Origin of the sequence: Streptomyces sp. WAC 04229, from assembly GCF_003947455.1 — a bacterium.
In the GTDB taxonomy this organism is placed as follows: Bacteria; Actinomycetota; Actinomycetes; order Streptomycetales; family Streptomycetaceae; genus Streptomyces.
Window position 1 is genome coordinate 1 of the sequence record NZ_QHJH01000018.1, and the last position, 54092, is coordinate 54092.

Below are 54092 nucleotides of genomic sequence, written 5' to 3' on the forward strand. Positions count from 1 at the left end.
CCCCCGCACTCTCCCGGAGAGGTCCCCATGCGAACGCCACCGCCCCAAGTCCGCGCCTTACGCAGCCTCTTGTCGGCCCTGATCGCGACGATCGTGAGCTTCGCGGCCGTCGCGGCCCTGGTGGCCGCGGCGCCGCCGGCCCAGGCGGACACCACGATCTGCGAACCCTTCGGAACGACGACGATCCAGGGACGGTACGTCGTCCAGAACAACCGCTGGGGCTCCAGCGCCACCCAGTGCGTCACCGCGACCGACAGCGGTTTCCGGGTCGCCCAGGCCGACGGCTCGGTGCCGACCAACGGGGCACCGAAGTCGTACCCGTCGGTCTTCAACGGGTGCCACTACACCACCTGTTCGCCGGGCACCAGCCTGCCCGCCCGGCTGAACACCGTGTCCAGCGCGCCGTCCAGCATCTCGTACGGCTTCGTCGGCGACGCCGTCTACAACGCCTCCTACGACATATGGCTGGACCCCACGCCCCGGACCGACGGCGTCAACCAGACCGAGATCATGATCTGGTTCAACCGGGTGGGACCGATCCAGCCCATCGGCTCCCCGGTCGGCACGGCCACCGTGGGTGGCCGGACCTGGGAAGTGTGGAGCGGCGGCAACGGCTCCAACGACGTGCTGTCCTTCGTTGCCCCGTCGGCGATCAGCAGCTGGAGCTTCGACGTCATGGACTTCGTCCGGGCGACCGTCGCACGCGGTCTCGCCGGGAACGACTGGTACCTGACGAGCGTTCAGGCGGGCTTCGAGCCCTGGCAGAACGGCGCGGGCCTGGCCGTGAACTCCTTCTCCTCCACCGTGCAGACCGGTACCGGCCCCGGCCCGGACCCCGACCCCGGCGAGCCGGGCGAGGCGGCCTGCGAGGTGTCGTACGGCACGAACGTCTGGCAGAACGGCTTCACCGCGGACGTCACCGTCACCAACACCGGAACGGCGCCCGTCGACGGCTGGCGGCTCGCCTTCACCCTGCCCTCCGGCCAGCGGATCACCAACGCCTGGAACGCCTCGGTCACCCCGTCCTCGGGCACGGTCACGGCCACCGGCGTGGCACACAACGCCCGGATCGCTCCCGGCGGCAGCCTGTCGTTCGGCTTCCAGGGCGCACACGGCGGGACGTTCGCCGAGCCGGACGACTTCCGCCTGAACGACGCCGCCTGCACCACGGCGTAAGCACTCCCCCGCCCGTCCGGTCGAAGCCCGCCCCCGGACGGGCGGGGGCTCCACCTTCCCGCCTCCTCTCCCCCAGACCTCGCTCGCTTGATTGTCATGAACTGATCATGAAAACCCGGTGGAATCAGGAGACCCCATGGCTCGACGCAGCAGACTCCTCTCCCTCGCGGCGGTGCTGGCCACCCTGCTCAGCGCGCTCGGCGTGACCCTCCTGCTCGGGCAGGGACGCGCCGAGGCGCACGGCGTGGCGATGATGCCCGGCTCCCGCACCTACCTCTGCCAACTGGACGCCAAGACCGGCACGGGCGCCCTCGACCCGACGAACCCGGCCTGCCGGGCCGCCCTCGACGAGAGTGGCGGGACGGCGCTGTACAACTGGTTCGCCGTACTCGACTCCAACGCGGGCGGACGCGGCGCGGGTTACGTGCCGGACGGCACCCTGTGCAGCGCCGGTGACCGTTCCCCGTACGACTTCTCCGCCTACAACGCGGCCCGCGCGGACTGGCCCCGGACGCACCTGACGTCCGGCAAGACGATCAAGGTGCAGTACAGCAACTGGGCGGCCCACCCCGGTGACTTCCGGGTCTACCTGACCAAGCCGGGCTGGTCACCCACGTCCGAGCTGGGCTGGGACGACCTGGAGCTGATCGAGACGGTGACCAATCCGCCGCAGCAGGGCTCGCCGGGTACCGACGGCGGCCACTACTTCTGGGATCTCGCGCTGCCCTCGGGCCGCTCGGGCGACGCGCTGATCTTCATGCAGTGGGTGCGTTCGGACAGCCAGGAGAACTTCTTCTCCTGCTCGGACGTCGTCTTCGACGGCGGCAACGGCGAGGTGACCGGCATCCGCGGTTCGGGCAGCACCCCGGGCCCGGACCCGACGCCCACACCGACCCCGACGACACCGCCCACGCACTCCGGTTCCTGCATGGCGGTCTACACCGTGGAGAACTCCTGGAGCGGGGGCTTCCAAGGCTCCGTGGAGGTGATGAACCACAGCAGCGAGCCCCTCAACGGCTGGGCGGTGCAGTGGCGGCCGGGCAGCGGGACGACGCTGGGCGGGGTGTGGAACGGTTCGGTGTCCAGGGGCGGCGACGGCACGGTGACGGTCCGGAACGTGGACCACAACCGCGTCATCCCACCGGATTCCAGCGTGACCTTCGGCTTCACGGCCACGTCCACGGGCAACGACTTCCCCGCGGGGACGATCGGCTGCGTCGCGCCCTGACCCCTTTCGAGTGAGGCCGGCGGCGCCCCGCCCCGGGCCCCGCCGACCTCACGTACCGGTTACGAATCGCTCAACCTCTGGTTGCGAAGCGGTGATCGGGCGACGATGGGGGCATGACTCCGGCCCAGCACGCCTTTGAGCGGCTGCAAGCCTGGCCCGACCTCACCGCGGGTTCGGCCAGTTGTGGAACCGGACGGGCACTGTGCTCCGTCCGCTCCGAGATCGTCCACTTCCATTCGGACCGGGACGTGGACCTCCACCTCACCCACCGGGCCATCCAGCGCTTCCAGTACGACCTCAGCGGCTCCAGCGCCATCCGGCTGGTCGCCGGCTCACGCTGGGTGACCGTGCACCTGGACTGCGACGCCGACGTCGACCTGTTGCTGAGCCTGGTGAGCATCGCGCTCAAGGCCCACCAGTCCCGTCCGGCCGGCGACCCGCCCTCGGGGTGCAACTTCCGCCGGGTCACGGTACTGCCCCGCACGGTGGCCGGAGAGGTCTGACGGACGCCGACGGCGGTGCGCCCGCCGTGGGGACACCGCCGTGACCCGATGTCAGTGGTCCGCCGGGCCCTCCTGGGCGCGCCGGACACCGACCGCGGCGAGCACCGCGCCGAGCACGCACAGGACGCCGGTGACGGCCACGGCCAGGTGGACGCCGTTCATGAACGCCTGCCCGCTGCCCTCCACCACGGCGGCCCGCAGACCGGCCGGCAGGTCGCCGGAGACGGGTGCCACACCCATCGCCACGGCGTCCTCGGCCTCCCGCAACCCGTGGGCCACGGCGGCCGGCACGCCCGCGCCGGTCAGCTCCCCGGTGAGCGTGGCGCCGACCCTCGCGCTGATCAGCGAGACCAGGACGGACGTACCGAGCGCCCCGCCGATCTGCAGGGTGGTCGCCTGGAGGCCGCCGGCCACACCGGCGTACCGGACGGGGGCGTTGCCCACGATGGCGTCCGAGGAGGCCGACATCACCATGCCGACGCCGAGGCCGAGCGCGATGAACGGCGGCCACATCGTGGCGTAGGCGGAGTCGGTCTGCCAGGTGAGCATGCCGAAGCAGGATGCCGCCTGGAGCAGCATGCCCGCCGGCATGGTCAGCCGCGGTCCGAAGCGCTGGGTCAGGGCGGCGCCCAGCGGTGAGGCGACCAGCGAGGCGAGACTGAGCGGAAGTGTGCGCACGCCCGCCTCGACGGGGGTGAAGCCGCGCACGTTCTGGAGGTACAGCATCACGAAGAAGATCACTCCGAGCATGACGAAGAAGTTCAGCGCGGTGATGACCGCGCCGATCGTCAGGGCACGGCTGCGGAACAGGCTCATCGGCAGCAACGGGTGCGCGGTCCGGGTCTCGTGCCGCCCGAACACGAGCAGCAGGACCAGTCCGGCGGCGACGGCGCCCAGCGTTCCGGCGGAGGTCCAGCCCCAGGTCTCGCCCTTGACGACACCGAAGACCACGGCCAGCAGACCGAGGGCGAGCAGGACGAGACCGGGAAGGTCGAAGCGCTCCCGGCCGGCGGCCCCGCGGCTCTCCGGGAGGACGAGGACGCCGAAGACGATGGCGGCGACGCCTATGGGGGCGTTGATGTAGAAGACGGACTCCCAGTCGACGTGTTCCACGAGGAGTCCGCCGACGATGGGTCCGAGGGCGGTCGCCACGGCGGAGACCATGGCCCAGATGCCCACGGCCATGCCGAACTTCCTCGGCGGGAAGACGGAGCGCAGCAGGCCGAGGGTGTTGGGCATCAGCAGTCCGCCGAAGGCGCCCTGGAGGGCGCGGAAGGCGACCACGCCCTCGACCGAGCCGGAGAGGCCGATGGCGACGGAGGAGAGGGTGAAGCCGGCGACGCCCGCGAGGTAGTAGGTGCGCCGCCCGAACCGGTCGCCGAGCTTGCCGCCCAGGATGAGGGTGGCGGCCAGGGCGAGCAGGTAGGCGTTGGTGACCCACTGGAGTTGGGCGGTCGACGCGTGCAGGTCGCTGCCGATCGCGGGGTTGGCGATGGCGACGACGGAGCCGTCGAGCTGGACCATGAAGAGTCCGAACGCGACGGCGAGCAGGGTCAGCCAGGGGTTGGACCGCCGACGGCCGGCCGCCGGTGGGGCGGTCTCGGCCGCGGGCGCGGTGGGGTCGGCCACGGGGGTGGAGGGCATGAACGAGCCTTCGCTTCCAGGTTCGGGAGGGTGGTGCGCCAAGACATGGCGGTCCGCGGGAGCACGGCGGACCGGCCGCGGGCACGACGGTGCGCCGGCGGCCGGCGAGAGCGCGCGGGTTCCGCGCGGTCAGCGGGCGGCGGGGTGGAGGTGGCGCGCCAACGCGTCGAGCGCGTCCAGGGCGGAGCCGAGCGCGCCCTGCTGCCCCTCGGTGAGGGAGGTCAGGGCGTGGCGGATGAACGCGGTCTCGAGTTCCCGCACCTCAAAGACCCGCTGACGGGCCATGGCCGTGAGGTGGAGGTGGGCGACCCGCTTGTCCGCGCTGTCCTGCCGGCGCTCCAGATCACCCCGCTCGGTGAGCTGGGAGACCAGGGCGCTGACGTTGTTCGGCTTCATCAGCAGGGCCTCGGCGGCCTCGCGCACCGTGGCGCCCTCGCGCTGCGCGACGAAGCGCAGCAGGGCGAGCTGGCCCTCCGGGGGCTTGGGGTGCGGGTATGCGGCCGCGACCTGCCGGTCCAGCGCCCGGTGCAGCGCGGGAAGGCACGCCGCGAGCCCGGAGGCCACGCGGTCGATGTCCCGGCGAGGGGTGCTGGAGTCGGTCACCCGCGGATAATAGGTATAGCTCTATAGGTATGTCAAAGGACAGAAGTGTCCGAGCCCCCGGCTCCACCTGCGCAACGCACTCGCAACCTTCCCCGTGCTGGGATGCGCCCCATGGGCGACACACACGAGGAAACCCCCCGCGTCGAGCTGACCGCCGAGGCCGCCGTGCTGCTGCGGCGGCTCCGCGAGGCGCACGGCCCGCTGATGTTCCACCAGTCCGGCGGCTGCTGCGACGGCAGCGCCCCCATGTGCTACCCCGCGGGCGAATTCCGCACCGGCGGTTCGGACGTCCTGCTCGGTGAACTGGAGGTCGACGGTGTCGGGGAGCCGGTGGAGTTCTGGATGTCGCGCAGCCAGTACGAGGTCTGGAGCCACACCCGGCTGACCGTGGACGTCGTCGCGGGCCGCGGCAGCGGCTTCTCCCTGGAGGCGCCCGAGGGGGTGCGCTTCCTCATCCGCTCACGGGTCGTCGACGCCTAGCCCGCCCGCGGCCCGGTCCGGGGCCTACGGCCTGAGGCTGCTCACGATGTCCGCCGTCGCGGTCAGGCCGCTGTTGATGGTCGGGGCGATGCTCGTGCTCGCCAGGTAGAAGCCGAGCAGCAGGCACACCAGCGCGTGCGAGATCTTGAGCCCGCCGTTGCGCAGGAAGATCACCGCGAGGACGGACAGCAACAGCACCACAGAGATGGAAACGGCCATGGTCAACCTCCTCCGCCACGTCCACTTCGCGGCGTTCGGCCGCAAGTGTGGCGTAGCGGAGGGTTCGTCCGGGCGGCTGACCTGTCCTCCGAACGAGTGGTGTTGCCGCCGGAGTCCTACGCGCCCCGGTGGGCGTCGAGGAACGCCTCCAGGCCCGCGAGGTCGTCGGTGTTGAGGTGGTCGACACCGGCGGCGACCAGTTCGGTCCACACGGCGTCCCGCGCGGGGCCCGCGATGTCGGGCGTTGCCCAGAACCGGACCCGCTGTCCGCGGGCGTGGGCCGCGCCGACGATGCCCCGCAGCCTGCTCCGTTCGGCGGGCGGGAAGGCGCCCACGCCCTGCCAGGTGAAGTTGAGCGTCCAGTTGTCGCTGATCAGCGGGACGAAGGAGGCGGGTGCGGTGGTGCCGAGGTCGGTGAGCCGGCCGTCGTAGAAGGCGTGGCGGGTGCGCTGGGCCTCCATGGGGGCGCGGGCCGCCCGGTCGCCGGAGACCACCGCGGTGACCGCGCCGGGCAGGACCCGCCCGTGGGTGTAGGTGGTGAACAGGTGCCGGTGGCGGCGCAGTTGCCGGTCGAGTTCGAGGTACGTCGACGCACCCTCGGTCTTGATGTCGACGAGGAGTTGCAGGGCGCGGCGGTCCTGCCGGTAGACACGGCCGTGGTTGGCGCGGATCCGGGCGGCGAGGGGGGCGAGGTACAGGGATTCCAGGGTGCGGGCCGGATCGAGGTCCTCGGGGTCGTGGGCGACGAGGAGTTGGCCGTCGACCAGGTAGATGTCGGCCTCGACGCTGCCGAAGCGGTGGTCGAGGGCGTCGAGGAGCGGGCGGGGGTGCTCGTAGTCGTTGTGGGCGTGCGCGCGCCACAACGGGCGCTGCCCGCGCCCGCCTTCGCTCGCCAGCGCGTTGGCTGCGGGCAGGGCGACCGCGCCGGCGAAGGCGGCGCCGAGGGTGGTGAGGGCTCTGCGTCGGGTGGTGAGGGCCATGCTCTGCCTCCCTGGATGTGCCGTACGGGACGCCTGTGAGTATGCGGTCCCGGTGCCCTCAGGGAGCAGAGCCGTGCGGGGAGTTGGCCGGACCGACCCTGGTCGTTCACCTCGACGGAGCCGGTCGTACGGAACGTGCCCGCCCCCCGGAGGGGACGGGCACGCACGGGCGGGACGGAGAGCCGTCAGGGGGCTCGCAGGTCGACCAGCTCGGCCAGGGCCGCCCGATGGGTGCCCGCCGCGCCGTAGGCGATCGAGTCGGCCTTGGTCCGCTTCAGGTACAGGTGGACCGGGTGCTCCCAGGTCATGCCGATGCCGCCGTGCAGTTGCAGCGCCTCCTCGGCGGCGTGGACGGCCACCCGGGCCGCGTACGCCTGGGCCACGGCGACGGCCACGTCGGTGTCGTCGCCGGTGGCCAGGGCGTCGGCCGCGTTGCGGGCCGCGGCGCGCAGCCCGGCCACCTCCAGCCACAGCCCGGCGAGCCGGTGCTTGAGCGCCTGGAAGCCGCCGACCTGGCGGTTGAACTGCTTGCGTTCCTTCAGGTAGCGGACGGTCTCGGTGAGCAGCCAGTCGGCCAGGCCCAGTTGCTCGGAGGCGAGCAGCCCCGCACCGGCCCGCAGGGCGCGCCGCACGGCGGGCCCGGAGTCGCCGAGCCGGCGCCCGGGGGCACCGTCGAGGGTGACGCGGGCGAGGGGCCGGGTGAGGTCCAGGGAGGTCTGCGGGGTGACGGTCGCGTCGGCGGCCCGGACGGCGTACAACCCCCCGTCGTCCGCGGGCACCAGCAGGACGTCGGCCACGGCCGCGTCGGCGATGCCGGTCAGTTCACCGTGCAGGGTGCCCGCTTCGAGCCGCACGTCGGGGGCGGGGCCGCCCGGTGCGACGTGCAGTCCGACGGCGAGAGCGGCGACGGAGGTCGCGGACGCCAGCTCGGTGAGCAGGTCGTCGGCCGCGCAGGCCAGCAGCGCCTCGGTGGCGACGACGGCGCTCGTCAGGTAGGGCACCGGCGCGACCGCGCGCCCCAACTCCTCCAGCACCACGGCGGTTTCCCGGTGAGTGGCGCCCTGGCCGCCCAGTTCCTCCGGGATCAGCAGGCCGGCGAGGCCCATGGAGTCGGCGAGCGCCTTCCACAGCGACAGATCCTGCGGGGTGGCCGATTCGGTGCGGGTGATGACGCCCGCCGGGTCGCAGTGGTCGGTGAGCAGGTCCCGGACGGCGGCGCGCAGCGCCTCTTCCTCCTCCGAGTAGAGCAGAGCGGGTTCCGGCTGTGCGCTCATCGGGCGAGGTCCTTCCATGCGACGTCCTTGTCGGTGCGCGGCTCGGCGGGCAGGCCCAGGACGCGTTCGGCGACGATGTTGAGCAGGACCTCGCTGGTCCCGCCCTCGATGCTGTTGCCCTTGGAGCGCAGGTAGCGGTATCCGGCTTCGCGACCGGTGAAGTCCACCAGCTCGGGGCGGCGCATCGTCCAGTCGTCGTACAGCAGGCCCTCCTCGCCGAGGAGTTCGACCTCCAGGCCGCTGATCTCCTGGTTGAGCCGGGCGAAGTTCAGCTTCACGCCGGCGCCCTCGGGTCCGGGCTGGCCGGCCACCAGCTGCTGTCGAAGCCGTACGCCGGTGAGCCGGGCGACCTCGGCCTCGACCCACAGGCCGAGCAGCCGCTGGTGCAGGTCGTGGGTGCGCAGGTCCGGGCGTTCGCGCCAGGTGCCGGCGATCTTGCCGATCATCCCGCCCTCGCGGGGGATCGGGGTACCGCCGATGGCGACGCGCTCGTTGTTCAGAGTGGTCTGCGCGACCCGCCAGCCGTCGCCGATCTCGCCGAGGCGCCGGGAGTCGGGGATGCGGACGCCGGTGAGGAACACCTCGTTGAACTCGGCCTCGCCGGTGATCTGGCGCAGCGGCCGGACCTCGACGCCGGGGTCGGTCATGTCGCAGACGAAGTAGGTGATGCCCCGGTGCTTGGGCAGGTCCGGGTCGGTGCGGGCGATGAGGATGGCCCAGCGGGCGAGGTGCGCGCTGGAGGTCCACACCTTCTGCCCGTCGACGACCCAGCCCTCGCCCTCCCGGACGGCCCGGGTGCCGAGCGCGGCGAGGTCGGACCCGGCGCCCGGTTCGCTGAACAGCTGGCACCACACCTCCTCGCCGGTCCACAGCGGGCGCAGCAGCCGGCGCTTCTGCTCCTCGGTGCCGTACTGGAGGATCGTCGGGGCGGCCATGCCGAGGCCGATGCCGATCCGCCGGGGGTCGTTGTCGGGAGCGCCCGCCGCCGCCAACTCGGCGTCCACGACGGCCTGGAGGGAGCGGGAGACGCCGAGTCCGCCGAGGCCCTGCGGGTAGTGCACCCAGGCGAGTCCGGCGTCGAAGCGGGCCCTCAGGAAGTCCAGGCGCTCCGTGGTGGCCGGCGGATGCGCCGCCAGCAACTCCTTCGTACGGGTGCGCAGTTCGGTCGCGTCGGTCATGCGATGGCTCCCTTCTCCAGCGTCCGGGGTACGACGGCCACCCGGCCGGTCGTCCTGCCGTCGGCGACGCGCTGTACGGCGTCCGCCGCCCCGCCGAGCGGGACCCGTTCGCTCACCAGCGGCTTGATCGCGCCCCGCGCGGCGAGGCCGGTGAGCTGTTCGTGGCAGTGCTGGACCAGCTTGGGGTCCTTGGTGTTGTAGAGGCCCCAGTGCAGGCCGAGGATCGCGTAGTTCTTCACCAGGGCGTGGTTGAGCGCGGGGCTGGGGATGGTGCCGCTCGCGAAGCCGACGACGACGATCCGGCCCTCGAAGGCGACGGTCTTGGCGGACTGGGTGTAGGCCTGGCCGCCCACCGGGTCGTAGACCACGTCCGCGCCCCGGCCGCCGGTGGCCTCCTTGACGGCGGCGACGACGTCCTCGGCGTGCCGGTCGACGACCACGTCGCAGCCCTGTTCCCGGGCGACGGCCGCCTTCTCGGGGCCGCCCACGACACCGATGACGGTGGCGCCGGCGGCCTTGCCGAGCTGTACGGCCGCGCTGCCGACCCCTCCGGCGGCGGCGTGCACCAGCAGGGTCTCGCCGGCCTCCAGCCGCGCGCGGCGGTGCAGGCCGAACCAGCCGGTCTGGTAGCCGATGTGCAGGGCCGCGGCCTCGGCGTCGTCCAGCGCGTCCGGCGCGGGCAGCAGGGCCCGGGCGTCCGCGAGGGCGTACTCGGCGAAGCCGCCGTGCGGCAGCGCGGGGTTGGCGATGACGCGGCGCCCGTCCTCGGTCTCGCCGCAGATCTCCACGCCCGGCGTGAAGGGCAGCGGCGGCCTGATCTGGTACTGGCCCCGGCAGAGCAGGGCGTCCGGGAAGTTGATGTTGGCGGCGCGGACCCTCAGCAGGACCTGGCCGTCGCCGGGCGTGGGCGACGCCACGTCCTCGAGGCGCATCACCTCGCCCGGCTCGCCGTTCTCGTGCACCTGCCATGCCTGCATGCGGGGCCTCCACCGACTGCGTCGTCCGACCGGGTCACTCGCATACTAAGCGGTCGCTTGCCGATCGGGGAACAGCCCGGGCACGGTCGTGCGTCACGTACCGCCGCCGCGCGCCGGGCGGGCCCTCACGTGCGGGCGGCGGGCCGCGCCCGTACGTGCATGCGCTCGCCCTGCGGGCCGAAGAGGCTGAGGAACTCGGCGGGGCCCTCCCCCGTCGACCCGAACCAGTGCGGCACCCGGGTGTCGAACTCGGCGGCCTCCCCCGCCGACAGCACCACGTCGTGGTCCCCCAGCACGAGCCGGAGCCGGCCCGAGAGGACGTAGAGCCACTCGTACCCCTCGTGCGTGCGCGGGTCCGGTTCCTCCTTGCGCGCGGGCTCCAGCACCTTGAACGCCTGGAGGCCGCCCGGCTGCCGGGTGAGGGGCCAGTGCGTGCGGCCGTGGCGCACGATCGGCTCGGACCGCACGCGGGGGTCGCCCACCGGCGGGGCACCGACGAGTTCGTCCAGCGGCACCTGATGGGCCTGGGCGATCGGCAGCAGCAGTTCGAGGCTCGGTTTGCGCAGGCCCGACTCCAGCCGCGACAGGGTGCTGACGGAGATCCCGGTGGTCTCGGACAGGGCCGCCAGGGTCACCTCGCGTTCCTTGCGGACCTGGCGGAGCCGGGGGCCGACACCGGCGAGGACGTCGTCTGCAGTCATGTGAATATTGCAAATTCGGCAACAAGATTTGTCAATACCGGGGCGAACGGGCGACCTTCTGGGTGGAGGTGGTCACCATGACCCAGAACGTCACCCCTACCCAGACCCCTGCCCAGAGCGAGGACCCCGCCGGGGCCTACGACGTGGTCGTCGTGGGCGGCGGTGCCGCCGGGCTGTCCGCCGCACTCGTCCTCGGCCGGTCGCGGCTGCGCACGCTGGTCGTCGACGCCGGGGAGCCCCGCAACACGCCCTCGGACCACATGCAGGGCTACCTGACGCGGGACGGCATGCCGCCCGCCGAGTTCCTGGCGCTCGGCCGGGAGGAGATCGCGCGCTACGGCGTGGAGCTGGTCCGCGACCGGGCGGTCGACGTGTCCCGGGACGGGGACTTCGCCGTGCGGCTGGCCGGTGGCGACACCGTGCGGGCCCGCCGGCTGATCGTCACCACCGGGCTCAAGGACGAACTGCCGGCCGTGCCGGGGGTCGCCGAGCGGTTCGGCCGGGACGTGCTGCACTGCCCGTTCTGCCACGGCTGGGAGGTGCGCGACGGACACTTCGGCGTGCTCGCCACCAGCCCGCTCAGCGTGCACCAGGCGCTGATGGTGTCCGGCTGGTCGGACGACGTGACGCTCTTCCTGCACACCGTCGCCGAGGAGGAGCTGAGCGACGACGACCTGCGCCGCCTGGCCGCGGCCGGGGTCAAGGTGGTCCCCGGCGAGGTCGCCGCCCTGCGGATCGAGGACGACCGGCTCACCGGGGTCCGCCTGGCGGACGGCTCGGCCCACGACCGCTCGGTCGTGTTCGTCGCCCCGCGGGCCGTCCCGCAGACCGGCCTGATGGAGCGGCTGGGCGCGGACCTCCAGGAGACCCCGTTCGGCGCGTACCCGGTGGTCGACCCGACGGGCCGCACCTCCGTCCCCGGCGTGTGGACGGCCGGCAACGCGATGGGCTTCGGCGAGCAGGTCGTCCACGCGGCCAGCGGCGGCTACCGCGCGGCGGCGGCGATCGCCGGGGACCTGATCATGTCGAAGCTGGACGCGACCCTGGCGGAGTGAGGGGGCGCAAGCGGGGGACGCCGTCCGGCGGGTGCGGATCGCCCGGGACCCGCCGCGCGGCCCCGCCCGCCGAACCCGTCCCTCCCGCCAGGTGTGCCCCCGCCCTCTCCGGTGCACCATGACTGCATGCTGCTTGCCCGGTTGGCCCAGGTGTCCCGGGAGGTCGCCGAGACGTCGGCGCGGTCCCGCAAGACCGCCCTGCTCGCGGAGTTGTTCCGGGAGGCGGAGGCGGCGGACGTGCCGGTCGTCATCCCCTACCTGGCGGGACGCCTCCCGCAGGGCAGGATCGGCGTCGGCTGGAAGGTGCTGGGCCGCGAGGTGACGCCGGCCGCCGAGCCGTCGCTCACCGTGCGCGACGTGGACGCCCGGCTCACCCACCTCGCCTCGGTGACCGGCACCGGTTCGCAGGCCGAGCGGGCGCGGCTGGTCGGCGAGCTGATGGGCGCGGCCACCGGGGACGAGCAGCGCTTCCTGATCGGGCTGCTGACCGGCGAGGTCCGGCAGGGTGCCCTGGACGCGGCCGCGGTCGAGGGCCTGGCCGCGGCGACGGACGCGCCCCCGGCGGACGTACGCCGGGCGGTGATGCTCGCGGGCTCCCTGCAGACGGTGGCCGAGGCCCTGCTCGCGGAGGGGCCCGGCGCCCTGGAGGGGTTCCGGCTCACCGTGGGCCGGCCCGTGCTGCCGATGCTGGCGCACAGCGCCTCCTCGGTCGCCGAGGCGGTCGGCAAGCTGGGCACGTGCGCGGTCGAGGAGAAACTGGACGGCATCCGCGTCCAGGTGCACCGCGACGGCGACACCGTCCGCCTCTACACCCGCACCCTGGACGACATCACCGACCGGCTCCCCGAGGTCACAGGGGCGGCCCTCGCGCTGCCGGGCGAGCGGTTCGTCCTGGACGGCGAGGTGATCTCCCTGGACGCGAGCGGACGTCCCCGGTCGTTCCAGGAGACCGCCGGGCGGGTCGGCTCCCGCACGGACGTGGCGACGGCGTCGCGGGCGGTACCCGTCTCCGTGGTGTTCTTCGACGCGCTGTCCGTCGACGGCCGCGACCTGCTCGACCTGCCGCTGACCGAGCGGCACGCCGCGCTGGCCCGGCTGGTCCCCGAGCCCGCGCGGGTGCGGCGCGCGCTGGTGGGCGGGCCGGAGGACACGCCGGCCGCCGAGGAGTTCCTCGCCGAGACGCTGCGGCGCGGCCACGAGGGCGTCGTCGTCAAGGGACTCGACGCCGGCTACAGCGCGGGCCGCCGCGGCGCGTCCTGGCTGAAGGTCAAGCCCGTCCACACGCTCGACCTGGTCGTGCTGGCCGCCGAGTGGGGCCACGGCCGCCGCACCGGCAGGCTGTCCAACCTCCACCTGGGCGCCCGCACGGCCGACGGCTCCTTCGCGATGCTCGGCAAGACCTTCAAGGGCATGACGGACGCGCTGCTGGCCTGGCAGACCGAGCGCCTCGGGCAGCTGGCCGTCGAGGAACACCCCTGGGGCGTTACCGTACGCCCCGAACTCGTCGTCGAGATCGCCTACGACGGCCTCCAGCGCTCCACCCGCTACCCGGCCGGCGTCACCCTCCGCTTCGCCCGCGTGGTCCGCTACCGCGAGGACAAACGCCCCGAGGACGCGGACACCGTGGACACCCTGCTCGCCGCCCACCCGGGCGTCGCCCCGTGAGGCGCAGCGCGGGCCTGCTGCTGCACCGCCGCGGCCCCGGAGCGGAACTCGAGGTGCTCCTCGGGCACATGGGCGGCCCGTTCTACGCCCGCCGCGAGGCCGGCGCGTGGACGGTCCCCAAGGGCGAGTACGACCCCGCGGAACCGGCCTGGGACGCGGCCCGGCGGGAGTTCCGGGAGGAGCTGGGGCTGCCGCCGCCCGAAGGCGCCGCCGTCCCGCTGGGCGAGGTGCGGCAGGCGGGCGGGAAGGTCGTCACGGTCTGGGCCGTCGAGGCCGACCTCGACCCGGCGACGGTCGTACCCGGCACCTTCCGCATGGAGTGGCCGCCGCGGTCGGGCCGGACCCAGGAGTTCCCCGAGCTGGACCGGGTCGCCTGGTTCCCGGTGGAGCGGGCGCGCGAGGTGATCGTGACGGCACAGGCCGCGTTTCTCGACCGGCTGGCTGAGCACTCGCACTGACAAGAGGCGACGCGGTGCGGAAAGCCCGCACCGGACCCGTCCGCGTTGCGGCACCCCGCACCACGCGCCAGGGTCGAAGCACGAGCCACCACCCAGGGAGGTCGGTCATGCCCATCGCGACGGTGAATCCGGCGAACGGCGAGACGCTCAGGACGTACGAGGCCATGGGCGAGGAGGAGATCGAGCGCCGGATCCAGCTCGCGGAGGCCACCTTCCGCACGTACCGGACGACGGCGCTCGACGAGCGCGCCCGGCTCATGCACCGGGCCGCCGATCTCCTGGAGGCGGACCAGGAGGAGATCGGCAGGGTCATCACGACCGAGATGGGCAAGCCGGTCAAGCAGGCCCGCGCGGAGGCCGCCAAGTGCGCCAAGACGATGCGCTGGTACGCCGAACACGCGGCCTCCCTGCTCGCCGACGAGGAGCCCGCGGAGTCCGACGTGAAGGACTCCGGCGCATCCCGGGCCCTGGTCCGCTACCGGCCGCTGGGCCCGGTGCTGGCGGTGATGCCGTGGAACTTCCCGCTCTGGCAGGTGATCCGGTTCGCGGCGCCCGCGCTGATGGCGGGCAACGTGGGGCTGCTCAAGCACGCCTCGAACGTGCCGCAGACCGCCCTGTACCTGGAGGAGCTGTTCCACCGGGCGGGCTTCCCCGAGGGCTGCTTCCAGACCCTGCTCATCGGCTCGGCGGAGGTGGACGGCATCCTGCGCGACGAGCGGGTGCGGGCCGCCACCCTCACCGGCAGCGAGCCGGCCGGGCGCGCCGTCGCCGCCACGTCCGGGGAGATGATCAAGAAGACGGTGCTGGAGCTGGGCGGCAGCGACCCCTTCGTCGTCATGCCGTCCGCCGACGTGGACCGGGCCGCCGAGGTCGCCGTCACCGCGCGCACACAGAACGCCGGGCAGTCCTGCATCGCCGCCAAGCGGTTCATCGTGCACACGGACGTGTACGACGCGTTCGTGGAACGCTTCACCGCGGGCATGAGGGCGCTGAAGGTCGGCGACCCGCTGGACGAGGAGACCGAGGTCGGGCCGCTCTCCAGCGAGCAGGGCCTGAACGACGTGATGGAACTGGTCGACGACGCGAAGCGGGCCGGCGCGACGGTGCTGTGCGGTGGCGAACGCCCCGAGGGCCCTGGCTGGTACTACCCGCCGACCGTGCTGGCCGACGTGACGCGCGAGATGCGCATCCACCGCGAGGAGGCCTTCGGCCCCGTAGCCACGCTGTACCGGGTGGCGGACCTGGACGAGGCGGTGCTGATCGCCAACGACTCGGACTTCGGGCTCAGTTCCAACGTGTGGACCCGCGACGACGCCGACGTGGACCGCTTCGTACGGGATCTGGAGGCGGGCGGCGTGTACGTCAACGGGATGACCGCGTCCCATCCGGCGTTCCCGTTCGGCGGGGTCAAGCGGTCGGGCTACGGGCGTGAGCTGTCCGGGCACGGAATCCGGGAGTTCTGCAACATCACCACGGTATGGCACGGAGCGTGAGCCTTCCGCGACTACGATCCCCTTTGTGAACCGCGAAGTGACCCTGCCTCTGATCGTCGACGACCGCGGCACCCTGCAGGTCGCCGCGTCCGACGTGAGCAAGCTGCTGCGCACGGTGGGTGGGCGGTGGCTGCGGCTGGTGGAGGCGGGCGAGGTGACTCTGGACGAGGACACGGTCGCGGCGCTCACCATCGAGCTGGCCAAGCTGGCCGACCGGATCGACGTGGCGTGCATCGCCCACAGCAGCGGCCCGTCCTCCTGACGGCGCTCCCCGGAGCGGACCGGCCCGGCGGGAGATCGCCGGGCTCCGGCCCGCCCCGCGGGCACTACCGGATCGGCACCCCCGCCAGCGTCCGCGCGATGACGAGCCGCTGGATCTCGCTCGTCCCCTCGAAGATGGTGTAGATCGCGGCGTCCCGGTGCATCCGCTCCACGGGGTACTCGCGCGTGTACCCGTTGCCGCCCAGGATCTGGACCGCCTGCGCGGTCACCTTCTTCGCCGTCTCGCTCGCGAACAGCTTGGACATCGACCCCTCGGCCGCCGTGAACGGCTTGCCGTTGATCGCCATCCAGGAGGCCCGCCACACCAGCAGCCGGGCCGCGTCGATGGAGGTCCGCATGTCGGCGAGCTGGAAGGCGACGCCCTGGTTGTCGATGATCGGCCGTCCGAACTGCTCACGGGTGCGGGCGTACTCCAGCGCCTCCTCGTACGCCGCGCGGGCGGTGCCCACCGCCATGGCGCCGACGGCCGGACGCGAGGCCTCGAAGGTGGCCATCGCCGCGTTCTTGACGCGCTCGCCGCCCTTCTTGGCCTTCTCCCGGGCCCGGGCCAGGCGCGCGTCCAGCTTCTCCTTGCCGCCGAGCAGGCAGGACCCGGGGACGCGGACGTTCTCCAGGACGACCTCGGCCGTGTGCGAGGCACGGATGCCGTGCTTCTTGAACTTCTGGCCCTGGGACAGACCGGGGGTGGCCGGCGGCACGATGAAGGAGGCATGGCCCTTGGAGCCCAGTTCCGGGTCCACGACCGCGACGACGACGTGGACGTTGGCGATGCCGCCGTTGGTCGCCCAGGTCTTGGTGCCGTTGAGGACCCACTCGTCCTTGGCCTCGTCGTACACGGCGCGGGTGCGCATGGCGGCCACGTCGGAGCCCGCGTCCGGCTCGGAGGAGCAGAAGGCGGCGACCTTCACGTCGTTCGCGTCGCCGTACATCTGGGGGATCCAGGTGCCGATCTGCTCCTCGGTGCCGTTGGCGAGGACACCGACGGCGGCGAGGCCGGTCCCGACGATGGACAGGGCGATGCCGGCGTCGCCCCAGAACAGCTCCTCCATGGCCATGGGGATGCCGAGGCCGGTGGAGTCGAAGTACTGCTGGGCGTAGAAGTCGAGGGAGTAGATGCCGACCTTGGCGGCCTCCTGGATGACCGGCCAGGGAGTCTCCTCACGCTCGTCCCATTCGGCGGCCGCGGGGCGGATGACGTCGGCCGCGAAGCCGTGCAGCCAGTCCCGGACCTCCTTCTGTTCGTCGCTCAGCTCCATGGTGAACTCGGCCATGTCCCCTCCAGTGACCCACGTGCGTGTTACTTGCGGTAACCCGAGTCTGTTACCGGTCGGTAGGAAAAGTCAACTCCCGAGGCCCCGTCGCCCTCCCGTTCGATGCCGGGCGCCCCGTGGGTGTTAGTTTGCGACGGCGTCACCGAAACAGCACGGGTGGGGAGAGCACATGGACACCACACAGCGGACCGACCAGCAGCGGTCCGCCGACCGCAGACGGCGCGAGCTGCTCGAGGCCGCCGACCGGGTGGTGCTGCGCGACGGTCCACAGGCCTCGATGAACGCCATCGCCGCCGAGGCCGGCATCACCAAGCCGATCCTCTACCGCCACTTCGGGGACAAGGGCGGACTGTACGCCGCCCTCGCCGTCCGGCACACCGACGCCCTCCTCGCCTCGCTGCGCGCCGCCCTGGACGCCCCGGCGGAGCGGCGGCAACGCGTCGAGGCCACCCTGGACACCTATCTGGCGGCCATCGAGGCACGCCCGCAGGTGTACCGCTTCCTGATGCATCCGGCGGAGGGCATCGCCACCCCGGCCGACCAGGGCGACCAGGGTTTCGACGTCGGCAAGCACTCGGCCCCGCTGCTGCGCCGGATGGGCGAGGAACTGGCCCAGGTCATCGAGGAACGCCTCGACGTCGGCCCCGGCACCCAGCAGTTGGCCCGGGTGTGGGGGCACGGCATCGTCGGCATGATGCACGCCGCGGGCGACTGGTGGCTGGGCGAACGCCCCTGCTCCCGGGCGGAGTTGGTGAGCACCCTGGCCGACCTGCTGTGGGGCCGGCTGGCGGCCGCCGGGGACAAGGCGGGCGGGCCCGGCTTCTGACGGCCCCCCGGCCCGCGCGCTCCGCCGGCCCCGCGCGCGCTCAGCGGTGCCAGGTGGCGCGCGCCACCTGCCGCGCGAGCCGCCGGTGCCGCCATCCCGACAGGCGCTCGGAGTACACCCTCCCCTCCAGGTGATCGCACTCGTGCTGGAGACACCGCGCGAAGAACCCGGTGCCGCGCACGCTGACGGGCTCTCCGGTCACCGTGACTCCCGTCACGACGGCCTCGTCGTACCGCTCGGTCCCGGCCTCCAGACCCGGCAGCGACAGACAGCCCTCCGGCCCGCGCACCACCACCCCGCCGGTCTCGACGAGCCGCGGGTTCACCAGGTGGCCGAGGTGGCGCTCGCCCTCGTCGTCCGGGCAGTCGTAGACGAAGACGCGCAGCCCGGTGCCGGTCTGGTTCGCGGCCAGGCCCACGCCGTGGGCGGCGTACATGGTCGCGAACAAGTCCTCCACGAGCCCCGAGAGTTCCGGACCGAAGTCCGTCACCTCCTCGCACGGGGTGTGCAGGACGGGATCGCCGAGGAGGCCGAGGGGACGGACGCGCCCGTGGGCGCCCGGGATGGAGCCGTGTCGCATGGCGGCAAGAGTAAGGTCCCTGTGTCCCCCGGCGGGTCGCGCCCACCGCCGGAGCCCCGTGGCCGGTGCCGCGATTCGGGAGTGCGAACGGATCTCGATAGGCTGAGGTCCACACCACGTGGCCGTCAGGCTTCAGGCGCGGCGCGTACGCAAGGAGGATCGAGAACTGATGGCAGGCAACTCGGACCCGCTCTCGCCCCGGGCCAAGATCGCCGTGACCGCGGGCAAGGCGGTCGCGGCGGCTTCGCGCGCCGCGGGGCGCGGCAGTGGTTCGGTGATCGGCGGCAAGGTCGCGCTGAGACTCGATCCGGACCTCCTCGCCCGGCTCGCCCAGCACCTGGACGTGACCCTGGTCTCGGCGACCAACGGCAAGACCACCACCACCCGGCTGATCGCCGAGGCCCTGCGCGCGGCGGGACCGGTCGTGTCCAACGCGCTCGGCGCCAACATGCCGGCCGGCATCACCTCGGCCCTCGCGGCCGGCGCGGACGCCCGCTACGGCGTCATCGAGGTCGACGAGAAATACCTCGTCGGCGTCGCCCAGGCCACCGAGCCGAAGTGCATCGCGCTCCTCAACCTCTCCCGCGACCAGCTCGACCGCGCCGCGGAGACCCGCATGCTCGCCGAGAACTGGCGCGAGGGCCTGACCGGCTCGAAGGCCGTGGTCGTCGCCAACGCCGACGACCCGCTGGTGGTGTGGGCGGCGTCCTCCTCCCCCAACGTGATCTGGGTCGCCGCCGGCCAGATGTGGAAGGACGACGCCTGGTCCTGCCCGGCGTGCGGCGGCGTGATGCAGCGTCCCGGCGACGACTGGTTCTGCGGCGAGTGCGGCTTCCGCCGCCCCACGCCGAGCTGGGCGCTCTCCGGCGACCACGTCCTCGACCCGCACGGCTCCGCCTGGCCGATCCACCTCCAGCTGCCGGGCCGCGCCAACAAGGCCAACGCCGCCTCCTCGGCCGCCGTCGCCGCCGTCTTCGGCGTGCCGCCGCAGGTCGCCCTGGAGCGCATGTACCAGGTGCAGGCGGTCGCCGGACGCTACGACGTGGTGCAGTTCCAGGGCCGCGACCTGCGTCTGCTGCTCGCCAAGAACCCGGCGGGCTGGCTGGAGACCTTCTCCCTGATCGACCCGCCGCCCACGCCGGTGATCCTCTCGGTGAACGCACGCGGGGCCGACGGCACCGACACCTCCTGGCTGTGGGACGTGGACTACACCCGGCTGACCGGCCACCCGATCTGCGTGATCGGCGACCGCAAGCTGGACCTCGCGGTGCGCCTTGAGGTCGCCAACCAGCAGTTCCAGGTGTGCGAGGACCTCGACCAGGCGGTGCAGATGTGCCCGCCCGGCCGCATCGAGGTCATCGCCAACTACACCGCCTTCCAGGACCTGCGCCGCCGCGTCGGCAACTGACCGCGAGACTTCAGGGGACTTTCGTGAGCGACAACCAACTGCGGATCGTCTGGATCTACCCGGACCTGCTCAGCACGTACGGCGACCAGGGCAACGCCCTCGTGGTGGAGCGCCGGGCCCGCCAGCGCGGCCTCGACGTGGCCCGGCTCGACGTACGCAGCGACCAGCAGATCCCGACCTCCGGCGACATCTACCTGATCGGCGGCGGCGAGGACCGTCCGCAGCGGCTCGCCGCCGAGCGGCTGCGCCGCGACGGCGGCCTGCACCGGGCCGTGGAGAACGGCGCGATCGTGTTCTCCGTCTGCGCCGGCTACCAGATCCTGGGCCACGAGTTCATCAACGACCTGGGCCAGCGGGAGCCGGGCCTCGGACTGCTCGACGTGGTCTCGACGCGCGGCGAGGGCGCCCGCTGCGTCGGCGACGTCCTCGCCGACATCGACCCGCGCCTCGGGCTGCCGCCCCTGACCGGCTTCGAGAACCACCAGGGCGTCACCCACCTCGGCCCCACCGCGCGCCCGCTCTCCCAGGTCCGCTTCGGCAACGGCAACGGCACGGGCGACGGCACCGAGGGCGCGTACAACGACACGGTCTTCGGTACGTACATGCACGGCCCGGTGCTGGCGCGCAACCCGCAGATCGCGGACCTGCTGCTCAAGCTGGCCCTCGACGTGAACGCGCTGCCGCCGACGGACGACCGCTGGTACGAGGCGCTCCGCAACGAGCGCATCGCCGCGGCGCAGCAGCCTGCCTGACCCTCCTCGGCAGGCCCGTCTGATGGGTCATCCGCACAGGTGAGCGGAGAGGTCCAGTAGGCGGACGCGTGGTTCGGTCCCGGCCCCCGATGCCGCTAGGGTGGCGGGGATCGAGCCGGACAGCGCGGTCCGGACCCGTGCCACGTTTGAGAAGGTATTTCGGGCTATGCGCATTGGTGTCCTCACGTCCGGCGGCGACTGCCCCGGCCTGAACGCCGTCATCCGGTCCGTCGTGCACCGCGCCGTCGTCGACCACGGCGACGAGGTCATCGGCTTCCGGGACGGCTGGAAGGGCCTCCTGGAGTGCGACTACCTGAAGCTCGACCTCGACGCGGTGGGCGGCATCCTGGCCCGCGGCGGCACCATCCTCGGCTCCTCCCGGGTCCGCCCCGAGCACCTGCGGGACGGCGTGGAGCGCGCCCGCGGCCACGTCGAGGAACTCGGCCTGGACGCGATCATCCCGATCGGCGGCGAGGGCACCCTGAAGGCGGCCCGCCTGCTGTCGGACAACGGCCTGCCCATCGTCGGCGTGCCCAAGACCATCGACAACGACATAGCGGTCACCGATGTGACGTTCGGCTTCGACACCGCCGTGACCGTGGCGACCGAGGCCCTGGACCGGCTGAAGACCACCGCCGAGTCCCATCAGCGGGTGCTGATCGTGGAGGTCATGGGCCGTCACACCGGCTGGATCGCGCTGCACTCGGGCATGGCGGCCGGCGCCCACGCCGTGGTCGTCCCGGAGCGGCCCTTCGACATCGACGAGTTGACCGCGAAGGTCGGCGAGCGTTTCTCGGCGGGCAAGCGGTTCGCGATCGTGGTGGCCGCGGAGGGTGCCAAGCCGAAGGCGGGCACCATGGACTTCGACGAGGGCGGCAAGGACGTCTACGGGCACGAGCGCTTCGCCGGGATCGCCCGTCAGCTCTCCATCGAGCTGGAGGAGCGGCTCGGCAAGGAGGCCCGGCCCGTGATCCTCGGACACGTCCAGCGCGGGGGGACACCGACGGCGTACGACCGGGTGCTGGCGACGCGGTTCGGGTGGCACGCGGTGGAGGCCGTGCACCGCGGGGAGTTCGGCATGATGACGGCCCTGCGCGGGACGGACATCGCGATGGTGCCGCTCGCCGACGCGGTCGAGGCGTTGAAGACGGTGCCGGACGAGCGGTACGCGGAGGCGGAGTGCGTGCTCTGATTGCCGGGCGCCGCTGAGAGCTCGGGTCCGTCGGTTCGTCGCGGGCTGCGGGTCGTGTGTGGTTGCTCGCGCAGTTCCCCGCGCCCCTGAAGGGCGCTCAACGCCCCCGGTGACTTGAGTCGCCGGGGGCGGTTCTAGTCTTGCTTCGGACAGACGGCGTTCAACCCCCACGAATCAGGAGCCGGCGGATGGATCACAGCGGGCACGGCATGACGATGGATCTGCCGCCGTTCACGCTGGGGCGAGGGCTCGCCTGGTCGGCGGACCCGTTCTTCCTGATCGCCTGCCTGCTGGGACTGGCGCTGTACGGCTGGGGTGTGGCACGGCTGGTGCGGCGCGGTGACAAGTGGCCGGTCGGCCGGACCGTGGCCTTCGTCACCGGCGTGCTGAGCATCGTGCTCATGATGTGCACCAAGCTCAACGACTACGGCATGGTCATGTTCAGCGTGCACATGGTGCAGCACATGATCATCAGCATGGTCTCGCCGATCCTGATCCTGCTCGGCGCCCCGATCACGCTGGCCCTGCGCGCGCTGCCGCCGGCGGCCCGCGGCAGCAAGGGCCCCCGCGAGCTGCTGCTGATGCTGCTGCACAGCCGCTACATGCGGATCGTCACGCACGCCGCGTTCACCATCCCGCTGTTCATCGCCAGCCTGTACGCCCTGTACTTCACGCCTCTCTTCGACTTCCTGATGGGCTCCCGGACCGGGCACATCGCGATGATGGTGCACTTCCTCGCCGTCGGGCTGGTGTTCTTCTGGCCGATCATGGGCGTGGATCCGGGCCCGCACCGGCCCGGCTACCTGATGCGCATGCTGGAGCTGTTCGCGGGCATGCCGTTCCACGCGTTCTTCGGCATCGCGCTGATGATGGGATCGTCGCCGATGGTGAAGACGTTCGAGAACCCGCCCGCGTCGCTCGGCATCGACGCGCTCTCCGACCAGAACGCGGCGGGCGGCATCGCCTGGGCCTTCAGCGAGGTCCCGTCCGTGCTGGTCCTGCTCGCCCTGGTCTTCCAGTGGTACGCCTCCGAGCAGCGCCAGGCCCGCCGTACCGACCGGGCCGCCGAACGGGACGGCGACAAGGAGCTGGCGGCCTACAACGCCTACCTGGCCTCGCTGAACGCACGCGGCGGCTGACACGGATCCGGTCCGTATCCGGCCTTCCGTGCCCTGTCCGGGCGGAACCGGGGCACCATGGAAGGCAACGGACCACGAGGAGGGTGTTGCGATGCCCGGTTCCACGGACAGTTCGACGAAGACCATGGGGGCGCTCACCATCGGCGGCCTCGTCGCGGTGACGGCCTACACGGTGGCGCTCGGCAGCAACGGCTGGCTGTGGTTCGGCTGGGTCGTGCTGGGACTCATCACCCTGGGGATGGTGGCCACCCGCAGCGCCTGAGCGGGCGGAGCGCCCCCTCACTCGCGGCCCAGCCGGCCCGCCGAGTGCACGCCCGGCTGGTACTTCGGCAGCCGGACGGTGATCTTCATGCCCGCGCCGACGGCCGTCTCGATGACGAGGCCGTGGTCGTCTCCGTAGACCTGGCGGAGGCGGTCGTCGACGTTGGACAGCCCGATGCCGCCCGACGGGCTGACCTCGCGCGCGAGGATGCGGCGCAGCAGGCCCGGGTCCATGCCGGCGCCGTCGTCCTCGATGACGACCAGGGCCTCGGCGCCCGCGTCCTGAGCGGTGATCTGGATGCGGCAGCGGTCCGCCTTGCCCTCCAGACCGTGCTTGACGGCGTTCTCGACGAGCGGCTGGAGGCACAGGAAGGGCAGGGCGACCGGCAGCACCTCGGGGGCGACCTGGAGGGTGACGGCGAGGCGGTCGCCGAAGCGGGCCCGCACCAGCGCCAGGTAGTGGTCGATGGCGTGCAGCTCGTCGGCGAGGGTGGTGAAGTCGCCGTGCCGCCGGAACGAGTAGCGGGTGAAGTCGGCGAACTCCAGCAGCAGCTCCCGGGCCCGCTCGGGATCGGTGCGGACGAAGGACGCGATCACCGCGAGCGAGTTGAAGATGAAGTGCGGGGAGATCTGCGCCCGCAGCGCCTTGATCTCGGCCTCGATGAGCCGGGTGCGGGACTGGTCGAGGTCGGCCAGCTCCAGCTGGACGGAGACCCAGCGGGCGACCTCCCCGGCGGCCCGGACCAGGACGGCGGACTCGCGGGGCGCGCAGGCGACCAGGGCGCCGTGCACCCGGTCGTCGACGGTGAGCGGGGCGACCACCGCCCAGCGCACCGAACAGTCGGGGATGTCGCAGGTCAGCGGGAACGCCTCGCCGCGGCCGGTCTCCAGCGGCCCGGCGAGGCGTTCCATGATCTCCGTGCGGTGATGGCCGCCCACACCCTCCCAGACCAGGACCTCCTTGAGGTCGGTCAGGCACAGCGCGTCCGTGCCGAGCAGGGAGCGCAGCTTGCGGGCGGACTTGCCGGCGGTCTCCTCGGTCAGGCCCGCCCGCAGCGGGGGCGTGGCCAGGGACGCGGTGTGCAGGGTCTGGAAGGTGGCGTGCTCGACCGGGGTGCCCAGACCGCCGAGGCTCTGCGGGCGGGCGGTGCGCCGCCCCAGCCAGAAGCCCGCCGCCAGCAGGGGCAGCAGGGCCACGGCGAGGCCCGCCAGGAACCCGCCCAGGGAGCCGCTCACGGCGTCACCTCCCCGCGCGGCGCCTGATGACCGCCCGAGGGCGGACCGCCGGTCAGTGCGTCCGCCGGGCGGCCCTCCCCGCGCAGCTCCTGGGCGCCCAGCTCCTCCGGCAGGTGGAAGCGGGCCAGGATCGCCGCCGTCCCGGCCGGTACCCGGCCCGGCGTGGCCAGGGAGACCAGCACCATGGTGAGGAAGCCCAGCGGCACCGACCAGAGCGCCGGCCAGGCCAGCAGGGCGTGCAGCGCCCCGCCGCCGCCCGGGAAGCCGCCCATGGTGGCGGCGACGGCGAGCAGGGCGGAGCCGCCGCCCACCAGCATCCCCGCCGCGGCGCCGGGCGGGGTCAGCCGGCGCCACCAGATGCCGAGGACGAGCAGCGGGCAGAAGGACGAGGCCGACACGGCGAAGGCGAGGCCCACGGCGTCGGCGACGGGCAGTCCGCCGACCAGCGCGCTCGCCGCCAGCGGCACGGCCATGGCGAGGAGGGTGCCGAGACGGAAGTGCGGCACGCCCCGGGACGGCAGCACGTCCTGGGTGAGGACACCCGCGACGGCCATGGTCAGCCCCGAGGCGGTGGACAGGAACGCGGCGAAGGCGCCGCCCGCGACCAGCGCGCCGAGCAGGTCGCCGCCCACTCCCCCGACGACCCGGTCGGGCAGCAGCAGGACGGCTGCGTCGGCGTCGCCGGTGAGGGTCAGCTCGGGGGCGTAGAGGCGGCCCAGGGCGCCGTAGACGGGCGGCAGCAGGTAGAAGGCGCCGATCAGGCCGAGCACGGCGACGGTGGTGCGGCGGGCGGCGACGCCGTGCGGGCTGGTGTAGAAGCGCACCACGACGTGCGGCAGGCCCATGGTGCCCAGGAAGGTGGCGAGGATCAGGCCGTACGTGGCGTACAGCGGGCGTTCCGTGCGGCTCTCGGCGCGGGAGGGCGACAGGGCGTCGTCGGCGCCGCGTCCGGCGGCCGGGACCGGGGTGTCCTTGGCGAAGGTGAGGCGGGTGCCGGCCTCGATGCGGTGGGTGCCGGTGGGCAGGCCCAGCCGGGTGCCGTCGTGGGCGCGGCCGTCCACGGTGCCGTCGACGGTGACGGTCAGCGGGCCGTCGAGCTTGAGGGTGAGGCTGTCGTCGACCCGCACGGAGCGCTGCTCGCGGAAGGTGGCCGGTTCCTCGAAGGCGCGGCCGGGCGCGCCGTCGCCCTGCCAGGCGAGCACCAGGAAGAGGGCGGGGACGAGCAGGGCGGTGAGTTTCAGCCAGTACTGGAAGGCCTGGACGAAGGTGATGCTGCGCATGCCGCCGGCGGCGACCACTCCGGTGACGACGACGGCGACGATCACCCCGCCGAGCCAGTCGGGGGCGCCGCTGAGCACGGTGAGGGTCAGCCCGGCGCCCTGGAGCTGGGGCAGCAGGTACAGCCAGCCGACACCGACCACGAAGGCGCCCGCGAGCCGCCGCACCCCCTGGGAGGCGAGCCGCGCCTCGGCGAAGTCGGGCAGCGTGTAGGCGCCGGAGCGGCGCAGCGGGGCCGCGACGAAGAGCAGCAGGACCAGGTAGCCGGCGGTGTAGCCGACCGGGTACCAGAGCATGTCGGGGCCCTGGACGAGGACCAGGCCGGCGATGCCGAGGAAGGAGGCGGCGGAGAGGTACTCACCGCTGATGGCGGCGGCGTTCAGGCGCGGGCCGACGGTGCGGGAGGCGACGTAGAAGTCGGAGGTGGTGCGGGAGATGCGCAGGCCGAAGGCGCCGACCAGGACGGTGGCCACGACGACCAGGGCGACCGCGGGTATGGCGTAGCTGGAGTTCATCGGTCCTCGACGAGGCGCACGAAGTCCCGTTCGTTGCGCTCGGCGCGGCGCACGTACCAGCGGGCGAGGAGGACCAGCGGGGCGTACAGGCCGAAGCCGAGGACGGCCCATTCCAGCCGGCGGGCGTCGGGCAGTGCCGCGAAGAGCAGGGGCAGCGGTCCGACGAGGAGGCCGAGGACCGCGAGGGCGGTGAGGCCGGCCCGCAGCTGGCTGCGCATGAGGGAGCGGACGTAGGTGTGGCCGAGGGTGGTCTGCTCGTCGATCTCGGTGCGCGGGCGGTAGTAGCCGGAGGCCCGTCGGCTGCGCCTGGGCGGGCCGGTGACGGTGACGCGGCGCTCGCCGGGGTCCTGGGGCACGGTCACGGCCTCCGCATGAGCAGGTCCCGCAGCTCGCGGGCGTGGCGGCGGCTGACCTGGAGTTCCTCGGTGCCGACCAGGACGCTGACGGTGCCGGCGTCCAGGCGGAGTTCGCCGATGTGGCGCAGGGCGACGAGGTGACGGCGGTGGATGCGGACGAAGCCGCGGGCCCGCCAGCGTTCCTCCAGTGTGGACAGCGGGATGCGGACGAGGTGGCTGCCCCTGTCTGTGTGCAGGCGGGCGTAGTCGCCCTGGGCCTCGGCGTGGGTGATGTCGTCGACGGGGACGAAGCGGGCGACGCCGCCGAGTTCCACGGTGATGTGGTCGGGGTCGGGTTCGTGGACGGGTATCCGCGGTGAGGGGGGCGTCGCGCCGCGCTGCTCGACGGCGCGGCGCACCGCCTCGGCGAGCCGTTCCCGGCGCACGGGCTTGAGGACGTAGTCGACCGCCTCCAGGTCGAAGGCCTGCACGGCGAAGTCCTCGTGCGCGGTGACGAACACGATCAGCGGAGGCCGCGCGAACCCGGTCAGCAGCCGGGCGAGGTCCAGTCCGTCGAGGCCGGGCATCTGGATGTCGAGGAAGACGACGTCGATGGCGTCCGGCCCGTCGGGGCCCGACTCCAGCGCCCGGTTGATGCGGCGCAGCGCCTCGGTCGCGTCGCTCGCGCCCTCCGCCGCGCCGATGCGGGGATCGGCGTTGAGGAGGTACACGAGTTCTTCGAGCGTGGGGCGTTCGTCGTCGACAGCGAGGGCGCGCAGCATGAGGCTGGAGTGTAGGAGTAATCCGTACGCCTGCACACGGGCCGGGCGTGGACGTATCCGCTGGATACAGTGCCCGCATGAACAGCAGGCCCACTCCGTTCGACGAACTCGACCGCAAGATCGTCACCGCCCTGATGACGAACGCCAGGACGTCCTTCGCCGAGATCGGCGCGGAGATCGGGCTCTCCTCGACGGCGGTCAAGCGCCGGGTGGACCGGCTGCGCGAGACCGGTGTGATCACCGGGTTCACGGCGACGGTGCGGCCCGCCGCCCTGGGCTGGCGCACGGAGGCGTACGTGGAGGTGTACTGCGAGGGGGCGGCGCCGCCGCGGCGGCTGGCGGAGGTCGTGCGGGGCTATCCGGAGATCAGGGCGGCGATGACGGTGACCGGCGGCGCGGACGCCCTGCTGCACGTGCGGGCGCGGGACGTGGAGCACTTCGAGGAGGTGCTGGAGCGGATCCGTGCGGAGCCGTTCATCCGGAAGACGATCAGCGTGATGGTGCTGTCCCACCTGATCCCGGACAGTCCGGAGGCGGGCGCGGGCCTGCTGGCTCCGGAGGGCGCAGCAGACGTGCGCTGACCTGGTGGAGGACGCAGCGATCGTGCGGCAACACGCAGCCTTTGTCGCTTGTCGGGCGTGGCCGTCGGTTTCTACCGTGGTGTCAACCCAGTTACACACCGTGAGGAGCGGAGGTACCCCTCTGTGCCCGAGTCCCGTGTGCCGCGCCGACGGCGCTTCCTGGTCTGCGAACCCAGGCACTTCGCCGTGCAGTACGCGATCAATCCGTGGATGAGCACCGACCGACCGGTCGATGTCATACGCGCTCTCGACCAGTGGCAGGCGCTGGTCGACGCCTACCGTGCCCACGGCCACACCGTGGACGGCGTCGACCCGGTCCCGGGCCTGCCCGACATGGTGTTCGCCGCGAACTGCGCGGTCGTGGTCGAGGGGCGGGTCTTCGGCTCGCTCTTCCACGCGCCCGAGCGACGCCCCGAGTCGCTGCCGTTCATGGCGTGGTTCAAGACGCGGGGCTTCGAGGTCCAGCTTCCCGAGTCGGTCTGCGAGGGCGAGGGCGACCTGGTTCCGGCCGGCCGCTGGATCCTGGCGGGCACCGGGTTCCGCACCACCCGTGAGGCGCACCGCGAGGTGCAGGAGTTCTTCGGCGTGCCGGTGGTCTCGCTGACGCTGGTGGACCCGTACTTCTACCACCTGGACACGGCGCTGTTCGTGCTCGACGACGGGGCGGACGGCACCGAGGCGAACATCGCCTACTACCCCGAGGCGTTCTCGCCGGGCAGCCGCGAGGTTCTGGAGCGGCTCTACCCGGACGCGGTGCTCGCCACCCGCGAGGACGCCATGGCGTTCGGGCTGAACTCCGTCTCCGACGGGCGGCACGTGTTCCTCGCGCCAAAGGCCCGTGCCCTGGCCGACCGGCTCGCCGGCCGCGGCTACGTGCCCGTCCCCGTCGATCTGTCCGAGTTCCACAAGGCCGGTGGCGGCATCAAGTGCTGCACCCAGGAGATCCGGGAGACCCGCTCATGACCGCACCCGCCCCCGCCCGCGGCTCCGCGGAGCTGATCCGCGCGGAGGAGCCCGTCCTCGCGCACAACTACCATCCGCTGCCCGTGGTCGTGGCCCGCGCGGAGGGTGCCTGGGTCGAGGACGTGGAGGGCCGCCGCTATCTGGACATGCTGGCCGGCTACTCGGCGCTCAACTTCGGGCACCGCCACCCGGCGCTGATCGAGGCCGCCCACCGCCAGCTGGACCGGCTCACCCTCACCTCACGCGCCTTCCACAACGACCGGCTCGCGGGCTTCGCCGAGCGGCTGGCCGCGCTGACCGGCACGGACATGGTGCTGCCGATGAACACCGGCGCGGAGGCGGTGGAGAGCGGCATCAAGGTGGCCCGCAAGTGGGCCTACGACGTGAAGGGCGTCCCGGCGGACCGGGCGACGATCGTGGTCGCGGCGGACAACTTCCACGGCCGTACGACGACGATCGTCAGCTTCTCCACGGACGAGACGGCGCGCGCGGGCTTCGGCCCGTTCACGCCGGGTTTCCGGGTGGTGCCGTACAACGACCTGGCGGCCATGGAGGCGGCCGTCGACGAGACGACGGCGGCCGTGCTGATCGAGCCGATCCAGGGCGAGGCGGGGGTGCTGATCCCGGACGACGGCTATCTGGCCGGGGTGCGGGAGCTGACCCGCCGGGCGGGCTGTCTGTTCGTCGCGGACGAGATCCAGTCGGGTCTCGGCCGCACCGGGCACACCCTCGCCGTCGCGCACGAGTCGGTCGTGCCGGACGTGGTGCTGCTCGGCAAGGCGCTGGGCGGCGGCATCGTCCCGGTGTCGGCGGTGGTCGGCCGCCGGGACGTGCTGGGCGTGCTGCACCCGGGCGAGCACGGTTCGACGTTCGGCGGCAACCCGCTGGCGGCCGCGGTCGGCACGGCGGTGGTGGAGCTGCTGGAGACCGGCGAGTTCCAGCGCCGCGCGGCGGAGCTGGGCGCGGTGCTGCGCGAGGGTCTGGCCGCGCTGGTGGGCAGGGGTGTCGTCGGCTTCCGCGCGCGGGGGCTGTGGGCGGGGGTCGACGTGGACCCGGCGCTGGGCACCGGCCGTGAGATCAGCGAGCGGCTGATGCGCGAGGGCGTCCTCGTGAAGGACACGCACGGCTCGACGATCCGGCTGGCGCCGCCGCTGACGGTCACCGCCGCGGAGCTGGAGGGGGCGCTCGGGACGCTGGAGAAGGTCCTGACGTCCTGACCCGGGCGCGGCGCGTCCTACGGAGCGGTTCGGCCCCGGTCGAACCGCTCCACCCGCGTGACGTTCTCGCGGTCCTCGGCGTCCTCGCTCGGCCCGCCCGCGAACCAGGCGTCGAGGATCTCCCGCAGCAGCGGCGCCGACGTCAGGCGCAGGCTGAGGGCGAGCACGTTCGCGTCGTTCCACCGGCGGGCCCCGTCCGCCGTGTACGCGTCGGCGCACAGGGCCGCGCGGACGCCCGGCACCTTGTTGGCGGCGATCGACGCGCCGGTGCCGGTCCAGCAGCACACCACGGCCTGGTCGGCCCGCCCGTCGGCGACCTCGCGGGCGGCCCGCTCCGAGCACACGGCCCACCGGTCGTCCGCCCCGGCACTCAGCGCGCCGTGCGCGAGCACCTCGTGTCCGCGTCCGCGCAGCTCCTCCACGAGGAGCCGGGCCACGGGTTCGTCCATGTCGGAGGAGACGGCGATGCGCATGTGCGCAGGGTACCCACGCGGCCGCTCACCTCATCGGCTCAACCGCATGACCGAAGTCACGACCATACCCAGCATGATCGGGGGAACGGTACGACCTGAGACTCGTACGACCGAGCAGCGCTCCGCCAGGAGTGACTGCGCGTGGAAAGGAAGGCCGCCACGTCCCCCACCGACAACGGCCAGGAACCCGACGCCGCGGCGGTGCGCCGCCACCGGACCCTGTTCCGGGCCATCAAGCGCCGGCAGAACCCCCGGCTGCGCCGGTCGGACATCACCGTCACGGACGAGGCCGCGGTCAAGCGTGCCGTGAAGGCGGCGTCCCTCGGCAACGCCATGGAGTGGTTCGACTTCGGCATCTACGCCTATCTGGCCGGCACCATCGGCCGGGTGTTCTTCCCGTCCGGGAGCGACACGGCGCAGCTGCTCTCCTCGTTCGCCACGTTCGCCGTGGCGTTCCTGGTGCGTCCGCTGGGCGGCATGTTCTTCGGCCCGATGGGCGACAAGATCGGCCGCAAGAAGGTGCTCGCGCTGACGATGATCCTGATGGCGATCGGTACCGCCGCCATCGGACTCATCCCCAGCTACGCCTCGATCGGCTTCTGGGCCCCGGTCCTGCTGATCGTGTTCCGTCTGCTCCAGGGCTTCTCGACCGGCGGCGAGTACGGCGGTGCCTCCACGTTCATCGCCGAGTACGCGCCCGACAAGCGGCGCGGTTTCTTCGGCAGCTTCCTGGAGCTGGGCACGCTCGCCGGGTACACCGGCGCGGCGAGTCTGGTCACCGGCCTCACGGCCTGGCTCGGCAGCGACACGATGGACGCCTGGGGCTGGCGCATCCCGTTCCTGGTCGCGGCGCCGCTCGGCATCGTCGGTATCTACCTGCGGCTGAGGCTGGACGACACGCCCGCGTTCCTGAAGCTGGAGGACTCCAACGTCCACATCTCGGAGGCGGCGACGGCGGTGGAGACCACCGCCCGCGGCGACCTCGCCAAGATCTTCCGGACCCACTGGCGGTCGCTGGTGCTGTGCATCGCGCTGGTCGGCGCGTACAACATCACCGACTACATGCTGCTGTCGTACATGCCGACGTACCTGTCGGACGAGCTGGACTACAGCGAGAGCCACGGTCTGATGATCCTGGTGGCCACGATGGTGCTGCTGATGCTGATCATCAACCAGGTCGGCAGGCTGTCCGACCGCTTCGGCCGCAAGCCCCTGCTGATGACCGGCATGATCAGCTTCTTCGTCCTGTCCGCACCGGCCTTCGTGCTGGTCCAGGAGGGCAGTCTGCTCGCCGTCTCCGCGGGCATGCTGATGCTCGGACTGTCCCTGGTGTGCCTGCTGGGCACGATGTCGGCGGCGCTCCCCGCGATGTTCCCCACCAACGTCCGGTACGGGTCCCTGTCGGTCGGCTACAACCTCTCGGCGTCCCTGTTCGGCGGCACCACGCCGCTGGTCATCACCGCACTGATCAGCGTGACCGGCTCCGACATGATGCCCGCCTACTACGCGATGGCCGCGGCCCTGATCGGTGTCGTGGCGGTGGCCTGCATGAAGGAGACGGCCCAGCAGCCTCTCGAAGGCTCCCCGCCGTCGGTGCAGAGCGACGAGGAGGCCGCGGAGATGGTGGAGGCGCAGGCGCCGACGCCGAAGTTCTGACGGGAGTACGGCCGGCGGGCCGGGCACGTCCGGTTCCGGGCGGGCCCGGCCCGCACCTACACTGGCAGCCCGGCAGACGCCGGTCGACCAGTGAGAACACGGCGATCGTGCCGTCCCACCGGGCTGAGGAGCGACGCCTTGTTCTACTACGTCCTCAAATACGTGCTGTTGGGCCCGCTGCTGAGGCTGGTCTTCCGGCCGCGGATCGAGGGCCTGGACCACGTACCGGCGTCGGGGGCGGCCATCGTGGCGGGCAATCACCTCTCCTTCTCGGACCACTTCCTGATGCCCGCGGTGCTCAGACGCCGCATCACCTTCCTCGCCAAGGCCGAGTACTTCACCGGGCCGGGCCTGAAGGGCAGGCTGACGGCGTTCTTCTTCCGCAGCGCCGGGCAGATCCCCGTCGACCGCTCCGGCAAGGAGGCGGGGCAGGCCGCGATCCGCGAGGGCCTGGGCGTGCTGGGCAAGGACGAGCTGCTGGGCATCTACCCGGAGGGCACCCGCTCGCACGACGGACGGCTGTACAAGGGCAAGGTCGGCGTCGCGGTGATGGCGCTGCGGGCGGGGGTGCCCGTCGTGCCCTGCGCGATGATCGGCACGTTCGAGGCGCAGCCGCCGGGCCGGAAGATCCCCAAGGTGCACCCGGTGGTGATCCGCTTCGGCGAGCCCCTGGACTTCTCCCGCTACGCGGGAATGGAGGGCGAGAAGGCCGTGCTGCGCGCCGCCACCGACGAGATCATGTACGCCATCCTGTCGCTGTCCGGTCAGGAGTACGTCGACCGGTACGCCGCGGACGTGAAGGCCGAGGAGGCGGAGAAGGCGGCGCAGGGCCGCCGGTTCCCCCGCCTGCCGCACCGCTAGGGCCCGTTGACGACAGGGCCCGGGGCACGTCGTCTGCCGTCGGCAGAAGGCCGTGGCCGGTGCCGGGAGACACGCCTACGGTCGGCGTATGACACGTGCAGTGGTGATCGGGGCGACGGGACAGATCGGACGCGTGGCCGTGGGGGCACTGGCCCGGGACGGCTGGGAGGTGACGGCCGTCTCGCGGGGCGGCGGCCGGGACGCGCGGTGGCCGCGGGACGTACGGGTGGTACGGGCCGACCGGGAGGACGACGCGGCGCTGTCGGCCGCGGTCGGCGAGGGTTGCGACGTCCTGGTGGACACGGTGGCCTTCGACGCGGGGCACGCACGGCAGTTGACCGCGCTCGCCGGGCGGGTCGGCTCGGCCGTGGTCGTCTCCAGCGTCTCGGTCTACGAGGACGACGAGGGCCGGAACTTCGACACCCAGTCCGAGCCCGACGGCTTCCCGCACTACCCGGTGCCGCTCACGGAGGCGCAGCGCACCGTCGAGCCGGGCGATCACTCGTACAGCACCCGGAAGGTGGCGCTGGAACGTGAACTGCTCGCGTCGGGCGACCGGTTGCCGGCGACCCTGCTGCGCGCGGGCGCGGTGCACGGTCCGTACTGCCGGACCCCGCGCGAGCTGTACTTCGTCAAGCGCAATCTCGACGGCAGGCGCCGGCGTGTCCTCGCGTACGGGGGCGGGAGCCGCTTCCACCCGGCGAGTGTGCACACCGTCGCCGAGCTGATCCGGCTGGCCGCGCCCCGGCCGGGCAGCCGCGTCCTGAACGCGGTCGACCCGGACGCGCCGACGGTGGCGGAGATCGCGGCGGCCGTCGACGGGGTGATGGGCGTGGCGGCCGAGGACGTCCTGGTGGACGGGGAGCCGCCCGCGGAGACGGTGGGCGACACGCCGTGGTCGGTGTCCGCGCCCGTCGTGTGCGACATGAGCGAGGCGGAACGCCAGTTGGGCTACCGCCCGGTGGGCCGGTACGCCGACCACCTGGCGGAGACGGTCGCCTTCATCGAGGAGCGGCTGGCCGGACGGGACTGGCGGGAGGCGTACCCCAAGATGTTCCAGGCGTACGGCGACCTCTTCGACTACGCGGCGGAGGACGCCTGGTTCGCGGCGCGCCGGGGCTGAGCACGGCGAAGGGGCGGCCGGTCGGACCGGCCGCCCCCATGTGGTTGCCGCGATGGTCAGGGCTTGGGCGTGGCGTGCGGGGCGCAGGTCACGTCCTTGGGGTCCACCTTCCCGGTGAGCAGATAGGTGTCGACCCGGTCGTTGACGCACGGGTTGACCAGCCCGGTGACGCCGTGCGAGCCGGCGTCCCGCTCGGTGATGAGCCGGGATCCCTTGAACCGCTTGTGCAGTTCGACGGCGCCGCCGTACGGGGTGGCCGCGTCCCGTTCGGACTGGACGATCAGCACCGGCGGCAGGCCCTTGCCGGTCTTCACGTTCACCGGGGTGCGCTGCTTGACCGGCCAGGTGGCACAGGGCAGGTTCATCCAGGCGTTGGCCCAGGTCATGAACGGGTGGTCGCGGTGCAGCTTGGTGTTGTCGGCATCCCAGGTGCGCCAGTCGGTGGGCCACCGGGCGTCGGCGCACTCGACGGCCGTGTAGACGGCGTTGCCGTTCTCCGACGAGGCATTGCCCGCGGTGTCGGAGAGGTCCGGCGCGGCGGCGTCGACGAGGGCCTGGGTGTCACCGGCGACGTACTTGCCGAAGATGTCCGCGGTGGGCACCCACGCGGAGTCGTAGTACGGGGCGCTCTGGAAGAAGGAGATCAGCTCTGCCGGGCCCACGACGCCGCCGAGGGGTTCCTTCGCGGCGGTGGCGCGCAGCTTCAGCCACTGCTCCTGGACCTCGGCACGGGTGTCACCCAGGTGGAAGGTGGCGTCGTTCTTCGCGACCCAGTCCTGCCAGTCCTTCCAGCGCTGCTCGAAGGCGACGTCCTGGTCCAGGTTGGCCTGGTACCAGATCTTCTCGCGGGACGGGTTGACGACGCTGTCGACGACCATGCGGCGCACGTGGCCGGGGAAGAGGGTGCCGTAGACGGCGCCGAGGTAGGTGCCGTAGGAGACGCCGAGGAAGTTGAGCTTCTTCTCGCCGAGGGCGGCCCGGACGACGTCGAGGTCGCGGGCGGTGTTCGGCGTGGTCATGTGCGGGAGCATCTCGCCGCTGCGCTCGAAGCAGCCGTCGGCGTACTCCCGGGCGAGCTTGCGCTGGGCACGCTTGTCGGCCTCGGAGCCGGGCACGGGGTCCATCTTGGGTGCCTTGACGAACTCCTGCGGGTCGACGCAGGAGATGGGCGCGGACTTGCCGACGCCGCGCGGATCGAAGCCCACGAAGTCGTACGCCTCGGCCGTCTTGGCCCACACCGCGCTCTTGCCGGTGACGCGGGCCGGGAAGCGCAGTCCGGAGCCGCCCGGGCCGCCGGGGTTGTAGAGGAGGGCGCCCTGGCGCTGGCTCTTGGTGCCGGTGTTGCCGATGCGGTCGACGGCGATCTTGATCTGCCTGCCGAACGGCTTGGCGTAGTCGAGCGGCACCGTGACGTAGCCGCACTGGATCGGCTTGGGGAGGTTCCAGTCGGCGGGGCAGTCCTGCCAGTCGACCCCGGCGCGGGCGGCGCGGGCGGCGGCGATGACGGCACCGCGGGCCTCGTGGTCCCAGCCTTGCGCGGAGGGCTGCCCGGACGCGGGTGCGGCGCTCGCGGTGGGTGCCGTGACGGCACCGGCTATCAGCGTGGCGGTGACCAGCGCTCCGGCCGTGCCGAACGCCGTCGCCCTCCGCCGCACTCTGCTCTTGCTCAAGTGGCCCTCCCCGTACGTGTTCGTGACAAGTACGGGGATCCTCGCGGCTGTGCGTCGGCTGAGAACAGACCAAGTGCTACTTCTTTGCCAATCCGATAAACGGAGAAAGGCGTTCGCTAGTCGCGCCCCAGTGAGGCCAACGCCCCGTCCAGCAGCCGCCGCAGCCGCAACGCGTCCGGCGCCACCGCCGTCACCAGCGCGGCGGGGCCGGCCAGCGGCATGACGGCCGCGCCCTCCTCGAACACCCGGGCGGCCGGCGGCTCCGTCGCGAACCCGGGCCGTACGACGACCAGCTGGCCCACGGCACGGTGTCCGGCGAGCCCCGCGGGCCCGTCCCAGCCGCCCGGGGCGCCGGGCCCGCAGGCCAGTTCCTGGTCGAGGACGCCGCGGCCCTCGATCCGTACCGTCAGACGGCTGGTGAGGCGTCCCGGTTCCTCCCCGGCCCGGCCGAGCACCTGCTCCTCGCGCAGCAGCAGCCGGGCTCCGGCCGCGAGGTCGACGCGCGTGGCGACGTACAGGTCGCTGCCGTGCGCGGAGATCAGCTGCTCGGGCAGCCAGTGCAGTTCGGCGTCGTCGCCGACGGTGAGCCGGACGTCGTAGTGGGAGCCCGCCTTCTCCTGCCCCGGCAGGGCGAGGGTGGCGGCGGCCGAGCCGACCCGCAGCCGGGCGCCCCGGGCCGCCTCGGCCGTCACCGTGAAGTGGTCGCCACCGAGCGGCCCGCTCATCGCCCCGACCAGCATCACCCGGGCCTCGGCACCGCTCCCCCGCGTCCGGCGCACCGCGAGCGGCCCCTCGCCCTCCAGCACGGGCAGGGCGGTGCCGCCGCGCCCGTCGCCGCGGGCGAGAATCCGGGCCCTCGCCCGCACGCCGCCCGGACTGGTCACGCGGTCCACGCGGCGATCCGCCCCCTGACCCAGTCGGCGACCTCCCCGACGCCGTCCTCGCCGCGCAGCGACTGCAGGACGACGGGCAGTTCACCGCGCTGCGCCTTGGCGTCCGCGGCCATCCGCGCGAGGTCGGAGCCGACGTGGGGCGCGAGGTCGGTCTTGTTGACGATCAGCAGGTCGGCGGTGGCGACTCCGGGCCCGCCCTTGCGCGGGATGTCGTCGCCGCCGGCCACGTCGATCACGAAGATCTGGGCGTCGACGAGCCCCTTGGAGAAGGTGGCGGTGAGGTTGTCCCCGCCGGACTCCACGAGGACCAGGTCGAGCGGCCCGACCTCGTCCTCCAGGTCCTCCACGGCCTCCAGGTTGGCGGAGATGTCGTCCCGGATGGCGGTGTGCGGGCAGGCCCCGGTCTCCACGGCGGTGATCCGCTCGGGCGGCAGCACCGCCTCCCGGAGCAGGAACTCGGCGTCCTCGCGGGTGTAGATGTCGTTGGTCACCACTGCGAGCGACAACTCCTCGCGCAGGGCCCGGCAGAGCGCGGCTACGGTGGCGGTCTTCCCGGACCCGACGGGTCCACCGAGCCCGATCCGCACCGCCCGGCGCGTACCGTCGGGCCGCCTGGCATCGGCGGAGACGGCGGCGGGGAGTTCGTGGTGGTGGTCGAGATGCATGAGGCGGCTCCTTGGCAACCGGATTGCGTTGTCAGCCCGTCCGGCGCTTGAGGACGAGGCCGTCCAGGCCGAAGGGGGTCCAGGCCGAAGGGGGTCCAGGGGGCGAAGCCCCCTTGGCGGGGTCGAAGGGGCAGAGCCCCTGGGGTCGGGAATGGGAAGGGGCGGCGGGGGCGGACAACGCCCTACGAGGCGAACAACCGAACCGCCCACCCCGCATGCGCCTCCGCCGCGATCTCCAGCAACGGCGCCGACCGCGCGGGCAGCGCATCGACCCCGTCGGTCATGACGCGCGCCGCCGCCTCCACCGCGTCCCGCGCCACCAGATCCACGTCGTCCGCGAGCCGCGCCAGCGCCCCCGTCGCGTCGAAGGGGTCGAGGCTGAGCAGCCGCACGACCGCGGTGGCCGGCCCGCTCACCCCCTCGTAGGCGGAGCAGTACGCCGCGTCCAGCGCCCCCAGCCCGGCGGCGCGGGCGGCGACCCCCAGTACGACGGGCTGATGCGCGCCCTTGGGGAACCTCCCCGCCAGCGCGTCGAGTTCGGGATGCGGCCAGGTCGCCCGCGCGGCCCGCATCAGCTGCCGCCCGAGTCTGCGCGCCACCCCCCGCAGGGCGGGCGACGGGGTACGGGCGTCGGCTGCCCGGTCGAGCCCGACGGGGTCCGCGCCGAGGGCCGCGGCCGCCGCGAGGGACGCCGCGACGGCGCCGCTCGTGTGCAGCCGCCCCCGGCAGAACTCCTCCAGGCTCGCGGCGTCGGTCACGCGTCCCGCCCGGACGGCGGCCTCCGCCCCGCCGGAGTGGGCGTGCCCTCCGGCGGGGAAGCGGCCGTCCGCGAGGACGAGCAGTGCTGCGCGGCTCATCCCGGCGCTCAGAAGAGGAAGTACCGCTGGGCCAGCGGCAGTTCGGCGACGGGTGCGGGCTCGACGAGTTCGCCGTCGATGGTCACCGCGAAGGAGTCCGCGGCGACCTCCACGCGGGGCAGTGCGTCGTTCTCCCGCATGTCGGCCTTGGTACGGCCGCGCGTGGACCGGATCGGCACCAGCTCCCGCCCGAGTCCCAGCCGTTCCGCCAGTCCGTCCTCGACGGCCCGCTCGGCCACGAAGGCGACCGAGTTGGCGGCCGGCGCCGTCCCGTGGGCACCGAACATCGGGCGCGGCAGGACCGGCTGCGGGGTCGGGATGGAGGCGTTCGCGTCGCCCATCTGCGCGTACGCGATCTGGCCGCCCTTGAGGACGAGCTGCGGCTTCACCCCGAAGAACCGCGGCTCCCAGAGCACGAGGTCGGCGAGCTTGCCGCTCTCGACGGAGCCGACCTCGTGCTCGATGCCCTGCGCCACGGCGGGGTTGATCGTGTACTTGGCGACATAGCGACGGGCGCGCCGGTTGTCGGCCCGCGTGTCGCCGGGCAGGAAGCCGCGGCGCCGCTTCATCACGTGCGCGGTCTGCCAGGTCCGCATGATCACCTCGCCGATGCGGCCCATGGCCTGGGCGTCCGACGCCATGATGGAGATCGCCCCCATGTCGTGCAGGACGTCCTCGGCGGCGATGGTGCTGGGCCGGATACGGGACTCGGCGAAGGCCAGGTCCTCGGGGACGGCCGGGTTCAGGTGGTGGCAGACCATCAGCATGTCGAGGTGTTCCTCGACGGTGTTGACGGTGTGCGGCCGGGTCGGGTTGGTGGAGGCCGGCAGCATGTTGGGCAGTGACACCGCGGTGATCATGTCGGGTGCGTGGCCTCCGCCCGCGCCCTCGACGTGGAAGGCGTGCAGGGTGCGGCCCGCGACCGCGTCGAAGGTGTCGCCGACGAAGCCCGCCTCGTTCAGGGTGTCGGTGTGGACGGCGAGCTGGACGCCGGACTCCTCGCAGACGTCCAGGCAGGCGGAGATGACGGCGGGGGTGGCGCCCCAGTCCTCGTGGATCTTGAAGCCGAGCACTCCGGCGCGGAGCTGGTCGCGCATCGACTCCTTGGACATGGTGCTGCCCTTGCCCAGGAAGCCGATGTTGACGGGGCTCGACTCCAGGGCGGCGAACATCCGCGCCAGGTGCCACGAACCCGGGGTGACGGTGGTCGCCTTGCTGCCCTCGGCCGGCCCCGTGCCGCCGCCGATGAGGGTGGTGACGCCCGACGCCAGGGCCTCGTCGACCGCGGTCGGCGCGATGAAGTGCACGTGGGTGTCGATGCCGCCCGCGGTGAGGATCTTGCCGTTGCCCGCGATGACCTCCGTCTCGGGCCCGATGACGAGGTCGGGGTGGACGCCGTCCATCGTGTCCGGGTTGCCGGACTTGCCGATGCCGGTGATCCGGCCGTCCCGGATGCCGACGTCGGCCTTGACGATGCCCCAGTGGTCGATGATCACGGCACCCGTGACAACGGTGTCGGGGGCGCCTTCGGCGCGCGTGGCGCGCGACTGGCCCATGGATTCGCGCAGCACCTTGCCGCCGCCGAAGACGGCCTCGTCCCCGGAGCGGCCCGGGCCGCCCGCGCGGTCCTCCTCGATCTCGACGAAGAGGTCGGTGTCGGCGAGGCGGACCCGGTCGCCGGTGGTCGGGCCGAACAGGTCGGCGTAGGCGCCGCGGGACAGCTCAGGCATCGAGGGCACCTCCGGTGGCGCCGCGCAGGCCCATGACGACGCGGGCACCCGCGAGGGGGACCAGTTCGACGTCGACGGGGATGCCGGGCTCGAACCGGACGGCGGTGCCGGCGGCGATGTTCAGCCGGGTGCCGTGCGCGGCGGTGCGGTCGAACTCGAGACCGGGGTTGGCCTCGGCGAAGTGGTAGTGGGAGCCGACCTGGACGGGCCGGTCGGCGGTGTTGAGAACGGTCAGACGGGTGACCGGGCGCCCCTCGTTGAAGGGGACCGGCGCGTCGGCGAAGAGGATCTCTCCGGGAATCATGGCCGCCGCCCCGTCAGACGATCGGTTCGTGGACGGTGACCAGCTTGGTGCCGTCCGGGAAGGTGGCCTCGACCTGCACGTCGTGGATCATCTCGGGGACTCCCTCCATGACCTCGTCGCGCTGGAGCACCTTGCGTCCGGAGGACATGAGTTCACCCACGGTCCGCCCGTCCCGGGCGCCTTCGAGGATGTGCGCGGTGATCAGCGCGACGACCTCGGGGTGGTTGAGCTTCACGCCTCGCGCGCGACGCTTCTCCGCCACGTCCGCGGCCACATGGATGAGCAGTCTCTCCTGCTCGTGCGGGGTCAGTTGCATGTAGCACCTCACAGGACATGACGCCGGGACCGGACGGTCCGGGCTGCCGCGGCCACCACGGCGGCTCAAGATGTAACACACACGGATGGACCGCCAAGCACCTGCCGTTCCACGAAAACCGCAGGTGGATAGGGTGGAGGCTACGGCTGGCGTGTTTCCGTCGCATGACCGGGTTTTGACCGACTGATTACCGGTGGTGTCGACGCGTTGACGCCTGCCCGCACGCGGACGCCGCCGACCAGCGGCCGTCCGCCGGGCGCTAGGCCGGGTTCGGCCCGCGGTGCTCCGCGGCGATGCCGAAGCGGTGGGGTTCGCGGGGCGGGGCGGCGGCCGTGTCCTGGACGCCGGCGACCGAGGTGATCACCTGTCCCTCCGACGGTTCCCCGGCCTCCTGCTCCAGGCGCTCCAGGTCGGCGGCGGAGACGAGGGCGACGAGAGGCTTGCCGTGCCGCGTGACGACGACGCGTTCACCGCCGTACACCACCCGGTTGATCAGGTCGGCGAGCTCAGCCCTGGCTTGCGTCACCGGAATCTCGTAGGCCATGCACCCAGCTTACGGTTCACCCCGCGCCGACCGGCTGCGCCGCCGCCGGGCCGGGTGGACGATGGGAGCGGAGGCACCCCCTCGCCCCATGGCCACGCCCCGCGGGAGGTACCCATGACCGGCGAACCGTCGTTCTTCGAGCTCGGCGTGGCGGACCCCGAGCGCGGGCGGGTCTTCTACGGCACCCTGTTCGGCTGGGCCCTCGAGGCGGGCCCCACGGGGGACGGGTTCTCCATCGGCACCGCCGGGCTGCCGGGCGGCATGCACGGCGGTGACCCGGGCGCCTCCCCGTACCTGTTCTTCCGGGTCGACGACCTGGACGCCGCCGTGGCCCGGGTGCGTGAGCTGGGCGGCTCCGTCGAGGAGCTGGGCGAGGAGGGCGGGGAGGAGGCGGGGTCGGCGGCCCGCTTCGGGCGGTTCAAGCTCTGCCGGGACGACCAGGGCTCCGTCTTCGGCCTGCACGAGCCACCGCACGGGAACTGATCGCGGGGTTACGCGATTTCCCACCCCTCGCAATGTACGTCCTGTACATTTTATGCGGAGCCAGTGCAGCCGAAGAGGGTTCCGCCACGAGGAGGGGTTCGCCATGACCCGACCGCCCGCCCGACATGTCCTGCCCGAGTTCACCGAGCGCACTAGTGCCGGCTCCCGGACGTCGGACCCGTACTCGAAGCTGCTGGAGGAGCGGATCGTCTTCCTCGGGACGCCGGTCGACGAGACCTCCGCGAACGATGTGACGGCGCAGTTCATGCACCTGGAGCACCGGGCCCCGGACCGGGACATCGCCCTCTGCATCAACTCCCCCGGCGGCTCGTTCACGGCCATGACGGCGATCTACGACACGATGCGCCACGTCGCCTGCGACGTGGAGACGACCTGCCTGGGACAGGCCGGCGCCTCCGCCGCCCTGCTGCTGGCGGCGGGCACGCCGGGCAAGCGCGCGATGCTGCCCGGGGCGCGGGTGGTGCTGCGTCAGCCGTTGCTCGCCGATCCGGTGGAGGGGCAGGCGAGCGACCTGGCCATCCAAGCCGAGGAGTTGACCCGGATCCGCGCCCGCCTGGAGGAGATCCTTGTACGGCACACGGGCCGCACTCCGGCGCAGGTGACCGAGGACATCGAGCGGAGCACCGTCCTGGACGCCCAACAGGCCCTGGAGTACGGGCTGGTGGACCGGATCGTGTCCGACCGCTCGGCCGTGGCCGGCGCACCCGGCACCCGGTGAACGGCCGATGCTGCCACCGGAACTGCCGCCCCTGCCCGCCCTGACCCGCGCCGAGGCGCAGCTGATCGACCGCTACCTGGACGTCGTCGACCTGCTCGGGCGCATCAACCCCGCGCGGGACGGCGACACCTACCGGGGACTGCGGGCCGCCCAGGCGCTGGTCGGGAAGGCCGCGGCCCTGCGCGACGCGCTGGAGCTGATGCACGCGCGAGGTGAGACCGAACTGCACGCGCCCACCCTCGCCCGGGCCCTGCGCGTGCTGGACGGCGAGCGGCGGACGGGACGCCTCAGCCTTCCGCCGCGTTCCGAGAGTTGAGCGGGCGGGGTTCGAAACGGACCAAAAGACGTACCTCCTTTCGGCGTAGGAACACACCCGGTTGACGACCGGTCCGAGTTGCGCGGCCGCCCTCTCCCGACGTCCGCACCCACCGCTGCGCCGCTGGTCCCGGGGTCGTCACCGCCTACCGCCCCGGCTCGAACACGGGGGTGTCCACCCGAACGGGTGGGTGGTGAGTAACAACACAAAAGCCACGTTCCGTTGGGAATTCCCCATCCGGCGAGACAAGATCCGTGACTGACGACAAGCCCCCGCCACAGCGGCGGGGCGGTCCGGGCGGACGCCGAATCCTGCCGCCGCCCGGACGACCGGTCGCGAGGGAAGTGGATCGGCAGGAGTGGAGGACCCGAGCACGACGGGTCGCAGGAGCGGTCGCCCTCCGTGGGAGAGGCGCCGGACCGAGCAGCCCTTGGGGTGAAGCCGCATGCGTGCGGCCGGGCAACTTCGCCAGCCCGAATCCGACAGGTCATCCTTCACAGGCGGCTGACGAAGGGTTGCGCATGTTCGCGCTCAATCGTGTCCCGTCCCTGATGGCTCGTGCCGGTACGGCCTCGGCCCTCACTCTCGCCGCGGTGGGCGGCTCCGTCGTGGTCCCCGGTTTCTCCTCGGAGGCGGCCGCGGCGAGCCATGCGACGAAGGCCCTCAAGATCGCGGCCTCCAAGAAGGGCTCCCCCTACAGGTGGGGCGCCGTCGGGCCCCGCAGGTTCGACTGCTCCGGCCTGACGCTGTACTCGTTCAAGAAGGCCGGCAAGAAACTGCCGCGCACGGCCGCCCAGCAGTACAACAAGACCCGCCACGTCTCGGCCAAGAAGCGCAAGGCCGGAGACCTGGTCTTCTTCCACTCGGGCCGCAGCGTCTACCACGTCGGCATCTACGCCGGTAAGGGCAAGCTCTGGCACGCCCCGAAGACCGGGGACGTGGTGCGCCTGCAGAAGATCTGGACCGGGAGCGTCTCCTACGGCCGGGTCAAGTAGCCCCCTGGGGGTCAAGCAGCCCCTGGAGGGTCGAGTGCCCCGTGATCGAGCGACACGGGGTCAAACGGCCCGGGGGCGCGTAGCTCTCCCGAGGGGGATGACGGCGTTCTGCCCCGCCGTCACCCCCTCCACGGGGGCCGGCCGGCCGGGGGCGCTCCAGGGCAGTTCGATGAAGACGGTCTTGCCGCCCTCCCGCGTCGGGCGGACCCGCAGCTTGCCGCCGCATTCGGCCGTCAGCCAGCGGATGATCACCATCCCGCGGCCGTTGTCCTGCTGCACGGCGGCGGGCAGCCGCTTGGGGAATCGCGGATGGCTGTCGGTGACGCCGATGCGCAGCCGCTCGTCACGGTCGAGGACGAGGTCCACCGTGAAGGTGGGCGACTGCCCGAGCGTGTGCTGGACCGCGTTGGTCGCCAGTTCGGAGACGATGAGCCGGACCGTGTCGGACACGTCGGCGTCCGCCGGCAGGCCCCACTCCACCAGCGTGTCGACCACATAGGTGCGCGCGGCTGCCACCGAGGCGGGATCGCTCGGCAGAGTGACGGATGCTTCCAGGTGATCGGCCATGGCGACGTCGCCCCTTTCTCACGGGACCGTGGTCCGACACGAAGCGGATGGTTCGAGTACGGTCCCGGACTGGTGCTTCGCCGTCAGACTGCCATCACCCGGCCCGTGAAGGACGGCGATCCACCAAGATATGCATATATCTGTCGCTCGAAGCGGTGAACTCTGCGACGGCAGAGCGGATTTGGGCGGCCCATAAGGAGTAAGGGAGTGGCCCATGCAGCACGGTCCGGTGGTGCGCCGCAGGAAGCTGGGCGCGGAACTGCGCGCCCTGCGCACGACGGCGGGCATCACCAGCGGGGAGGCGGCCCGGCTGGTGGGCTGGCACCAGTCGAAGGTCAGCCGCATCGAGACCGGGACGAGCGGGGCGAAACCGGCCGACGTGCGGTTACTGCTCGACGCCTACGGCGTGGACGACGACCAGCTGCGCGGGCTGCTGGTCATGCTGGCGCGCTCCGACGACGCGGGCGGCCGGCACCACTGGTGGCACGCCTACCGCGGGGTGCTGCCGCCCACCTACCGCGACTTCATCAGCCTGGAGTCCCAGGCCGGCGCCATGCGCACACTGGAGACCACGGTGGTCCCCGGACTCCTCCAGACACCGGAGTACGCCCGCGAGGTGACGCGGGCCGCCGTGGACGGGATGCCGGAGGAACGACTGGACGCGCTGGTGGAGGTCAGGCTGGCCCGGCAGGACGTGCTGCGCGGCGAACCGCCGCTGGAGCTGAGCGCGGTGCTGGACGAGGCGGTGTTGCGCCGGCAGGTGGGCGGCCCGGGGGTGATGGCCCGTCAGCTGGAGCGGCTGGTGGAGGCGGCGCGTCTGCCCCATGTCCGGCTCCAGGTACTGCCCTTTGCCGCCGGGGCGCACATCGGTGTCACCGGCCCTTTCGTAATCTTCTCTTTTTCGAGCACTTCTGATCTGGACGTGGTTGTTCTCGACCACTTGACGAGTAGCCTGCACCTCGAACGGAAAGAAGACCTAGAGGCCTATACCGAGGCCTTCAACGCCCTTCTGATCCATGCCCTTTCGCCCGAGGACTCGTTGGACTTCATCGCCGCGACCGCGGCAGGCGCGTAAGGAGGCACCATGTCAGGCTCCATGTCCGAACTTCCCCGGAACATCCCTGCCGGCACCGATCTGACCGGCGTCCGGTGGCTGCGCAGCAGCTACAGCACGGGCGCGAACAACTGCGTGGAGACGGCCCGGCCGTCGGCCGGCCGCTGGGCCGGACTGCTCGCGGTGCGCGACTCCAAGAACCCCGCCGGGGCCGCCCTGCTCTTCTCCCCCGAGAGCTGGACGTCCTTCACCGCCGGGATCCACCAGGACTGACCACCCCACGAGAGGTCGGACGACGCACGGCCATGCCACGCCGACTCATGGTCGCGTCTCGCCGATCACCCGCACCGCGCGTTCGATCTGTTCCCCGGAGAGGTCCGCCCGAGCGGTCAGCCTGAGCCGTGACACACCGTCCGGCACGGAAGGAGGACGGAAACAGCCCACGGACAGGCCGGCCGCACGGCAGTCGGCGGCCCACCGCACCGCCCCCTCCGGGGAGGGCGCGCGCACCGAGACCACCGCGGCGTCCGGACGTACCGCCGCCAGGCCCGAGGCGGTCAGGCGCGCGTGCAGTTCGGCGGCGACGGAACGGGCCCGCGCCGCGCGTTCCGGCTCGCGGCGCAGCAGGGTCAGCGCGGCCAGCGCCGCGCCCGTCGCGGCGGGGGCGAGACCGGTGTCGAAGATGAACGTCCGGGCGGCGTTGACCAGGTGGCCGATCACCCGGGCCGGACCCAGTACCGCACCTCCCTGGCTGCCCAGCGACTTGGACAGCGTGACCGTGGCGACGACGTCGTCCCGGCCCGCCAGACCCGCCGCGTACGGGGCGCCCCGGCCGCCGTCGCCGAGCACCCCCAGTCCGTGCGCGTCGTCCACGACCAGACCGGCGCCGTGCTCCCGGCACACGTCGGCGAGGGCGGGCAGCGGCGCGGCGTCGCCGTCGACCGAGAAGACCGTGTCGGAGACGGCGACCGCGGGCCCGTCGTGCGTCGCCAGCGCCTTGCGCACGGCGTCCGGTTCGGCGTGCGCCACCACCTGGGTCGCGCCCCGGGCCAGTCGGCAGCCGTCGATCAGCGAGGCGTGGTTGCCCGCGTCGGAGACGACCAGGCTGCCGTGCGGCGCCAGGGCGGTGACCGCCGCGAGGTTGGCCGCGTAGCCGGAGGAGAACACGAGCGCGGCCTCGAATCCGCAGAACGCGGCCAGTTCGCGTTCGAGTGCGGCGTGCAGTTCGGTCGTGCCGGTCACGAGCCGGGAACCGGTCGCGCCGCCGCCCCAGGTGCGCGCCGCCCGCGCCGCGCCCTCGGTGATCTCCGGGTGCCGGGCCAGTCCGAGGTAGTCGTTGCTCGCCAGGTCCAGCAGCGGCGAGTCGGCCGGGCGGGGGCGCAGAACCCGTACGAGTCCCGCCTCGTGGCGCGCCCGGGCCTGTTCGTCGATCCAGCCGAACGCCATGAGCCGTCCCTCCGGGAATTTGTAGGCAATGGACAGACACTAGCGGCATCGCCACCCCCGCGAGGTGTGGCAATACCCACACGTCGATCTGTCAGTGTTGTGCAAACTCTCCTTGGCCCCGGGCGGGCCCTTAGGACAGGATCGGCTCTCATGGACCTGCTGAACACGCTGGTGGACAAGGGGCTTCGGCGCGAGTCGCCGACCCGCGAGGAGGCGCTCGCCGTCCTCGCCACTTCCGACGACGACCTGCTCGATGTGGTGGCCGCGGCCGGCAAGGTGCGCCGGCACTGGTTCGGCCGGCGGGTGAAACTCAACTACCTCGTCAACCTCAAGTCGGGCCTGTGCCCCGAGGACTGCTCCTACTGCTCGCAGCGGCTGGGCTCCAAGGCGGAGATCCTCAAGTACACCTGGCTCAAGCCCGAGCAGGCCACCGCGGCCGCCGCCGCCGGGGTGTCCGGGGGCGCCAAGCGGGTGTGCCTGGTGGCCAGCGGACGCGGCCCGACCGACCGGGACGTGGACCGGGTCTCGGACACCATCAAGGCCATCAAGGAGCAGGACGGGTCCGTCGAGGTGTGCGCCTGCCTGGGGCTGCTCTCCGACGGTCAGGCGGAGCGGCTGCGCGAGGCGGGCGCCGACGCCTACAACCACAACCTCAACACGTCCGAGGCGACGTACGGGGACATCACGACCACGCACACGTACGCCGACCGGGTGGACACGGTGCGCAAGGCGCACGCGGCCGGGCTTTCCGCCTGTTCGGGCCTCATCGCGGGCATGGGCGAGAGCGACGAGGACCTGGTCGACGTGGTCTTCTCGCTGCGCGAACTGGACCCGGACTCGGTGCCGGTCAACTTCCTGATCCCGATGGAGGGCACGCCGCTGGCCAAGGAGTGGCACCTCACCCCGCAGCGCTGCCTGCGCATCCTGGCGATGACCCGGTTCGTCTGCCCGGACGTCGAGGTGCGCATCGCCGGCGGGCGCGAGGTCCACCTGCGCACCATGCAGCCGCTGGCCCTGAACCTGGCCAACTCCATCTTCCTGGGCGACTACCTCACCAGTGAGGGCCAGGCCGGCCACGCCGACCTGGAGATGATCGCGGACGCCGGCTTCGAGGTGGAGGGCGCCGACCGGGTGACCCTGCCGGAGCACCGGGTCACGGCCGCCGGTGGCGGCTGCGGATCGCACGCGGGCGGCGGCTGCGGGTCGCACGGGGACGGCGAGGAGGGCGGGGGCTGCGGGTCGCACGCCGACGGCGGGGTCTGCGCTCCGGCGCCGGCCGCCCGGACCGAGGAGCCCCGGACGGATCTGGTGGCCGTGCGCCGCCGCGGTGCCGGGACGGATCTCGCGCCCAATGCCTGAGCCCGCGCTGACGGTGGACGAGCTGCTGGCGCTCGACCGGCGGCACGTCTGGCACCCGTACGGCCCCATGCCGGGCCGGCAGGACCCGCTCGTCGTGGAGTCGGCGAGCGGGGTGCGGCTGCGTCCCGCGGACGGCTCGGCGGAGCTGGTGGACGGGATGTCGTCCTGGTGGTCGGCGATCCACGGCTACAACCACCCGGTGCTGAACGAGGCCGCCCGCGAGCAGTTGGGGCGGATGAGCCACGTGATGTTCGGCGGGCTCACCCACGAGCCCGCCGTCCGGCTGGCGAAGCTCCTTGTCGACATGTCGCCGGACGGACTCGAGCACGTCTTCCTCGCCGACTCCGGTTCGGTCTCCGTCGAGGTCGCGGTCAAGATGTGCCTCCAGTACTGGCGTTCGCTGGGCCGCCCCGCCAAGCGCCGCCTGCTGACCTGGCGCGGCGGCTACCACGGCGACACCTGGCAGCCCATGTCGGTGTGCGACCCGGAGGGCGGGATGCACGAGCTGTGGTCGGGCGCCCTGCCGCGCCAGGTCTTCGCCGACGCGCCGCCCGCCGAGTACGACGAGACGTACGCCGACCATCTGCGGTCGACGATCGAGCGGCACGCCGACGAACTGGCCGCGGTGATCGTCGAGCCGGTCGTGCAGGGCGCCGGTGGCATGCGGTTCCACTCCCCCGCGTACCTGCGGGTGCTGCGGGAGGCGTGCGACGCGCACGGCGTGCTGCTGGTGTTCGACGAGATCGCGACCGGCTTCGGACGGACCGGCGCGCTGTTCGCGGCGGAGCACGCGGCGGTGGCGCCGGACGTGATGTGCGTCGGCAAGGCGCTGACCGGCGGCTATCTGACGATGGCGGCGACCCTGTGCACGTCGGAGGTGGCCGACGGCATCTCGCGCGGCGAGGTGCCGGTCCTGGCCCACGGGCCGACGTTCATGGGCAATCCGCTGGCCTCGGCCGTGGCCTGCGCGTCGATCGGGCTGCTGCTCGGCCAGGACTGGCTCGCGGAGGTCAAGCGGATCGAGTCCGGCCTGCGCGACGGTCTGGCCCCCGCGGCCGGGCTGCCGGGCGTCACGGACGTACGGGTGCTGGGCGCGATCGGTGTGGTGCAGCTCGACCACGCCGTCGACATGCGGGCGGCGACCGCGGCGGCCGTCCGCGAGGGTGTGTGGCTGCGGCCGTTCCGCGACCTGATCTACACCATGCCGCCGTACGTCACGGGCGACGCGGACGTGGCACGCATCGCCCGCGCGGTGTGCGCGGCGGCAGGAAAGGGATGACATGCCGGTACTGGTGATCACGGGCACGGGCACGGAGATCGGCAAGACGGTCGTGACGGCCGCCGTCGCCGCGACGGCGCTGGCGGGCGGCCGGTCGGTGGCGGTGCTGAAGGCCGCGCAGACGGGCGTGGGGCCGGACGAGCCGGGGGACGCGAGAGAGGTGGCGCGCCTCGCGGGGGCCGTGACGGCGGCCGAGGTGGCCCGCTTTCCGGAGCCGTTGGCGCCCGGCACGGCCGCGCGCCGGGCCGGACGGGCGCCGGTGCGCCCGGCGGAGGTGGCCGAGGCCGCGGACAAGCTGGCCACCGAGCACGATCTGGTGCTGGTCGAGGGGGCGGGCGGACTGCTGGTCCGCTTCGACGCGGACGGCGGGACGCTGGCGGACGTCGCCGCGCTGCTGGGCGCCCCGGTGCTGCTGGTGACGGCGGCGGGCCTCGGCACGCTCAACACCACGGAGCTGACGGCACGTGAACTGCGCTCCCGCGGTCTCGACCTGCCCGGTGTGGTGATCGGCAGCTGGCCCGGGGGCCCGGACCTCGCCGCGCGCTGCAACCTCGCGGACCTCCCGGAGGTGTCCGGCGCTCCGCTGCTCGGCGCCGTCCCCGCCGGGGCGGCTGCCCTGCCGCCGGCCGCCTTCCGGTCGGCGGCGCCGGGATGGCTGGCGCCCCGGCTGGACGGCACGTGGGACGCGGCGGCCTTCGGGGCGCGGGAGGCGCCCTGAGCGGCAGGGCGCATCCGGCCGCCGGTGCGGTGGGTGCGGAGCGGTCGTACGGGGGACAATCGCGGTAAGGCACCACCTCGTGAGGGAGGGCCCATGCCGCTGCGATCCGCCCGTGGGGTGCCGCGGGACGCCGTGCACCATCCGCTCTTCGCCCGCTACTACGCCCGGGCCAGTGTGGGCGCCGAGACCCGGATGGGCGTGGGGCGCGTCCGCGAGCGGCTGCTGTCCGGGCTGTCCGGGCGGGTGATCGAGGTCGGCGCGGGCAACGGGCTGAACTTCTCGCACTATCCGGGCGCCGTCTCGGAGGTCGTCGCCATCGAACCGGAGCGGCTGCTGCGGCGGTTGGCGGTGGAGGCGGCGCTGCGCGCCCGGGTGCCGGTGGACGTGGCGCCGGGTGCGGCCGAGGCGCTGCCGGTCAAGAGCGAGGCCTTCGACGCGGTCGTGGTCTCGCTCGTCCTGTGCAGCGTCCGCGACGTGCCGCGGGCGCTCGGGGAGGCGCGGCGGGTGCTGCGGCCCGGCGGCCAGCTGCGGTTCTTCGAGCACGGCCGGGGCGGTGGGCGGATGATGACTTTCACCCAGCGCGCCCTGGACCGGACGCTGTGGCCGCCGCTGTCCGGCGGCTGCCACCTGTCCCGCGATCCCGTCGCCGCGCTGCGCGACGCGGGGTTCGCGCTCGGCCCCTACCGGCGGATGATGATCCCGGAACACGGTCCGGCACTGCCCAGTTCGTACTGCGTCCTCGGCACGGCCTGGCGCCCACCGGAGACGGGGTCCGGGACGGGCCGGCTCTAGGGACGGTCGCGTGCTGGCGGCCGGCGCCCGCGGGTGATTGACTCCCGTGTCACCGAAAGCCCCGGTGTGCGAGGAGAGTTCATGTCGCGTCCGTTCCGGTTCGGCGTCAGCCTGGTGGTCTCGGCCCCGGCCGACGAGTGGAGTGCGAAGTGCCGGCGGGCCGAGGAGCTGGGGTACGACGTGATCCTGGTCCCGGACCATCTGGGCATGGTGGCGCCGTTCCCGGCGCTGGTGGCGGCGGCGCGGGCCACCGAGCGGCCCCGGCTCGGCACGTTCGTGCTCAACGCGGGCCTCTGGAACCCGGCGCTGCTGGCCCGGGAGGTGGCGACCACGGACGCCCTCACCGGCGGACGGCTGGAACTGGGGCTGGGCACCGGGTACGTGCGGGAGGAGCACGACAGGGCCGGGCTGCCCTTCGGCTCACCCGGCGAACGGGTGGACCGTCTGCGGCACACCGTCGAGGAGCTGGAGCGGCTGCTCGGCGACCCGGAGCACCTGCCGCGCCCGGCGCAGCGGCCCGGGGTGCCGCTGCTGATCGGCGCGAACGGCGACCGGATGCTGGAGCTGACGGCCCGGCACGCCGACGTCGCCGCGTTCACCGGCGGGCGCACGCTGCAGCGGACAGGACGGCTCGCGCCGATCACCGCAGAGGAGCTGGACGAGCGCGTCGCCCGGTACCGGGAGCTGGCGGCGGGCCGCGCGGAGCCTGCGGAGCTGAACCTGCTCATCCAGATGGTCGTCGTCACCGGGGACCGTGAGGCGGCCGTCCGGCCCTTCCTGGAACACGTACCGCATCTGACCGCCGGACAGGTGCTGGACCTGCCCATCTTCCTGACCGGGACGCTGGAGCAGATCACCGCGCAGCTCCGGGCGCAGCGCGAGCGGTACGGGTTCACCTACCTCACCGTGCTGGAGCCGTACATGGAGGCGTTCGCGCCGGTGATGCGCGCCCTGCGGGAGGACTGAGCCGGGCCGGCGTCCGCATGCCGGAATTCCCGTACCGGTGTGCGTCCGGCGTGCTGGGATCGCGGCATGACCGATCTGCGCATACGGGCCGCCGGGCCCGAGGACCTGGACACCGTGCTGGCCTTCTGGAAGGTGGCCGCCGAGGGCACGAGCATCAGCGACGACCGGGAGGGCGTGGAGCGGCTGGTCGCCCGCGACCCGGAGGCGCTGGTCCTGGCCGAGCGCGACGGGGAGCTGGTGGGCACGGTCGTCGCGGGGTTCGACGGCTGGCGCTGCCATCTGTACCGGCTGGCGGTGCACCCGGAGCAGCGGCGCCGGGGCATCGGCACCGCCCTGCTCGCGGCGGCCGAGGAGCGGTTCGTACGGCTCGGGGGGCGCCGCGGGGACGCGATGGTGCTGCGGCGCAACGAGCGGGCGCAGCATGCCTGGCGGGCGGCCGGGTACGCGCCCGAGGAGCAGTGGCGACGCTGGGTGAAGCCGCTCACGGAGTGAACAGCGAACGGACTGAAAGGTTGAGCGCCGGCGCATGAGCGAGTCCCTCCACGGCAAGACTCCCGGCGCCTCCCCCGGCGCACGACATCGCGCGAACCACCGGTTCCTGGCCGATCATGGATCCGAGGTGACCCGATGACGGAAGTGCTCCTGCTGCTGGTGGCGGTCCTGCTCTCGCTCATGTGCGGCGCGTTCGTCGCGGCCGAGTTCTCGCTGACCACCGTGGAGCGCGGCGAGCTGGAGCGGGCGGCGGAGCGGGGCGAACGGGGCGCGGCAAGCGCGCTGAAGGGCGTACGGAGCCTGACGTTCCAGCTCTCCGGCGCGCAGCTGGGCATCACGGTCACCAACCTGGTGGTCGGCATGCTCGCCGAGCCCTCGGTCGCGGCACTGATCGCGGGCCCGCTGGAGGCCGTGGGGGTGTCGCGTTCGGCGGCCTCCTCGCTGGCGCTGGTGCTGGGCACGGCCCTGTCGACGGTCTTCCTGATGATCGTCGGCGAGCTGGTGCCGAAGAACTGGGCGATCTCCTCGCCGCTGGCGGTGGCCAAACGGGTGGGCGGCCCGCAGCGCTGGTTCAGCGCGGCCTTCCGGCCCTTCATCACCCACCTGAACAACACGGCCAACCGGATCGTGCGCCTCTTCGGCGTGGAGCCCGCCGAGGAGCTGGCGTCCGCGCGGGGGCCGCAGGAGCTGGCGGCGCTGGCCCGGCACTCGGCGAAGGAGGGCGCGCTGGAGGCCGACACCGCCGAGTTGTTCGTCCGGACCCTCAACCTCGCCGATCTGACGGCCCAGCACGTGATGACCCCGCGCGTCCAGGTCATCGCCCTCGACTCCCGCGCGACGTGCGAGGACGTGGCCAACGCGACGCGCGCGACCGGGCTGTCCCGGTTCCCGGTCTTCCAGGAGACCCTCGACGCCGTGGTCGGCACCGCCCACGTCAAGGACGTGCTGGCGGTGCCCGCCGAGCGGCGGCCCCTGATGCCGGTGTCCGAGCTGATGCGCGAGCCGCTGCTGGTCCCGGAGACGCTGACCGTGGACCGGCTGCTCGACCGGCTCTCCGGGCGGCGCACGATGGCCGTGGTCATCGACGAGTACGGCGGGACGGCGGGCGTGGCCACACTGGAGGACATCGTCGAGGAGGTCGTCGGCGAGGTGCGCGACGAGCACGACCCGCACGAAACGCCCGAGCTGGACCCGGCCGGCACCGACGCGCGGGGACACGCGCTGTACTGGGCCGACGGCTCGGCCCGCGTGGACCGGCTGGCGCGGCTCGGCCTGCGGGTGCCCGAGGGGCCGTACGAGACCGTCGCCGGACTGGTCGCGGCCGGGCTGGGACGCATCCCGGCCGTCGGCGACACGTTCGAGGTCGCCGGCTGGCGGCTGGACGTCGTGGACGCCACGGGGCGCCGGGCGGCGCGGGTGCTGCTGCACGCGCCGCTGGACGACGCGGACGCGGCCGGGGGCCCGCACGGCGGGCGCGGCACGCGCGAGGACGGGGAGGGCGGCCGGTGATCGCCGTACAGCTGCTGATCGGTCTGGCGACGC

60 protein-coding genes and 1 riboswitch (1 of these 61 running past the window's edge) are annotated in these 54092 nt (G+C 72.8%); of the genes, 35 read left to right on the forward strand and 25 right to left on the reverse strand.

Translation table 11 applies throughout. The features are described from left to right. The first annotated feature begins 27 nt into the window (after positions 1–27). The 3 genes from DMH12_RS07790 to DMH12_RS07800 all read left to right on the forward strand — a co-directional run bounded on the left by DMH12_RS07790 (position 28) and on the right by DMH12_RS07800 (position 2907). On the forward strand, positions 28–1176 hold the full coding sequence (locus DMH12_RS07790) for a GH12 family glycosyl hydrolase domain-containing protein (RefSeq protein ID WP_125490821.1): 1149 nt from the start codon (positions 28–30) through the stop codon (positions 1174–1176). A gap of 136 nt (positions 1177–1312) precedes the next feature. Next, positions 1313–2404 (forward strand): lytic polysaccharide monooxygenase, encoded by a 1092-nt coding sequence (locus DMH12_RS07795; protein WP_125490822.1) that lies wholly within the window; start codon positions 1313–1315, stop codon positions 2402–2404. A 113-nt stretch (positions 2405–2517) separates the two neighbouring features. Beyond that, entirely contained in the window at positions 2518–2907 is a 390-nt protein-coding gene (locus DMH12_RS07800; protein WP_122620876.1) for a luciferase family protein, read from the forward strand. Between the two features lie 51 nt (positions 2908–2958). Here DMH12_RS07800 and DMH12_RS07805 read toward each other — a convergent pair whose 3' ends face one another. Both DMH12_RS07805 and DMH12_RS07810 read right to left on the reverse strand, forming a co-directional pair. Continuing rightward, on the reverse strand, positions 2959–4551 hold the full coding sequence (locus DMH12_RS07805; protein WP_125490823.1) for an MFS transporter: 1593 nt from the start codon (positions 4549–4551) through the stop codon (positions 2959–2961). Between the two features lie 129 nt (positions 4552–4680). Beyond that, positions 4681–5154: a MarR family winged helix-turn-helix transcriptional regulator gene (locus tag DMH12_RS07810; protein ID WP_125490824.1), complete on the reverse strand. Its 474-nt coding sequence runs from the start codon at positions 5152–5154 to the stop codon at positions 4681–4683. A gap of 111 nt (positions 5155–5265) precedes the next feature. Between DMH12_RS07810 and DMH12_RS07815 the strand changes: the two genes are divergently transcribed. Then, the gene (locus DMH12_RS07815) at positions 5266–5634 is read left to right on the forward strand and encodes a DUF779 domain-containing protein (protein WP_125490825.1); all 369 of its coding nucleotides are present in this window, start codon (positions 5266–5268) and stop codon (positions 5632–5634) included. Positions 5635–5658: 24 nt separating this feature from the next. On the opposite strand, the gene DMH12_RS07820 is transcribed toward DMH12_RS07815, so the two are convergent. From DMH12_RS07820 to DMH12_RS07845, 6 genes are all read right to left on the reverse strand, one after another. Then, entirely contained in the window at positions 5659–5853 is a 195-nt protein-coding gene (locus tag DMH12_RS07820) for a hypothetical protein (protein WP_125490826.1), read from the reverse strand. Between the two features lie 116 nt (positions 5854–5969). Beyond that, positions 5970–6833 (reverse strand): phosphatidylinositol-specific phospholipase C/glycerophosphodiester phosphodiesterase family protein, encoded by an 864-nt coding sequence (locus DMH12_RS07825; protein WP_125490827.1) that lies wholly within the window; start codon positions 6831–6833, stop codon positions 5970–5972. Between the two features lie 185 nt (positions 6834–7018). After that, positions 7019–8107: an acyl-CoA dehydrogenase family protein gene (locus DMH12_RS07830; RefSeq protein ID WP_125490828.1), complete on the reverse strand. Its 1089-nt coding sequence runs from the start codon at positions 8105–8107 to the stop codon at positions 7019–7021. Further along, positions 8104–9285, reverse strand: coding sequence for an acyl-CoA dehydrogenase family protein (locus tag DMH12_RS07835; protein ID WP_125490829.1), 1182 nt, complete (start codon positions 9283–9285; stop codon positions 8104–8106). The genes DMH12_RS07830 and DMH12_RS07835 overlap by 4 nt, the downstream gene beginning before the upstream one ends. Continuing rightward, positions 9282–10262 (reverse strand): NADPH:quinone oxidoreductase family protein, encoded by a 981-nt coding sequence (locus DMH12_RS07840; RefSeq protein WP_125490830.1) that lies wholly within the window; start codon positions 10260–10262, stop codon positions 9282–9284. The genes DMH12_RS07835 and DMH12_RS07840 overlap by 4 nt, the downstream gene beginning before the upstream one ends. 125 nt (positions 10263–10387) lie before the next feature. Continuing rightward, positions 10388–10963 (reverse strand): helix-turn-helix domain-containing protein, encoded by a 576-nt coding sequence (locus tag DMH12_RS07845; RefSeq protein WP_125490831.1) that lies wholly within the window; start codon positions 10961–10963, stop codon positions 10388–10390. A gap of 77 nt (positions 10964–11040) precedes the next feature. Between DMH12_RS07845 and DMH12_RS07850 the strand changes: the two genes are divergently transcribed. The 5 genes from DMH12_RS07850 (at position 11041) to DMH12_RS07870 (ending at position 15896) form a co-directional block, all read left to right on the forward strand. Then, complete coding sequence (locus DMH12_RS07850) at positions 11041–12018, forward strand: NAD(P)/FAD-dependent oxidoreductase (protein WP_125490832.1); 978 nt, start codon at positions 11041–11043, stop codon at positions 12016–12018. A gap of 126 nt (positions 12019–12144) precedes the next feature. After that, complete coding sequence (locus DMH12_RS07855; RefSeq protein WP_125490833.1) at positions 12145–13683, forward strand: ATP-dependent DNA ligase; 1539 nt, start codon at positions 12145–12147, stop codon at positions 13681–13683. Beyond that, positions 13680–14141: an NUDIX domain-containing protein gene (locus DMH12_RS07860; protein ID WP_125490834.1), complete on the forward strand. Its 462-nt coding sequence runs from the start codon at positions 13680–13682 to the stop codon at positions 14139–14141. The genes DMH12_RS07855 and DMH12_RS07860 overlap by 4 nt, the downstream gene beginning before the upstream one ends. 107 nt (positions 14142–14248) lie before the next feature. Continuing rightward, positions 14249–15634: an NADP-dependent succinic semialdehyde dehydrogenase gene (locus DMH12_RS07865; RefSeq protein ID WP_125490835.1), complete on the forward strand. Its 1386-nt coding sequence runs from the start codon at positions 14249–14251 to the stop codon at positions 15632–15634. Between the two features lie 25 nt (positions 15635–15659). Continuing rightward, on the forward strand, positions 15660–15896 hold the full coding sequence (locus tag DMH12_RS07870) for a DUF6213 family protein (RefSeq protein ID WP_185832197.1): 237 nt from the start codon (positions 15660–15662) through the stop codon (positions 15894–15896). A 64-nt stretch (positions 15897–15960) separates the two neighbouring features. On the opposite strand, the gene DMH12_RS07875 is transcribed toward DMH12_RS07870, so the two are convergent. Next, a complete protein-coding gene (locus DMH12_RS07875; RefSeq protein WP_125490836.1) occupies positions 15961–17187 on the reverse strand; it encodes an acyl-CoA dehydrogenase family protein in 1227 nt (408 codons plus the stop codon). A 169-nt stretch (positions 17188–17356) separates the two neighbouring features. On the opposite strand from DMH12_RS07875, the gene DMH12_RS07880 reads away from it, so the two are divergent. After that, positions 17357–18013 (forward strand): TetR family transcriptional regulator, encoded by a 657-nt coding sequence (locus DMH12_RS07880; protein WP_125490837.1) that lies wholly within the window; start codon positions 17357–17359, stop codon positions 18011–18013. 40 nt (positions 18014–18053) lie between these two features. Here the strand turns inward: DMH12_RS07880 and def are convergent, their stop codons facing one another. After that, entirely contained in the window at positions 18054–18593 is a 540-nt protein-coding gene (gene def / locus DMH12_RS07885) for a peptide deformylase (RefSeq protein ID WP_125490838.1), read from the reverse strand. Positions 18594–18762: 169 nt separating this feature from the next. On the opposite strand from def, the gene DMH12_RS07890 reads away from it, so the two are divergent. From DMH12_RS07890 to DMH12_RS07910, 5 genes are all read left to right on the forward strand, one after another. Beyond that, positions 18763–20001, forward strand: a complete 1239-nt coding sequence (locus DMH12_RS07890; protein ID WP_125490839.1) for a MurT ligase domain-containing protein — start codon at positions 18763–18765, stop codon at positions 19999–20001. Positions 20002–20024: 23 nt separating this feature from the next. After that, positions 20025–20753: a type 1 glutamine amidotransferase gene (locus DMH12_RS07895; RefSeq protein ID WP_122620892.1), complete on the forward strand. Its 729-nt coding sequence runs from the start codon at positions 20025–20027 to the stop codon at positions 20751–20753. Positions 20754–20919: 166 nt separating this feature from the next. Next, the gene (locus DMH12_RS07900) at positions 20920–21945 is read left to right on the forward strand and encodes a 6-phosphofructokinase (protein WP_125490840.1); all 1026 of its coding nucleotides are present in this window, start codon (positions 20920–20922) and stop codon (positions 21943–21945) included. Between the two features lie 188 nt (positions 21946–22133). Beyond that, positions 22134–23084, forward strand: a complete 951-nt coding sequence (locus DMH12_RS07905) for a cytochrome c oxidase assembly protein (protein WP_125490841.1) — start codon at positions 22134–22136, stop codon at positions 23082–23084. 91 nt (positions 23085–23175) lie between these two features. Further along, positions 23176–23346: a hypothetical protein gene (locus tag DMH12_RS07910; protein WP_107291848.1), complete on the forward strand. Its 171-nt coding sequence runs from the start codon at positions 23176–23178 to the stop codon at positions 23344–23346. A gap of 17 nt (positions 23347–23363) precedes the next feature. On the opposite strand, the gene DMH12_RS07915 is transcribed toward DMH12_RS07910, so the two are convergent. From DMH12_RS07915 to DMH12_RS07930, 4 genes are read right to left on the reverse strand one after another with little or no spacing between them, the layout of a single operon-like run. Beyond that, positions 23364–24569 (reverse strand): sensor histidine kinase, encoded by a 1206-nt coding sequence (locus DMH12_RS07915; RefSeq protein WP_185832200.1) that lies wholly within the window; start codon positions 24567–24569, stop codon positions 23364–23366. A gap of 8 nt (positions 24570–24577) precedes the next feature. Next, positions 24578–26374, reverse strand: coding sequence for a cation acetate symporter (locus tag DMH12_RS07920; protein WP_125490843.1), 1797 nt, complete (start codon positions 26372–26374; stop codon positions 24578–24580). After that, a complete protein-coding gene (locus DMH12_RS07925) occupies positions 26371–26730 on the reverse strand; it encodes a hypothetical protein (protein WP_125490891.1) in 360 nt (119 codons plus the stop codon). The genes DMH12_RS07920 and DMH12_RS07925 overlap by 4 nt, the downstream gene beginning before the upstream one ends. Positions 26731–26732: 2 nt before the next feature. Beyond that, entirely contained in the window at positions 26733–27491 is a 759-nt protein-coding gene (locus DMH12_RS07930) for a LytTR family DNA-binding domain-containing protein (RefSeq protein WP_125490844.1), read from the reverse strand. A gap of 77 nt (positions 27492–27568) precedes the next feature. On the opposite strand from DMH12_RS07930, the gene DMH12_RS07935 reads away from it, so the two are divergent. The 3 genes from DMH12_RS07935 to rocD are packed head-to-tail and all read left to right on the forward strand — an operon-like array spanning position 27569 to position 30252. Continuing rightward, on the forward strand, positions 27569–28072 hold the full coding sequence (locus tag DMH12_RS07935; protein ID WP_122620898.1) for an Lrp/AsnC family transcriptional regulator: 504 nt from the start codon (positions 27569–27571) through the stop codon (positions 28070–28072). A 48-nt stretch (positions 28073–28120) separates the two neighbouring features. Continuing rightward, positions 28121–29035, forward strand: coding sequence for a dimethylargininase (ddaH, locus tag DMH12_RS07940; RefSeq protein ID WP_399186843.1), 915 nt, complete (start codon positions 28121–28123; stop codon positions 29033–29035). Further along, entirely contained in the window at positions 29032–30252 is a 1221-nt protein-coding gene (rocD, locus tag DMH12_RS07945) for an ornithine--oxo-acid transaminase (protein ID WP_125490846.1), read from the forward strand. The genes ddaH and rocD overlap by 4 nt, the downstream gene beginning before the upstream one ends. Positions 30253–30269: 17 nt before the next feature. On the opposite strand, the gene DMH12_RS07950 is transcribed toward rocD, so the two are convergent. Continuing rightward, complete coding sequence (locus DMH12_RS07950; protein WP_125490847.1) at positions 30270–30725, reverse strand: RpiB/LacA/LacB family sugar-phosphate isomerase; 456 nt, start codon at positions 30723–30725, stop codon at positions 30270–30272. A gap of 141 nt (positions 30726–30866) precedes the next feature. On the opposite strand from DMH12_RS07950, the gene proP reads away from it, so the two are divergent. The 3 genes from proP (at position 30867) to DMH12_RS07965 (ending at position 34365) form a co-directional block, all read left to right on the forward strand. Continuing rightward, positions 30867–32381, forward strand: a complete 1515-nt coding sequence (gene proP, locus DMH12_RS07955; RefSeq protein WP_125490848.1) for a glycine betaine/L-proline transporter ProP — start codon at positions 30867–30869, stop codon at positions 32379–32381. A 138-nt stretch (positions 32382–32519) separates the two neighbouring features. After that, positions 32520–33242 carry a 1-acyl-sn-glycerol-3-phosphate acyltransferase gene (locus DMH12_RS07960; protein WP_125490849.1) on the forward strand — a complete coding sequence of 241 codons (723 nt, stop codon included), beginning with the start codon at positions 32520–32522 and terminating at the stop codon, positions 33240–33242. Positions 33243–33330: 88 nt separating this feature from the next. Then, positions 33331–34365 carry an NAD(P)-dependent oxidoreductase gene (locus tag DMH12_RS07965; RefSeq protein ID WP_125490850.1) on the forward strand — a complete coding sequence of 345 codons (1035 nt, stop codon included), beginning with the start codon at positions 33331–33333 and terminating at the stop codon, positions 34363–34365. Between the two features lie 56 nt (positions 34366–34421). Here DMH12_RS07965 and DMH12_RS07970 read toward each other — a convergent pair whose 3' ends face one another. The 8 genes from DMH12_RS07970 to DMH12_RS08010 form a co-directional block, all read right to left on the reverse strand. Beyond that, positions 34422–36035, reverse strand: coding sequence for an alpha/beta hydrolase (locus DMH12_RS07970; RefSeq protein ID WP_125490851.1), 1614 nt, complete (start codon positions 36033–36035; stop codon positions 34422–34424). Positions 36036–36151: 116 nt separating this feature from the next. Beyond that, positions 36152–36928, reverse strand: a complete 777-nt coding sequence (locus DMH12_RS07975) for an urease accessory protein UreD (RefSeq protein WP_185832198.1) — start codon at positions 36926–36928, stop codon at positions 36152–36154. Then, a complete protein-coding gene (gene ureG / locus DMH12_RS07980) occupies positions 36916–37593 on the reverse strand; it encodes an urease accessory protein UreG (protein ID WP_125490852.1) in 678 nt (225 codons plus the stop codon). Before ureG ends, DMH12_RS07975 begins: the two co-directional genes overlap by 13 nt. Positions 37594–37775: 182 nt before the next feature. Then, complete coding sequence (locus DMH12_RS07990) at positions 37776–38450, reverse strand: urease accessory protein UreF (protein WP_125490854.1); 675 nt, start codon at positions 38448–38450, stop codon at positions 37776–37778. Positions 38451–38458: 8 nt separating this feature from the next. Next, complete coding sequence (locus tag DMH12_RS07995; protein ID WP_125490855.1) at positions 38459–40180, reverse strand: urease subunit alpha; 1722 nt, start codon at positions 40178–40180, stop codon at positions 38459–38461. Further along, positions 40173–40484 (reverse strand): urease subunit beta, encoded by a 312-nt coding sequence (locus DMH12_RS08000; protein ID WP_125490856.1) that lies wholly within the window; start codon positions 40482–40484, stop codon positions 40173–40175. Before DMH12_RS08000 ends, DMH12_RS07995 begins: the two co-directional genes overlap by 8 nt. Before the next feature lie 13 nt (positions 40485–40497). Further along, positions 40498–40800: an urease subunit gamma gene (locus DMH12_RS08005; RefSeq protein ID WP_064726706.1), complete on the reverse strand. Its 303-nt coding sequence runs from the start codon at positions 40798–40800 to the stop codon at positions 40498–40500. A gap of 259 nt (positions 40801–41059) precedes the next feature. Further along, entirely contained in the window at positions 41060–41344 is a 285-nt protein-coding gene (locus DMH12_RS08010) for a type II toxin-antitoxin system Phd/YefM family antitoxin (RefSeq protein WP_125490857.1), read from the reverse strand. A gap of 114 nt (positions 41345–41458) precedes the next feature. Between DMH12_RS08010 and DMH12_RS08015 the strand changes: the two genes are divergently transcribed. From DMH12_RS08015 to DMH12_RS08030, 4 genes are all read left to right on the forward strand, one after another. Then, the gene (locus DMH12_RS08015) at positions 41459–41827 is read left to right on the forward strand and encodes a VOC family protein (protein WP_125490858.1); all 369 of its coding nucleotides are present in this window, start codon (positions 41459–41461) and stop codon (positions 41825–41827) included. A gap of 103 nt (positions 41828–41930) precedes the next feature. Then, entirely contained in the window at positions 41931–42566 is a 636-nt protein-coding gene (locus DMH12_RS08020; protein WP_125490859.1) for an ATP-dependent Clp protease proteolytic subunit, read from the forward strand. A 7-nt stretch (positions 42567–42573) separates the two neighbouring features. After that, entirely contained in the window at positions 42574–42882 is a 309-nt protein-coding gene (locus tag DMH12_RS08025) for a hypothetical protein (protein WP_125490860.1), read from the forward strand. A 384-nt stretch (positions 42883–43266) separates the two neighbouring features. Continuing rightward, positions 43267–43400, forward strand: a riboswitch (cyclic di-AMP (ydaO/yuaA leader). Positions 43401–43403: 3 nt separating this feature from the next. After that, the gene (locus DMH12_RS08030) at positions 43404–43877 is read left to right on the forward strand and encodes a C40 family peptidase (protein WP_122620915.1); all 474 of its coding nucleotides are present in this window, start codon (positions 43404–43406) and stop codon (positions 43875–43877) included. A 60-nt stretch (positions 43878–43937) separates the two neighbouring features. Here DMH12_RS08030 and DMH12_RS08035 read toward each other — a convergent pair whose 3' ends face one another. Continuing rightward, positions 43938–44444 carry an ATP-binding protein gene (locus tag DMH12_RS08035; RefSeq protein ID WP_125490861.1) on the reverse strand — a complete coding sequence of 169 codons (507 nt, stop codon included), beginning with the start codon at positions 44442–44444 and terminating at the stop codon, positions 43938–43940. Positions 44445–44658: 214 nt separating this feature from the next. Between DMH12_RS08035 and DMH12_RS08040 the strand changes: the two genes are divergently transcribed. Both DMH12_RS08040 and DMH12_RS08045 read left to right on the forward strand, forming a co-directional pair. Continuing rightward, positions 44659–45519 (forward strand): helix-turn-helix transcriptional regulator, encoded by an 861-nt coding sequence (locus DMH12_RS08040; protein ID WP_125490862.1) that lies wholly within the window; start codon positions 44659–44661, stop codon positions 45517–45519. Between the two features lie 21 nt (positions 45520–45540). Further along, entirely contained in the window at positions 45541–45771 is a 231-nt protein-coding gene (locus DMH12_RS08045; protein WP_122620918.1) for a DUF397 domain-containing protein, read from the forward strand. 45 nt (positions 45772–45816) lie between these two features. Here the strand turns inward: DMH12_RS08045 and DMH12_RS08050 are convergent, their stop codons facing one another. Next, on the reverse strand, positions 45817–46944 hold the full coding sequence (locus DMH12_RS08050; protein ID WP_125490863.1) for an 8-amino-7-oxononanoate synthase: 1128 nt from the start codon (positions 46942–46944) through the stop codon (positions 45817–45819). Positions 46945–47094: 150 nt separating this feature from the next. Here DMH12_RS08050 and bioB point away from each other — a divergent pair, with 150 nt between their 5' ends. The 8 genes from bioB to DMH12_RS08090 form a co-directional block, all read left to right on the forward strand. Next, the gene (gene bioB, locus DMH12_RS08055; RefSeq protein ID WP_125490864.1) at positions 47095–48303 is read left to right on the forward strand and encodes a biotin synthase BioB; all 1209 of its coding nucleotides are present in this window, start codon (positions 47095–47097) and stop codon (positions 48301–48303) included. Further along, entirely contained in the window at positions 48296–49582 is a 1287-nt protein-coding gene (locus DMH12_RS08060; protein ID WP_125490865.1) for an adenosylmethionine--8-amino-7-oxononanoate transaminase, read from the forward strand. Before bioB ends, DMH12_RS08060 begins: the two co-directional genes overlap by 8 nt. A gap of 1 nt (position 49583) precedes the next feature. After that, the gene (gene bioD, locus DMH12_RS08065; protein ID WP_125490866.1) at positions 49584–50300 is read left to right on the forward strand and encodes a dethiobiotin synthase; all 717 of its coding nucleotides are present in this window, start codon (positions 49584–49586) and stop codon (positions 50298–50300) included. A 93-nt stretch (positions 50301–50393) separates the two neighbouring features. Further along, a complete protein-coding gene (locus tag DMH12_RS08070) occupies positions 50394–51092 on the forward strand; it encodes a class I SAM-dependent methyltransferase (RefSeq protein WP_125490867.1) in 699 nt (232 codons plus the stop codon). An 81-nt stretch (positions 51093–51173) separates the two neighbouring features. Next, positions 51174–52058 carry an LLM class F420-dependent oxidoreductase gene (locus DMH12_RS08075; protein WP_125490868.1) on the forward strand — a complete coding sequence of 295 codons (885 nt, stop codon included), beginning with the start codon at positions 51174–51176 and terminating at the stop codon, positions 52056–52058. A gap of 66 nt (positions 52059–52124) precedes the next feature. Further along, positions 52125–52550 (forward strand): GNAT family N-acetyltransferase, encoded by a 426-nt coding sequence (locus tag DMH12_RS08080; protein ID WP_125490869.1) that lies wholly within the window; start codon positions 52125–52127, stop codon positions 52548–52550. Between the two features lie 135 nt (positions 52551–52685). Beyond that, entirely contained in the window at positions 52686–54059 is a 1374-nt protein-coding gene (locus tag DMH12_RS08085; RefSeq protein ID WP_125490870.1) for a hemolysin family protein, read from the forward strand. Continuing rightward, a protein-coding gene (locus DMH12_RS08090; RefSeq protein WP_125490871.1) for a hemolysin family protein crosses the window boundary here: on the forward strand, positions 54056–54092 show its start. Its footprint extends 986 nt past the window's final position; the window shows 37 of its 1023 coding nt (coding positions 1–37); the start codon lies at positions 54056–54058; its stop codon lies off the right edge, out of view. Before DMH12_RS08085 ends, DMH12_RS08090 begins: the two co-directional genes overlap by 4 nt.

Coding starts and splice junctions, on each gene's coding strand:
- DMH12_RS07935 (WP_122620898.1), top strand. CDS start 27,569: ATGAACAGCAGGCCCACTCCGTTCGACGAACTCGACCGCAAGATCGTC.
- bioB (WP_125490864.1), top strand. CDS start 47,095: ATGGACCTGCTGAACACGCTGGTGGACAAGGGGCTTCGGCGCGAGTCG.
- DMH12_RS08000 (WP_125490856.1), bottom strand. CDS start 40,484: ATGATTCCCGGAGAGATCCTCTTCGCCGACGCGCCGGTCCCCTTCAAC.
- ureG (WP_125490852.1), bottom strand. CDS start 37,593: ATGCATCTCGACCACCACCACGAACTCCCCGCCGCCGTCTCCGCCGAT.
- DMH12_RS07905 (WP_125490841.1), top strand. CDS start 22,134: ATGGATCACAGCGGGCACGGCATGACGATGGATCTGCCGCCGTTCACG.
- DMH12_RS07820 (WP_125490826.1), bottom strand. CDS start 5,853: ATGGCCGTTTCCATCTCTGTGGTGCTGTTGCTGTCCGTCCTCGCGGTG.
- DMH12_RS08045 (WP_122620918.1), top strand. CDS start 45,541: ATGTCCGAACTTCCCCGGAACATCCCTGCCGGCACCGATCTGACCGGC.
- DMH12_RS07840 (WP_125490830.1), bottom strand. CDS start 10,262: ATGCAGGCATGGCAGGTGCACGAGAACGGCGAGCCGGGCGAGGTGATG.
- DMH12_RS08085 (WP_125490870.1), top strand. CDS start 52,686: ATGACGGAAGTGCTCCTGCTGCTGGTGGCGGTCCTGCTCTCGCTCATG.
- DMH12_RS07865 (WP_125490835.1), top strand. CDS start 14,249: ATGCCCATCGCGACGGTGAATCCGGCGAACGGCGAGACGCTCAGGACG.
- DMH12_RS07790 (WP_125490821.1), top strand. CDS start 28: ATGCGAACGCCACCGCCCCAAGTCCGCGCCTTACGCAGCCTCTTGTCG.
- DMH12_RS07995 (WP_125490855.1), bottom strand. CDS start 40,180: ATGCCTGAGCTGTCCCGCGGCGCCTACGCCGACCTGTTCGGCCCGACC.
- rocD (WP_125490846.1), top strand. CDS start 29,032: ATGACCGCACCCGCCCCCGCCCGCGGCTCCGCGGAGCTGATCCGCGCG.
- DMH12_RS07910 (WP_107291848.1), top strand. CDS start 23,176: ATGCCCGGTTCCACGGACAGTTCGACGAAGACCATGGGGGCGCTCACC.
- DMH12_RS08060 (WP_125490865.1), top strand. CDS start 48,296: ATGCCTGAGCCCGCGCTGACGGTGGACGAGCTGCTGGCGCTCGACCGG.
- DMH12_RS08030 (WP_122620915.1), top strand. CDS start 43,404: ATGTTCGCGCTCAATCGTGTCCCGTCCCTGATGGCTCGTGCCGGTACG.
- DMH12_RS07800 (WP_122620876.1), top strand. CDS start 2,518: ATGACTCCGGCCCAGCACGCCTTTGAGCGGCTGCAAGCCTGGCCCGAC.
- DMH12_RS07900 (WP_125490840.1), top strand. CDS start 20,920: ATGCGCATTGGTGTCCTCACGTCCGGCGGCGACTGCCCCGGCCTGAAC.
- DMH12_RS08015 (WP_125490858.1), top strand. CDS start 41,459: ATGACCGGCGAACCGTCGTTCTTCGAGCTCGGCGTGGCGGACCCCGAG.
- DMH12_RS07950 (WP_125490847.1), bottom strand. CDS start 30,725: ATGCGCATCGCCGTCTCCTCCGACATGGACGAACCCGTGGCCCGGCTC.
- DMH12_RS07815 (WP_125490825.1), top strand. CDS start 5,266: ATGGGCGACACACACGAGGAAACCCCCCGCGTCGAGCTGACCGCCGAG.
- DMH12_RS07990 (WP_125490854.1), bottom strand. CDS start 38,450: ATGAGCCGCGCAGCACTGCTCGTCCTCGCGGACGGCCGCTTCCCCGCC.
- DMH12_RS08035 (WP_125490861.1), bottom strand. CDS start 44,444: ATGGCCGATCACCTGGAAGCATCCGTCACTCTGCCGAGCGATCCCGCC.
- DMH12_RS08080 (WP_125490869.1), top strand. CDS start 52,125: ATGACCGATCTGCGCATACGGGCCGCCGGGCCCGAGGACCTGGACACC.
- DMH12_RS08010 (WP_125490857.1), bottom strand. CDS start 41,344: ATGGCCTACGAGATTCCGGTGACGCAAGCCAGGGCTGAGCTCGCCGAC.
- DMH12_RS08025 (WP_125490860.1), top strand. CDS start 42,574: ATGCTGCCACCGGAACTGCCGCCCCTGCCCGCCCTGACCCGCGCCGAG.
- DMH12_RS07805 (WP_125490823.1), bottom strand. CDS start 4,551: ATGCCCTCCACCCCCGTGGCCGACCCCACCGCGCCCGCGGCCGAGACC.
- DMH12_RS07830 (WP_125490828.1), bottom strand. CDS start 8,107: ATGAGCGCACAGCCGGAACCCGCTCTGCTCTACTCGGAGGAGGAAGAG.
- DMH12_RS07875 (WP_125490836.1), bottom strand. CDS start 17,187: ATGGCCGAGTTCACCATGGAGCTGAGCGACGAACAGAAGGAGGTCCGG.
- DMH12_RS08020 (WP_125490859.1), top strand. CDS start 41,931: ATGACCCGACCGCCCGCCCGACATGTCCTGCCCGAGTTCACCGAGCGC.
- DMH12_RS07965 (WP_125490850.1), top strand. CDS start 33,331: ATGACACGTGCAGTGGTGATCGGGGCGACGGGACAGATCGGACGCGTG.
- DMH12_RS07795 (WP_125490822.1), top strand. CDS start 1,313: ATGGCTCGACGCAGCAGACTCCTCTCCCTCGCGGCGGTGCTGGCCACC.
- DMH12_RS08050 (WP_125490863.1), bottom strand. CDS start 46,944: ATGGCGTTCGGCTGGATCGACGAACAGGCCCGGGCGCGCCACGAGGCG.
- DMH12_RS08040 (WP_125490862.1), top strand. CDS start 44,659: ATGCAGCACGGTCCGGTGGTGCGCCGCAGGAAGCTGGGCGCGGAACTG.
- DMH12_RS08070 (WP_125490867.1), top strand. CDS start 50,394: ATGCCGCTGCGATCCGCCCGTGGGGTGCCGCGGGACGCCGTGCACCAT.
- DMH12_RS07825 (WP_125490827.1), bottom strand. CDS start 6,833: ATGGCCCTCACCACCCGACGCAGAGCCCTCACCACCCTCGGCGCCGCC.
- DMH12_RS07835 (WP_125490829.1), bottom strand. CDS start 9,285: ATGACCGACGCGACCGAACTGCGCACCCGTACGAAGGAGTTGCTGGCG.
- def (WP_125490838.1), bottom strand. CDS start 18,593: ATGCGACACGGCTCCATCCCGGGCGCCCACGGGCGCGTCCGTCCCCTC.
- DMH12_RS07845 (WP_125490831.1), bottom strand. CDS start 10,963: ATGACTGCAGACGACGTCCTCGCCGGTGTCGGCCCCCGGCTCCGCCAG.
- DMH12_RS07855 (WP_125490833.1), top strand. CDS start 12,145: ATGCTGCTTGCCCGGTTGGCCCAGGTGTCCCGGGAGGTCGCCGAGACG.
- DMH12_RS07880 (WP_125490837.1), top strand. CDS start 17,357: ATGGACACCACACAGCGGACCGACCAGCAGCGGTCCGCCGACCGCAGA.
- DMH12_RS07930 (WP_125490844.1), bottom strand. CDS start 27,491: ATGCTGCGCGCCCTCGCTGTCGACGACGAACGCCCCACGCTCGAAGAA.
- bioD (WP_125490866.1), top strand. CDS start 49,584: ATGCCGGTACTGGTGATCACGGGCACGGGCACGGAGATCGGCAAGACG.
- DMH12_RS08075 (WP_125490868.1), top strand. CDS start 51,174: ATGTCGCGTCCGTTCCGGTTCGGCGTCAGCCTGGTGGTCTCGGCCCCG.
- DMH12_RS07850 (WP_125490832.1), top strand. CDS start 11,041: ATGACCCAGAACGTCACCCCTACCCAGACCCCTGCCCAGAGCGAGGAC.
- DMH12_RS07890 (WP_125490839.1), top strand. CDS start 18,763: ATGGCAGGCAACTCGGACCCGCTCTCGCCCCGGGCCAAGATCGCCGTG.
- DMH12_RS07920 (WP_125490843.1), bottom strand. CDS start 26,374: ATGAACTCCAGCTACGCCATACCCGCGGTCGCCCTGGTCGTCGTGGCC.
- DMH12_RS08005 (WP_064726706.1), bottom strand. CDS start 40,800: ATGCAACTGACCCCGCACGAGCAGGAGAGACTGCTCATCCATGTGGCC.